50 protein-coding genes, 1 tRNA gene and 1 pseudogene (2 of these 52 running past the window's edge) are annotated in these 55,181 nt (G+C 63.9%); 25 read left to right on the plus strand and 27 right to left on the minus strand.

Features of this window, described 5'->3' with window-relative positions:
• Window positions 1-1,541 carry the 5' portion of a valine--tRNA ligase gene (valS, locus tag ABCR88_RS19280; RefSeq protein ID WP_350403119.1) on the minus strand. Its footprint begins 1,033 nt before the window's first position, so the window shows 1,541 of its 2,574 coding nt (coding positions 1-1,541); it begins with the start codon at window positions 1,539-1,541; its stop codon lies off the left edge, out of view.
• 94 nt (window positions 1,542-1,635) lie between these two features.
• Entirely contained in the window at window positions 1,636-1,923 is a 288-nt protein-coding gene (locus ABCR88_RS19285; protein WP_041117416.1) for a barstar family protein, read from the minus strand.
• A gap of 139 nt (window positions 1,924-2,062) precedes the next feature.
• On the opposite strand from ABCR88_RS19285, the gene ABCR88_RS19290 reads away from it, so the two are divergent.
• A complete protein-coding gene (locus tag ABCR88_RS19290) occupies window positions 2,063-2,587 on the plus strand; it encodes a ClbS/DfsB family four-helix bundle protein (protein ID WP_232642513.1) in 525 nt (174 codons plus the stop codon).
• Window positions 2,588-2,666: 79 nt separating this feature from the next.
• On the opposite strand, the gene ABCR88_RS19295 is transcribed toward ABCR88_RS19290, so the two are convergent.
• Window positions 2,667-3,092 carry a GNAT family N-acetyltransferase gene (locus ABCR88_RS19295; RefSeq protein ID WP_232642514.1) on the minus strand — a complete coding sequence of 142 codons (426 nt, stop codon included), beginning with the start codon at window positions 3,090-3,092 and terminating at the stop codon, window positions 2,667-2,669.
• A gap of 113 nt (window positions 3,093-3,205) precedes the next feature.
• A complete protein-coding gene (locus ABCR88_RS19300) occupies window positions 3,206-4,057 on the minus strand; it encodes a hypothetical protein (RefSeq protein WP_041117412.1) in 852 nt (283 codons plus the stop codon).
• Window positions 4,058-4,270: 213 nt separating this feature from the next.
• Here ABCR88_RS19300 and ABCR88_RS19305 point away from each other — a divergent pair, with 213 nt between their 5' ends.
• A complete protein-coding gene (locus tag ABCR88_RS19305) occupies window positions 4,271-4,753 on the plus strand; it encodes a GNAT family N-acetyltransferase (protein WP_015635142.1) in 483 nt (160 codons plus the stop codon).
• 92 nt (window positions 4,754-4,845) lie between these two features.
• Window positions 4,846-5,001, plus strand: a pseudogene (locus ABCR88_RS19310) (LysR family transcriptional regulator); the annotation flags it as partial.
• A gap of 186 nt (window positions 5,002-5,187) precedes the next feature.
• Here the strand turns inward: ABCR88_RS19310 and ABCR88_RS19315 are convergent.
• A complete protein-coding gene (locus ABCR88_RS19315) occupies window positions 5,188-5,880 on the minus strand; it encodes a tRNA (adenine(22)-N(1))-methyltransferase TrmK (RefSeq protein WP_309295742.1) in 693 nt (230 codons plus the stop codon).
• Here ABCR88_RS19315 and ABCR88_RS19320 point away from each other — a divergent pair.
• The 3 genes from ABCR88_RS19320 to ABCR88_RS19330 are packed head-to-tail and all read left to right on the plus strand — an operon-like array spanning window position 5,833 to window position 7,155.
• Window positions 5,833-6,390 (plus strand): hypothetical protein, encoded by a 558-nt coding sequence (locus ABCR88_RS19320; RefSeq protein ID WP_236186924.1) that lies wholly within the window; start codon window positions 5,833-5,835, stop codon window positions 6,388-6,390. The two genes, ABCR88_RS19315 and ABCR88_RS19320, sit on opposite strands and share 48 nt — an antisense overlap.
• Window positions 6,391-6,442: 52 nt before the next feature.
• Complete coding sequence (locus tag ABCR88_RS19325) at window positions 6,443-6,658, plus strand: hypothetical protein (protein ID WP_236186925.1); 216 nt, start codon at window positions 6,443-6,445, stop codon at window positions 6,656-6,658.
• 14 nt (window positions 6,659-6,672) lie between these two features.
• Window positions 6,673-7,155: a hydrolase gene (locus ABCR88_RS19330; protein ID WP_053151489.1), complete on the plus strand. Its 483-nt coding sequence runs from the start codon at window positions 6,673-6,675 to the stop codon at window positions 7,153-7,155.
• Window positions 7,156-7,206: 51 nt separating this feature from the next.
• Here ABCR88_RS19330 and ABCR88_RS19335 read toward each other — a convergent pair whose 3' ends face one another.
• The 5 genes from ABCR88_RS19335 to ABCR88_RS19355 form a co-directional block, all read right to left on the minus strand.
• Window positions 7,207-8,250, minus strand: coding sequence for a hypothetical protein (locus tag ABCR88_RS19335; RefSeq protein ID WP_072452398.1), 1,044 nt, complete (start codon window positions 8,248-8,250; stop codon window positions 7,207-7,209).
• Between the two features lie 183 nt (window positions 8,251-8,433).
• On the minus strand, window positions 8,434-11,268 hold the full coding sequence (locus ABCR88_RS19340; RefSeq protein WP_350403123.1) for a TonB-dependent receptor: 2,835 nt from the start codon (window positions 11,266-11,268) through the stop codon (window positions 8,434-8,436).
• A gap of 97 nt (window positions 11,269-11,365) precedes the next feature.
• Window positions 11,366-12,331: a FecR domain-containing protein gene (locus ABCR88_RS19345; protein WP_053150696.1), complete on the minus strand. Its 966-nt coding sequence runs from the start codon at window positions 12,329-12,331 to the stop codon at window positions 11,366-11,368.
• Complete coding sequence (locus ABCR88_RS19350) at window positions 12,328-12,834, minus strand: sigma-70 family RNA polymerase sigma factor (RefSeq protein ID WP_011060663.1); 507 nt, start codon at window positions 12,832-12,834, stop codon at window positions 12,328-12,330. Before ABCR88_RS19350 ends, ABCR88_RS19345 begins: the two co-directional genes overlap by 4 nt.
• A gap of 211 nt (window positions 12,835-13,045) precedes the next feature.
• Complete coding sequence (locus ABCR88_RS19355) at window positions 13,046-13,486, minus strand: Lrp/AsnC family transcriptional regulator (RefSeq protein WP_011060662.1); 441 nt, start codon at window positions 13,484-13,486, stop codon at window positions 13,046-13,048.
• A 139-nt stretch (window positions 13,487-13,625) separates the two neighbouring features.
• Here ABCR88_RS19355 and ABCR88_RS19360 point away from each other — a divergent pair, with 139 nt between their 5' ends.
• From ABCR88_RS19360 to ABCR88_RS19380, 5 genes are all read left to right on the plus strand, one after another.
• A complete protein-coding gene (locus tag ABCR88_RS19360) occupies window positions 13,626-16,673 on the plus strand; it encodes an aminotransferase class III-fold pyridoxal phosphate-dependent enzyme (RefSeq protein WP_041117395.1) in 3,048 nt (1,015 codons plus the stop codon).
• Window positions 16,674-16,861: 188 nt separating this feature from the next.
• A complete protein-coding gene (locus ABCR88_RS19365) occupies window positions 16,862-17,650 on the plus strand; it encodes an ABC transporter substrate-binding protein (RefSeq protein WP_041117391.1) in 789 nt (262 codons plus the stop codon).
• Between the two features lie 63 nt (window positions 17,651-17,713).
• On the plus strand, window positions 17,714-18,361 hold the full coding sequence (locus ABCR88_RS19370; RefSeq protein ID WP_011060659.1) for an amino acid ABC transporter permease: 648 nt from the start codon (window positions 17,714-17,716) through the stop codon (window positions 18,359-18,361).
• A 9-nt stretch (window positions 18,362-18,370) separates the two neighbouring features.
• Entirely contained in the window at window positions 18,371-19,030 is a 660-nt protein-coding gene (locus tag ABCR88_RS19375) for an amino acid ABC transporter permease (RefSeq protein ID WP_015635133.1), read from the plus strand.
• Window positions 19,027-19,791, plus strand: a complete 765-nt coding sequence (locus ABCR88_RS19380) for an amino acid ABC transporter ATP-binding protein (RefSeq protein WP_047285775.1) — start codon at window positions 19,027-19,029, stop codon at window positions 19,789-19,791. The genes ABCR88_RS19375 and ABCR88_RS19380 overlap by 4 nt, the downstream gene beginning before the upstream one ends.
• A gap of 168 nt (window positions 19,792-19,959) precedes the next feature.
• Here the strand turns inward: ABCR88_RS19380 and ABCR88_RS19385 are convergent, their stop codons facing one another.
• Complete coding sequence (locus tag ABCR88_RS19385; protein ID WP_015635131.1) at window positions 19,960-20,349, minus strand: MerR family transcriptional regulator; 390 nt, start codon at window positions 20,347-20,349, stop codon at window positions 19,960-19,962.
• Window positions 20,350-20,423: 74 nt separating this feature from the next.
• Between ABCR88_RS19385 and ABCR88_RS19390 the strand changes: the two genes are divergently transcribed.
• The 3 genes from ABCR88_RS19390 (at window position 20,424) to ABCR88_RS19400 (ending at window position 23,241) form a co-directional block, all read left to right on the plus strand.
• A complete protein-coding gene (locus ABCR88_RS19390) occupies window positions 20,424-21,503 on the plus strand; it encodes an SDR family oxidoreductase (protein WP_015635130.1) in 1,080 nt (359 codons plus the stop codon).
• Between the two features lie 156 nt (window positions 21,504-21,659).
• Window positions 21,660-22,559, plus strand: a complete 900-nt coding sequence (locus ABCR88_RS19395; RefSeq protein WP_015635129.1) for an EamA family transporter — start codon at window positions 21,660-21,662, stop codon at window positions 22,557-22,559.
• A gap of 253 nt (window positions 22,560-22,812) precedes the next feature.
• Window positions 22,813-23,241, plus strand: coding sequence for a hypothetical protein (locus ABCR88_RS19400; RefSeq protein ID WP_080644476.1), 429 nt, complete (start codon window positions 22,813-22,815; stop codon window positions 23,239-23,241).
• A 22-nt stretch (window positions 23,242-23,263) separates the two neighbouring features.
• Here ABCR88_RS19400 and ABCR88_RS19405 read toward each other — a convergent pair whose 3' ends face one another.
• The 4 genes from ABCR88_RS19405 to ABCR88_RS19420 form a co-directional block, all read right to left on the minus strand.
• Window positions 23,264-23,518, minus strand: a complete 255-nt coding sequence (locus ABCR88_RS19405; RefSeq protein ID WP_041117385.1) for a bacteriocin immunity protein — start codon at window positions 23,516-23,518, stop codon at window positions 23,264-23,266.
• A gap of 302 nt (window positions 23,519-23,820) precedes the next feature.
• On the minus strand, window positions 23,821-25,194 hold the full coding sequence (locus tag ABCR88_RS19410) for an IS1182 family transposase (protein WP_350402792.1): 1,374 nt from the start codon (window positions 25,192-25,194) through the stop codon (window positions 23,821-23,823).
• 87 nt (window positions 25,195-25,281) lie between these two features.
• The gene (locus ABCR88_RS19415; RefSeq protein WP_350402793.1) at window positions 25,282-25,692 is read right to left on the minus strand and encodes a VOC family protein; all 411 of its coding nucleotides are present in this window, start codon (window positions 25,690-25,692) and stop codon (window positions 25,282-25,284) included.
• A gap of 302 nt (window positions 25,693-25,994) precedes the next feature.
• A tRNA-Cys gene (locus ABCR88_RS19420) sits at window positions 25,995-26,068 on the minus strand.
• 405 nt (window positions 26,069-26,473) lie between these two features.
• Here ABCR88_RS19420 and ABCR88_RS19425 point away from each other — a divergent pair.
• The 3 genes from ABCR88_RS19425 to ABCR88_RS19435 all read left to right on the plus strand — a co-directional run bounded on the left by ABCR88_RS19425 (window position 26,474) and on the right by ABCR88_RS19435 (window position 30,003).
• Complete coding sequence (locus ABCR88_RS19425; RefSeq protein WP_350403131.1) at window positions 26,474-27,574, plus strand: polyamine ABC transporter substrate-binding protein; 1,101 nt, start codon at window positions 26,474-26,476, stop codon at window positions 27,572-27,574.
• A gap of 54 nt (window positions 27,575-27,628) precedes the next feature.
• The gene (locus tag ABCR88_RS19430) at window positions 27,629-29,047 is read left to right on the plus strand and encodes an aminotransferase (protein ID WP_041118679.1); all 1,419 of its coding nucleotides are present in this window, start codon (window positions 27,629-27,631) and stop codon (window positions 29,045-29,047) included.
• 74 nt (window positions 29,048-29,121) lie between these two features.
• Window positions 29,122-30,003, plus strand: coding sequence for a LuxR C-terminal-related transcriptional regulator (locus tag ABCR88_RS19435; protein ID WP_041118681.1), 882 nt, complete (start codon window positions 29,122-29,124; stop codon window positions 30,001-30,003).
• A gap of 105 nt (window positions 30,004-30,108) precedes the next feature.
• Here ABCR88_RS19435 and ABCR88_RS19440 read toward each other — a convergent pair whose 3' ends face one another.
• Complete coding sequence (locus ABCR88_RS19440; protein WP_350403133.1) at window positions 30,109-31,149, minus strand: ABC transporter substrate-binding protein; 1,041 nt, start codon at window positions 31,147-31,149, stop codon at window positions 30,109-30,111.
• Window positions 31,150-31,663: 514 nt separating this feature from the next.
• Between ABCR88_RS19440 and ABCR88_RS19445 the strand changes: the two genes are divergently transcribed.
• From ABCR88_RS19445 to ABCR88_RS19455, 3 genes are all read left to right on the plus strand, one after another.
• The gene (locus ABCR88_RS19445; RefSeq protein ID WP_041118683.1) at window positions 31,664-32,812 is read left to right on the plus strand and encodes a PatB family C-S lyase; all 1,149 of its coding nucleotides are present in this window, start codon (window positions 31,664-31,666) and stop codon (window positions 32,810-32,812) included.
• Between the two features lie 281 nt (window positions 32,813-33,093).
• Window positions 33,094-34,152 carry an aromatic ring-hydroxylating dioxygenase subunit alpha gene (locus ABCR88_RS19450; protein ID WP_041118685.1) on the plus strand — a complete coding sequence of 353 codons (1,059 nt, stop codon included), beginning with the start codon at window positions 33,094-33,096 and terminating at the stop codon, window positions 34,150-34,152.
• A 55-nt stretch (window positions 34,153-34,207) separates the two neighbouring features.
• Complete coding sequence (locus tag ABCR88_RS19455; RefSeq protein ID WP_041118687.1) at window positions 34,208-35,158, plus strand: PDR/VanB family oxidoreductase; 951 nt, start codon at window positions 34,208-34,210, stop codon at window positions 35,156-35,158.
• Window positions 35,159-35,162: 4 nt separating this feature from the next.
• On the opposite strand, the gene ABCR88_RS19460 is transcribed toward ABCR88_RS19455, so the two are convergent.
• The 6 genes from ABCR88_RS19460 to mdlC form a co-directional block, all read right to left on the minus strand.
• The gene (locus ABCR88_RS19460) at window positions 35,163-35,876 is read right to left on the minus strand and encodes a GntR family transcriptional regulator (protein WP_041118688.1); all 714 of its coding nucleotides are present in this window, start codon (window positions 35,874-35,876) and stop codon (window positions 35,163-35,165) included.
• Between the two features lie 268 nt (window positions 35,877-36,144).
• A complete protein-coding gene (locus ABCR88_RS19465; RefSeq protein ID WP_011061754.1) occupies window positions 36,145-37,401 on the minus strand; it encodes an OprD family porin in 1,257 nt (418 codons plus the stop codon).
• Window positions 37,402-37,521: 120 nt separating this feature from the next.
• Window positions 37,522-38,997: an aldehyde dehydrogenase family protein gene (locus ABCR88_RS19470; protein WP_325984826.1), complete on the minus strand. Its 1,476-nt coding sequence runs from the start codon at window positions 38,995-38,997 to the stop codon at window positions 37,522-37,524.
• Between the two features lie 107 nt (window positions 38,998-39,104).
• Window positions 39,105-40,028: a 2-dehydropantoate 2-reductase gene (locus tag ABCR88_RS19475; protein ID WP_325984827.1), complete on the minus strand. Its 924-nt coding sequence runs from the start codon at window positions 40,026-40,028 to the stop codon at window positions 39,105-39,107.
• 43 nt (window positions 40,029-40,071) lie between these two features.
• Window positions 40,072-41,463, minus strand: a complete 1,392-nt coding sequence (locus ABCR88_RS19480; RefSeq protein ID WP_015635941.1) for an MFS transporter — start codon at window positions 41,461-41,463, stop codon at window positions 40,072-40,074.
• Window positions 41,464-41,544: 81 nt separating this feature from the next.
• Window positions 41,545-43,131: a benzoylformate decarboxylase gene (gene mdlC / locus ABCR88_RS19485; protein WP_015635942.1), complete on the minus strand. Its 1,587-nt coding sequence runs from the start codon at window positions 43,129-43,131 to the stop codon at window positions 41,545-41,547.
• 115 nt (window positions 43,132-43,246) lie between these two features.
• On the opposite strand from mdlC, the gene ABCR88_RS19490 reads away from it, so the two are divergent.
• Window positions 43,247-44,143: a LysR family transcriptional regulator gene (locus tag ABCR88_RS19490; RefSeq protein WP_350403139.1), complete on the plus strand. Its 897-nt coding sequence runs from the start codon at window positions 43,247-43,249 to the stop codon at window positions 44,141-44,143.
• 33 nt (window positions 44,144-44,176) lie between these two features.
• Here ABCR88_RS19490 and ABCR88_RS19495 read toward each other — a convergent pair whose 3' ends face one another.
• The 3 genes from ABCR88_RS19495 to ABCR88_RS19505 form a co-directional block, all read right to left on the minus strand.
• On the minus strand, window positions 44,177-45,502 hold the full coding sequence (locus tag ABCR88_RS19495) for an MFS transporter (protein ID WP_350403141.1): 1,326 nt from the start codon (window positions 45,500-45,502) through the stop codon (window positions 44,177-44,179).
• A gap of 456 nt (window positions 45,503-45,958) precedes the next feature.
• A complete protein-coding gene (locus ABCR88_RS19500) occupies window positions 45,959-46,966 on the minus strand; it encodes an NAD(P)-dependent alcohol dehydrogenase (RefSeq protein ID WP_011061761.1) in 1,008 nt (335 codons plus the stop codon).
• A 216-nt stretch (window positions 46,967-47,182) separates the two neighbouring features.
• Window positions 47,183-48,154, minus strand: a complete 972-nt coding sequence (locus ABCR88_RS19505; protein WP_236186294.1) for a bifunctional helix-turn-helix transcriptional regulator/GNAT family N-acetyltransferase — start codon at window positions 48,152-48,154, stop codon at window positions 47,183-47,185.
• Window positions 48,155-48,335: 181 nt separating this feature from the next.
• On the opposite strand from ABCR88_RS19505, the gene ABCR88_RS19510 reads away from it, so the two are divergent.
• The 4 genes from ABCR88_RS19510 (at window position 48,336) to ABCR88_RS19525 (ending at window position 53,457) form a co-directional block, all read left to right on the plus strand.
• On the plus strand, window positions 48,336-48,845 hold the full coding sequence (locus tag ABCR88_RS19510; RefSeq protein ID WP_011061763.1) for a sigma-70 family RNA polymerase sigma factor: 510 nt from the start codon (window positions 48,336-48,338) through the stop codon (window positions 48,843-48,845).
• A complete protein-coding gene (locus ABCR88_RS19515) occupies window positions 48,842-49,825 on the plus strand; it encodes a DUF4880 domain-containing protein (protein ID WP_236186292.1) in 984 nt (327 codons plus the stop codon). Before ABCR88_RS19510 ends, ABCR88_RS19515 begins: the two co-directional genes overlap by 4 nt.
• A 116-nt stretch (window positions 49,826-49,941) precedes the next feature.
• A complete protein-coding gene (locus ABCR88_RS19520; RefSeq protein WP_236186291.1) occupies window positions 49,942-52,347 on the plus strand; it encodes a TonB-dependent siderophore receptor in 2,406 nt (801 codons plus the stop codon).
• A 168-nt stretch (window positions 52,348-52,515) separates the two neighbouring features.
• Window positions 52,516-53,457 carry an alpha/beta hydrolase gene (locus ABCR88_RS19525; protein WP_325984836.1) on the plus strand — a complete coding sequence of 314 codons (942 nt, stop codon included), beginning with the start codon at window positions 52,516-52,518 and terminating at the stop codon, window positions 53,455-53,457.
• 50 nt (window positions 53,458-53,507) lie between these two features.
• Here ABCR88_RS19525 and ABCR88_RS19530 read toward each other — a convergent pair whose 3' ends face one another.
• Window positions 53,508-54,941 (minus strand): isochorismate synthase, encoded by a 1,434-nt coding sequence (locus ABCR88_RS19530; RefSeq protein WP_210672366.1) that lies wholly within the window; start codon window positions 54,939-54,941, stop codon window positions 53,508-53,510.
• Window positions 54,934-55,181, minus strand: the 3' portion of a protein-coding gene (locus ABCR88_RS19535; protein WP_325984838.1) for an isochorismate lyase. The gene runs 76 nt beyond the window's last position; only the last 248 of its 324 coding nucleotides appear in the window; its start codon lies beyond the right edge, outside the window — the gene reads right to left on this strand; it ends in the stop codon at window positions 54,934-54,936. Before ABCR88_RS19535 ends, ABCR88_RS19530 begins: the two co-directional genes overlap by 8 nt.

Raw genomic sequence — 55,181 nt, forward strand, 5'->3', positions numbered from 1 at the left:
ATAAAGCCATGGGGCTGGCCGCGTTGCTCGGGTCGGTAACCCGCCGGCGTGTCCTGGGTCGGATCCACCGGCAGCGAGGTTTCGTCCGCCAGGATCGGCCTGTCGTAGTCCGGCTCGCCCTGGGCATCCAGGGGATACCAGAACGGAATCGGCACGCCGAACACCCGCTGCCGGCTGATCAGCCAGTCGCCATTGAGACCGCCGACCCAGTGTTCGTAGCGGCTGCGCATGAACGGCGGATGCCACGCCAGGGCCTGACCGCGATCGAGCAGTTGCTCGCGCAGCGCCTCGCTGCGCCCGCCGTTGCGCAGGTACCACTGGCGCGTGGCGACAATTTCCAAGGGCTGGTCACCCTTCTCAAAGAACTTCACCGCGTGCCGTATCGGCCGCGGCTCGCCGAGCAAGGCGCCGCACTCGCGCAACAGCGCCAGCAACAACTTGCGCGCCTGGGGCAGGCTGCGCCCCGCCAGCGCCTCATAGGCCTGGCGCGCGGCCGGTGTGGCCAGCCAGTCAGGCACCTGGGCCAGCAGATGGCCGTCCGCCCCGATGATCGAGCGTGTGGGCAACTGCAGCTCGCGCCACCAGAGCACATCCGTCAGGTCCCCAAAAGTACAGACCATCGCCAGCCCGCTGCCCTTCTGCGGGTCGGCCAGGACGTGGGCCAGCAACGGCACCTCGACCTCGAACAACGGTGAACGCAGGTGCTGGCCAAAGCGGCCCTGGTAACGCGGGTCGTCCGGGTGCGCCACCAGCGCCACGCAGGCCGCCAACAACTCGGGACGGGTGGTGGCAACGCTCAGGTCCGGGCCATCGATACCCAGGAACGGCAGGTCGTGATAAGCCCCGGGCAGCTCGCGCTCCTCCAGCTCGGCCTGGGCCACAGCCGTCTGGAAGGTCACATCCCACAGGCAAGGCGCCTGTTGGCTGTAGAGCTCGCCGCGCCGGTAGTTGCGCAACAAGGCCCGCTGGCTGATCCGTTGTGCGCGCTCGCCGATGGTGGCGTAGCTCAGGTTCCAATCCACCGACAGCCCCAGCTGCATGAACAGATTGCGAAAGGCCTGCTCGTCGACAGCGGTCAACTGATGGCACAGCTCGATAAAGTTGCGCCGGCTGATCGCGGCATAATCGGCGCGCCGCGTGGCGACCTCGGCCGGTGGCTGGAATTGTGGCTGGTAGGCCGCCTGGGGGTCGCAGCGCACGCCGTAGTAGTTCTCGACCCGGCGTTCGGTGGGCAAGCCGTTGTCGTCCCAGCCCATGGGGTAGAACACGACCTTGCCGCGCATGCGCTGAAAGCGCGCGATGATATCGGTGTGGGTGTAGCTGAACACATGGCCGACGTGCAACGAGCCCGAGGCCGTAGGGGGCGGTGTGTCGATGGAGTAGATCGCGTCCCGGGGGGCACTGCGATCGAAGGCATAGATGCCTTGTTCCTGCCAGCGCTGGGACCAGCGTGTTTCGAGGTGTTCAAACGAGGGTGTGGCGATGGGGCAAAACGTTGCGGTTACACGTTTAACGGTGACATAGCATCCTCCTGTTATCACCCGCTGGCGCCAAACAGATTGGCGCCTAAGGGAAAATTTATAGAGGATTACGCGGCATTAGTAAATTGCCCGAACGCTTTCTTCCCCACCCCGCTCAATCGAACTGCAACTGAGCGGCCCAGGCCGGGTACTGGGTTTGCAACCGCCGCAGGCATCGCTCCATGAGCCGCGCGTCGTCAGGCAAACGCTGGGAGAAGCTCTCCCACCCCCGGATCCGCAACTGCAGTGGCATATCCACCATGCCGGAAATGGCGTCCCAGAAGGCGTCCCAGTTGCAGCCATAGGCCTGGGGAAAACCGAAGGCATCGCGTAAGGCCACGTGTAGCTCGCGGGCCGTACCAAGGTCGTGCAAATCAAGCTCCAGCAACGGCCGGCGAGTCATGTTCTGTGCCTCTGGTTCGGTTGATCGGCCGCCAGCATAACCCAAGCACTGGCGTATCCAGGCAGTGATTGATGCAGCGCAGTGATCACCGGCCAATCGATGGCACACTCCACGCTTTGCCAGCAACGGGACAATGAGCATGGCGATTCCCCAGGACCGAGAGCAACTGCTCCAGGCCATCGACAGCAACTTCAACGCCTTGAACGCGGCGCTGGACCAGGTGCCCCTGGCCCGGGTCGACGAACGCAGCCTGGAAGGCCACGTCAAGGGCACGCAAATCAGCGTCAGCGAGCTCGTAGCCTACCTGCTGGGCTGGAGCGATCAGGTCCTGGAGTGGCTGGACAAGGACCTGGCCGGGCGGCCGATCGCCTTTCCAGCCGAGGGCTTCAAGTGGAACGAACTGGGCCGGCTGGCGCAGAAGTTCTACCGGGACTACGAGGCCATTCCCTACCCGCAACGACGGCAACGCCTCGACGCGGCCCGGCAGCGGATCGTCAGCCTGATCCAGTCACGTGACAACGCCGCGCTCTACCAATGCCCCTGGTACGGCAAGTGGACCCTGGGCCGGATGATCCAGCTCAACACCGCCGCGCCCTACGCCAACGCCCGGGGCCGCGTGCGCAAGTGGCTCAGGAACACAAGCAGCACACCGCCCCATGCCTGAAGCGGCGCCGCTCGGGATGCGTCAAGTGCCGATGGGGAGCGGCAATAGCTGGGCAAGGACGACAGGGCCCGGGACGATTTCAGGCCAGGCGTTTGTGCAGGAAGAAACGCTGGTGCTGCGGCGGGAAATCCTCCAGCCGGCCGAATTCGCTGAAGCCGTGCCGCTGATAGAACTGCGGCGCCTGAAAGTCGAAGGTATCGAGCCAGATGCCGATACAGCCCTTTTCCCGGGCCAGCTCCTCGGCCATGTTCAGCAATTGCGAGCCCGTGCCCTGGCCCCGTGTCTGCTCGGGGACCGCCAGCAGCTCGATGAACATCCAGCGATAGAAAATCTCCGCCTGCAGGCCACCGAGAATCTCACCGCTGTGCTCGTCGCGAACCACCAGGGCGATGGCCTCGGGCTTGGGATCGCCCGCCTGGGCCCGGTTGTGGGCCCGCAAGGGCTCGAGGATCGCAGCGCGCACCTCCGGACCCGGGTTCATCAGCATGTCGATACGCGTATTCATTCGCCGTTTCCTTGGATGATGGCTGTGCCGGACCGGGGTGAAAGCGCTCCACGATCCTCCCTGGAGGATCGTGGGTTTGGCAAGGCTGCGCTACCTGGCCGTCGCTGCCGCAACTAGCGGCTGACGTACTGCTGGGTCTTGCTGTCGTAGACATAGGTGAGGTTGTCTGCGGCCGCCAGCGAACGGACCTTTCCCGGGCCCTCGAAGGTAGTGCCGCTGACCTTGACCTGCACCTGCGGCAGCGACTCCTGGCCGGCGACGAAGCTCAGCTCACCGTCGCTGCCGATGCAGGGCATGACCGCGCCGTCGTCGCAGGCCGCGGAGTTGTCCTCGCCGGTGCGCACCTGGCCAACATAGGACCAGACCCAACCATCGTCTTCGGGTTTCTTGTTCGGATTGAACACCAGCATGGTGTAGCCCCTGGTGATCACCCCATCGTCGAAAGTGGCCGTGGGCACCGCCAGCAGCAGGCGGCCGTCAGCGGTACGGTGCTCAACGGCCTTGCGCTTGGTGTCCACCTCCTCGGGCTTCTCGCGGCCGCCGAAGAAGCCGATCTTGCGTTCGATGCTGCGGATGGAATAGGCCTGCTTCTGGCCTGGGTTGGTGAGTTCGAAGGTGGCATCGGCCAGCCGTACCTGAACCTCCGGCGCGGCAAAATCCTCGCCCTCGCGGGCGGCGCGGTCCCGGGTGTGCCAGACAAAGGTGGCGTAGTAGTGCTTGCCGTCGAAGTCCAGCTCCTGGCCGTACCAGAAGGTGGCGGTAACGCCGTCTTCCAGCTCCACCTCTTCATCCTGGTCTGGCACCTCGACGTTCTGCATCACCGCCAGCACTGCGCCGGGAGGGATCGGCGCACCGGCCTGGGCCAGCATCGAAGCCGCCAGCATGCACGGCGCCAGCAGCCAACCGGCCAGTCGCGCAGCCAGCCGGCCTTCCTTGTGCAGACCTGTATTGCTCTTGATTTTCATCCCTGGAACATCCCTGTAGAACCGATGAGGAAACGCCGGCCACGCAAGTGGCCAATGGCATGACGCGCGATCATATAGCCAGCGTTTCATCAGCGACAAGATGCTGGCAAATGGCAAGCGCAGGCCGCCGGCAAGCGCAGCACCGGGCAAGGCGCGCTTGTTCCTGCGCCAGCCTTGTGAGAGGTTGCTGCCTCACTCGACCTGAAGACCGCCATGGATATTCGACCGACGCAAACCAAGGACTGGAGGCTGTTGAAGCAAGTTCGTCTCGCCGCGCTGCAGGACGCCCCGACCGCGTTCGGGGTCAGCTACCAGAGTGCCGCCCGATACAGTGACCAGCAGTGGCAGGAACGTGCCTCGGGCGCGACCAGCGCATTCTGGCTGGCCATCGAGGATGGCCAGCCCCTGGGAATGATCGGCGCCGCGGTCAGTGAGGCAAACCGCTACAACCTGATCGGTATGTGGGTCGCACCCGCGGCCCGTGGCTCCGGCGTGGCGGCCCGGCTGGTGGAAGCGGTGAAGTCGCGCGCACGGGAACAAGGCCATGAGCGGGTGTTCCTCGACGTCTCCCCCGCCAATGCCAGGGCCGCGAGTTTCTATCTGCGCCAGGGGTTCGCGTTCATTGATGAGTGGGAGCCTTTGCAAAGCCACCCCCACATCCAGGTGCAGACCATGCTCTGGACAGTGCAGGGCTGACTGCAACGGCCCCTTCGGCATCAGGCACGCCGGTAAGCCCTCGCCAACTGGCCACCCGCGGCTGCCGCGAGGGAACCGGCCCCCGCTGGCAGGTCATCAAGCGCGGCGCAGTCGTCGGCATCAGTGGGCCGATGAACGAAAGCATCGACGGGATCGAAAGAATCGGTGTAGGCAGTGTCAAGCTGATTCCGGTGGCCGCGCCGGATCATCCCCTGGCTGCCAGCGATGCCAACCTGACCGGCGCCGGGCCCGGCGGCGCGATGGCTGATCGAACGGTTCCTGCAACAGGTCTCGACGCCGCCGGCCATCCAGCCCCAGGCATAAGGCCTGGAGCCGGCAACGCGCTGAGCGTGGGACATTGCGCGGCTCGGTAGCTTGTCGTACGGGCCGGCGGTGATTGGCACCGGGCCCTGGCAAGCGGCCGCCTGGCGCACTCAGCCCAGCAACTCGTTGATCCAGCGCACCTGCCGGGCCATGTCCTGCACCTTCTCTTCGGGCACCGCCTGTGCCCGGCTGAAGTTTTCCAGGGTGCGCTGTTTCAGGCGCAGCAGGCGCTGCCATTTGGCCAGGAACGCCGGGCTGCGGGCCTGCAGCTGCAGAGGGCCGAAGTACAGCTCCCGGGGGCTGTAGCTCACCGGCCCTGTGCGCTCGGCGACGATGATTTCGTAGTCGAAACGGTTTTCCCGCAGCACCTCTTCGCACAGGATGCGGTAGCCGTTGTCCATCAGCCACTGGCGCAGGGGCTGCTCGCCCCCGTTGGGCTGCAGGATCAACCGCTCCTGGCCATTGAGGCGCGCCTTGCCGGCTTGCAGCAGGTCACGGATGGTCTCGCCGCCCATGCCGCACAGGCTGATGGCGCTGATGGCGTCGCCCGGTTCGATCGCCGCCAGGCCATCGGCCAAGCGCACGCTGACCTGCTGCTCCAGGCCGTTGTCGCGCACCGTGCGCCGGGCCGCGTGGAACGGCGTCAACGCCACCTCTCCGGCCACCGCCGCGCTGATGCTGCCGCGCAGCAGCAAGGCCACCGGCAGATAGCCGTGATCCGAGCCGATATCGGCCAGGCGTGCGCCGGTTGGTACATGCGCCGCCACGCGCGCCAGGCGCATGGACAATGTCTGCTGATTCAACTGCTGCCCCTTTTCACCACCAAGGTCCGGCACCTTGTGCCGGATCGGGGGGCGATTCTGGCGAGCAATGCCGGGCATTTCAAATTTATGCGACCGGGGCCGGGGATGCGGGTGCCGCAAAGGCCCGCTCCGGACAGGGTCGAAAGCAGCGTCCTCCATGGCGGGTTTCTGAGCGCAGGCAGACCTTCGTTGCTGGCCGCGTGCAACCTGGTCAGTGATAGACTGCGCGCCCATTGGGGAGGTGAAAAAATGCTGTGTCCGGAATGTGAACAAGGCGAAGTAACCCAGGTTCAAGTGCGGGCAACGCAGGAAATCCTGCACCTTTGCCAGGAGTGCGAGTTGCTCTGGCTCAGCGCCGAGGTCATTGGCACCGAGCCTTTCAACAGCTTCACGTCCTACATGGAGGAACTGGGTTTACCGCCGCTCTGGAGCTCGCTGTATGTGCTTGAACCCGAAAAGATCTCCAGCCCTCAGGCACGGAAATACCTGCGTTCGGTCGGCTCGATCTAGGTTGCTCGAGCCACAACGACGATAGCCTCCCCCACACTCAGAAGCGCAAGAGATGAACTACCAACTCTGGATGGAACCGGATGACTGCCAGACCTTCTGTCTGAGCGGCCCACAGGGAAACACCGCACGCAAACTGCTTCACCCCGACGCCCGGCTTGTGTGGGAAGTGCAAGCCCCCAGCCACTTCGAAGCAATGACCCGGTACTACGCGTACATGCAGTGGGGCGAATACAAGAGCGACCTTCCCGAACAGGAGTCCATGCCTTGAACACCGCCCAGCAGGTGGGCATAGCCCCCGAGTTCATCATTCTGCAAACCGACCATTGGGTGCTCAATCATCACCTGTCGTCCGCCCTGCCCGGCTACCTGATGCTGGGCTCGCGATCCCGGGTCAATTCACTGGCCGAGCTGCCCGAGAGCGCCCTGACGGAGTTGGGCGGCCTGCTCGCCAGGGTGCAGAAAAACCTGGAGCTGCAGCTCAAACCCAAGTGGCTGTACATCAGCCGGTACGGCCATGCCCCCGGCTACCCCATCCATTTCCACTTTATTCCGGTGTACCCCTGGGTCGAGGAGCTGTTCTGGAGTGATCAGCGCTACCGGCTGCTTGAAACTTTCGCCCATGAGGAAAACGCCCTGTCACTGACTGACGGGGCGGAACTGACCCTGTTCATCTGGCGCGAATTCGGCGAAAACCCGCAACCGCCGGCCATTCAAGGGCCCTCCATCGAACAGGTCATCAAAGCCTTGCGCAGCGCCTTCAACTAGCAATGGCCCGTGGCGCTGCGCGCTGTTCTCCGCGCCCCAAGGCAAGCCCCCTTACCTGGCGGTCTTCTTCAGGGAAACCGGGATGCCCCACACCAGGTCTTCCATGCCGGTGTCCCCTTGCAGGCGGGTTTTCATCGGTTCGATACGCGCCAGCACCCGGCGTCCTGTGTCGTTGACATTCGCCAGCTCCTTGTCGCTGAACTTCTTGACCAGTTCCACGGGGGCCGGCCTCACGTAGACCTGGATATCCCGCAGTGCGCATTTGATGTTCTGCGGGTCGATAGCCTTGCAAGTCTTCTTGTCGTAGCTCACGGCCGGGGTTTTCAGGTGGAAGCGGTCGCTGAGCAGTATCTGGCCGGGCTGGATACTGAAGGCCAGGGGCGCGTAGGCGTCGGGGATCTGAGCCTTCAACTTGACGGACTGGACATCACGGATCTTGGTGCCTTCGGTCCAACCGCCTTCCGACACCTGCCGGCGCGTGTTGTATTGCTGCTCTTGCCAGGCCACGCACTGGCCGGAGGCGACATGCACGGTACTGCAGACATTCTGGGTGTGGGTGGTATCCGCGTAGGAAGCGTCGCGCCAGTATTGTTCCTTGACGAACTGGCGATACAGCACCGCAGACATGTCCACCGAACCACGGGCACTGCTGGCCGGCTGGCCCTTTGCGGCGCCTACCTGGGCCAGGCTGCTGTCGATCCTGTAATCAATGCCGCCGGACATCAGGTAGGTTCCCGGCGGGACGATGTGCACTTCAAGGAAGTCCCAGAGAAATACGGTTTCCTTGATTTTCTCCAGGTCGTTATTGGCGAAGGACTGCATGTAGCCCTGGCCCGGCTGGTCCTTGTTGCTGAAGATCACGCGATGGGAATAGCTGGAGAGGTCGGTCACGCTCTTGTTGGGCATGAGCGCCGGCACCAGCACCACGGACATACCGTCCCGGGTCGCGCCATCGATGATCTCCAGGAGCTGGTTGGTCGGGTTCTGCGTGGCGCTGCCATTGAGGTCGGAACTGCCCAGCGGGGCACAGGCGCTCAAGAGCGTGACTGAAACCAGAACAGCCAGGGGGCGGAGGCGCTTTACCAGGGTCTTCATTGGATATCCTTATCTGTAACGCAGCGAGGGCCAGATCCCTTTGGCAATACCGCTCAGGTCAGGGGCGAGTGCCGGCCAATGGGGGCGAAAGCGGCCTACTTTACTGGGTCGACCCGCCGCAGTAAAAGGCCGGCGCAGCAAGGCCGCACCTTGCTGCCTGGTCCGGAGAGGGCCGCCCGCATCCTAGAACTTCGCCTGCATCCCCACCCGCAGCGTGCGCCCCGGTGCCGGCATGAAGCTCTGCGCCAGCGGGTCCAGGTAGTAGCGGTCGGTGAGGTTCTGCAGCGACACGTTGAGGCTGGCGTCTTCCTTCAGTTTGTAGTTGAGGAACAGATCGACCAGCGCCACTTCGCGGTAGTTCAGTTGCGGCGTGGTGGCGCCGGTCTGCCAGGGCTTGTCGGCGGTAACCGTGGGGCCGGAGGTGTAGGTGATGCGCGTGCCGAGGGTCAGGCTCTGATCGAAGAAGCGCAGGCCAGTGGTCAGATTGCCGGCAAAGCGTGGCGGGTTCTGGGTGTTGGTGTAGGAGCCCATGAAGCTGCCCGGGGTGCAGTCCGGGGTGTCGGCGGTTTTCTGGTAGGGGTTGCTGGTGGCGCGCAGGGTGGCCGCGAAAGCCGCGTCGCAGGTTTCGGTCTTCAGGTAGTAGGTGGACGACAGGTCGGCAAACACCCGCCCGGCATCGTAGCGGGTCTGCAGCTCCAGACCGCTGGTTTTGTAGCTGTCGGTGTTGCTGAAGCGCATCAGGCCCCACAGGCCCGGGCTCGGGTCGTAGTAGCGGGTGATGTAGTTCTTGATGGTGTTGTTGAAGTAGGCCAGCTTGAACGCCGCCGAGTCGTCATCCACCAACAGGCCCTTTTGCAGGGTGCTGGCGCCGATCTCCCAGTTGCTCGAACGCTCGGGCTTGAGGCCCTTGCCGGGCATCGTCTGCTGCACGCCCTGGCTGGTTTCGAACAGCGACGGCATGCGAAAGCCCTGGGTATACGAGGCATATACGAAGGTGTCCGGCAGCACTTCGATATTGATACCGAAGGCCGGGGCAAAGGCGCCACCGCTGTTGCTGTTCTTGCCGGAGTAGTTGTAGCCGGTGACCACTTCGCCGACCTCGGACGGATAGACCGTGGAGTCGGTGGCGCCAAAGTCGTTGTAGCGCACGCCCTCGAAGGGGAAGTTGGTGTTCTGGAAGACGATGCCGTTGTTCAGGCGCGGGTCGGTGGCGTCGGTGTACTGGCCGTTCTGGTCGGGGAACCACATCATGTTGCCGGAATTGTCGCCGTTGGAAACCCGTAGGTAGCGCAGGTCACGTTCCTCGCGACGCGCCGTGGCCGTGGGCACGTGATCCTTGCTGCGATAGTGGGTGTAGCGCCCTCCGCCCCACAGGGTGAGGCTGTCCACCGGCTTGTACTCCAGCTTGCCGTTGAAACTGAACTCCTGCCGCGAACCTTCGCGCAGCATGCGGTTGGCGTTGATATCGTCCTGGGTGGTGGCCACGCTTTTCTGCGGGCGCAGTTCCTCCAGCTGGAACGAGCTGCCCAGGTCCAGCTTCAAGTCGCCGTAGCCGGTCTCGAAACGCGAGGTATTGGCCAGGCCACCGCCCACCCGGCGATCGGCCTGGCGGCTCCAGTTGCGGTCCGAACGGTAGGCCTGGGATGCCGGCGCCGAGACGGCGGTCAACTGGCTGGTCTGCGCATCGGTCATCCACAGGTCGGCGCTCAGGTCCACCAGCGGGTTGCCTGCAGGCAGGTAGTTGTAGCGCGCGGTGTAGGTGTCGATCTGGGTATGGCCCAGGGGGTACTGGTAGATGCCGCCAGTGCCGAAACGGAAGATGTCCGAGGGCATGATCTCGCCGATGCGTCCGTCGTAGCGCCGGTAGCCCAGGTCGAAGGTGTGGCCGTCCGCCGGGCGCAGGGTGGTCTTGAGCAGCCAGGATTCGGTCTTCGACGAGGAGTTCAGCACTTCTTCCCCGGCGTTGTAGGTGGTGGCGACGCTGGTCTCTTCATCGCCGTAACGGTCATAGGTGCGGTAGCGATCCTGGCCCTTCTTGCCGGCGAAATAGTTGCCCTGGTTGCGATGGGCGTAGGCCGCCACCACATCGAAGAATTCATGGGAATAGGCGAACGCGGCACTGCCGGCCTCGGCCTCCGAGCCGAACAGCCCGCCGCGGCTCTGATGCGGCTCGGAGTACAGGTCCTGGGTCTTGGAGTGCGGATCGCGGGAGGCCGGGGCCACACCGTTGTTCCAGACATCACCCTTGAGCCGCAGGCCGATATTCTGACCGTCCTTGAGGATGTCGCCGACCCCGAGGGTGCGCATCTTCACCGTGCCGCCTATGGCACTGGAGGTCAGGCTCGGGCCCTTGTCGATGGCGATGTCGCTGATCATGTCCGGGTCGATGTAGCTGCGTTGCTGAGTCCCGGCATAACCGCGATAGACATCCAGCGCCTGCTGCGAACCGTCCACCGTCACCGCCACCCGGCTCTGGCCCTGGATGCCGCGGATGTTCACATCCAGGCCGCCGCCATTGCGGCTGTCACCGACCTGGACCCCGGGCTGGCCCTTGAGCATGTCGCCCACCGACACCACGCCAAAGCGCTGCAGGTCGTCGGCGGAGATGTACACCGACGAACGCGGCGCCCGGTACACCTCCTCCTCGTCAGGGTTCTCGCCCTTGATCTTCTGCGTCGGCAGCGACACCGCATCAGAGCGCAGGCGCAAGGCATAGCCGCCGTCGGCCTGGCGCACGTAGCCCAGGCCGGTGCCCGACAGCAGCTGGTTCAAGCCCGCCTCGGTATTGAAATCCCCTTGCAGGCCCTGGCTGGTCTTGCCTGCGGTGAGCAGCGCACTGCCGGCCATGCTGATGCCCGCCTCGGCGCCAAAGCGCGACAGCACCTGGTCCAGGGGACCGGCGCCGATGCTGTAGTGGCGCTCGCCGGCAGCCAACACCACTTCACTACAGAGCGGCTGCAAACCGAGCAACAGCAGGCCGAAGGTATGGGTACGCAAGACACGAGCAGGGAAAATCATGCAGGGCTCCTAGGGATCGAAACCCACCTGTGCCGGTGGGTAATACCTGAAGGCCAAGCCAGATCGAAAAAACTATCGCGCCGGTGAAAAAAAAGTGTCAGGCCGGCACCACGGTCACCCAGTAACGGGTTCTTCGCTCAATGCGCACCGGCAAGGTATTGGCTACCAGGGCCAGGGCGGCATCGGTGTCGTCCAACTGAAAACTGCCGGTTACGCGCAGGCCCGCCACGGCTTCGCTGCAACGCAAGAAGCCCGGGCGATAGCGCGACAGCTCTGCCAGCAACTGATCCAGGCGCATGCGCTCGGCGGGCAGGATGCCGCGCATCCAGGCCTGGGCCAGAAACGTATCGATGGGGCTTGGCCGCCCTGCTCCCCGGCCATCGACTCGGGTTTGCCAGCCGGCCTGCAACGCCAGCGGTGCTGGGTGCTGCCGTGCGCTCACCTGCACCAGCCCGCGCAACACCGTCACCTGGGTGCCCAGGCGATCGTGACGCACCAGCAGGTTGGCACCACGGCTATAGAGCACCGCATCCGAGGTCGACAGTTGCAGGGATGCAGAGGCCGCCGGGGTGTCCAGGGCCAGTTCGCCCTCGATCAATTGCAGGCTGCGCTGCCGGGCGCTCAGGTCCAGGTTCACCGCACTGGCGGTGTTCAGCCATAGCGAGCCACCGTCGGCCAGGGCCCAATGGCGTCGCTCGCCGACGCCGGTGCGATAACTGGCCAGAGCTGAGCGCACCAGGGTGGAATCCGCCCCCTGCCAGGAAATGCCCCCCAACAGCCCCAGGGCCAGCAGGCACTTGAGCACCTGTCGCCGTCGCTGCGGATCGGCGCCCGCCGCTTGCAATGCCCGGCGCGCCGTGGCATCGGCCAACAGATTGGCCCCTGGCTGCAACATCAGCGGCAGGCTGCTGACCCGCTGCCACGCGTATTCATGCTCGAGGCTGGCTTGCCGCCACTGCTGCAGGGCCTGATGGTCCGCGGCGCTCATCAGCCCGGACTGCATCCGCACCAGCCAATCGATGGCGTTGTCCCGCACTCGGGGATCGACCGCAGCGCCACTCATTCAAAACGGCTCGCGTAACAGACACTGAACGCCTTGCCCATGGCCCGCTGCACCTGGGCCACGGTCAAGCCCAACTGCGCAGCGATCTGCGGATAGGTCAGGCCATCGAGCTGGGACAGAAAGAAAATCTGCCGCACCCGTGACGACAAGCCCACCAGCAGCGAATCCAGCTGCAACAGGGTCTCGATCATCAGATGCCGCTCCTCCGGCGAAGGCTCCTCCCCCACCGGCCGCGCCGCCAGGGCTTCCAGATAAGCCCGTTCGATCGCCTGGCGGCGCCAGCGATTGATCAGCAGGCCGTTGGCAATGGTGGCCAGAAAGGCCATGGGCTGGCGCAACTCACGCACATCCTCCTGGGAGCGCAGCACCCGGATAAAGGTGTCATGGGCCAGGTCCTCGGCATCGGCACTGTGCCCCAGGCGCCGGTGTAGCCAGCCCCGCAGCCAGCCGTGATGGTTCGCATACAACTGGGCGACGGGCGAAGAGAGGCTGTGGTTGTGCATGGCAGATTCGCATTAATGATAATGCTTCTCATTTTATGATTTTGCGATGCACGTTGTACAGGGTGGGAAGCGGCCGATTGCCGCAAGGGAATGGGCCCGCCCTCCCACATCCGGCTACCGGGGACGGGCGCCAAGCGAGCATTTCAGAGCTTTTGCGGCTGCGCCCGGCACTTCCCGCAGGCACATCCCGCCCGCTCTTCGCGTCGCAGAATCAGGAAGTCTGCCGGTCGATGTCGCGCCGAAGCACCACCGCCGTGGTGATGTCCTCGACCGACTCATGACTGGCTACGGCATCCCGGACTCGGTTCAGGTCATCAATGGTGCGGGATTCGATCTCGATCACCAGATCGAGCTGGCCACTGACCGAAGAGATGCGTCGCACCTGGGAGTGCTGGGCCAGCATGTCCAGCAGGCTGATGGCCGGCGTGCGTTTCAGGCACACCAGAAACATGGCGCGAATCACGTTGGCGTCGATTTCGCCAATATCCGCCCGGTAGCCCCTGATCACGCCATTGCGCTCAAGGTTGAGGACACGCTCGCTGGTAGCGCTTCTGGACAGTCCGATTCTCGCGGCCAGGGCCTTCAGGGCAATCCGCGCTTCTTTAGACAGAATGTCCAGTATTTCGCGATCTTTCACGTCCAGGTCGCGCATCAAGACTCCTCACTTTGACTACCGAATTTGTGCCGGTCGATTCCGACAATATGCAGGCCAACACCGACCGCATACCTACTGCCGTCAAGGATTTCGCATGCCAAGCTAACTGAAAACAATAACTTGGAAAACCATTACCATGACCAACCTTTCCCATCCCGCCCCGCAGTTCTCGCCCCGCGATGCCGAACAACTGGCCGAGCAGCTTTTCAATGTCGTCGCCACGGCCTCGCCCCTGGATGGCGAGCGCGACTGCAACTACCGGTTGAACACTGCAAGCGATGCGGGGTGGATTCTGAAGGTGGTCAATTCGAGTGAACCGCGTACTGAAAGCGAGCTGCAGACGGCCATCCTCAGCCACCTCGCCAACTACAACCCCGAGCTTGCCGTGCCGCAGCTGAAGAAGAGCCTTGCCGGTGGCTTCCTCGCCTCGGCCATGGCGCCCTCCGGTGAAACCCATGCGGTGCGCCTGGTGAGTTGGCTGCACGGTACTCCCCTGGCCGAGGTCAAGCGCACGTTCGAACTCATGCGCAGCCTGGGCCAATCGTTCGCCGACATGGATCGTGCGTTGCAGGGCTTCATGCATCCCGGTGCGGTGCGCGACCTGGACTGGGACCTGCGGCACGCCGCGCGCTCCAGATCGCGCCTGCATTTCGTCAAGGATCCTGGCCGACGAGCCATTCTGGAGCGCTTCATTTCCGCGTTCGAAAACACGGTACAACCCAGGCTTGCGCGGTTGCGCACGCAGGTCATTCACAATGACGGCAATGACTGGAACATCCTCGTCGACCCGCAGACTCATCAGCAGGTCTCGGGCATCATCGACTTTGGCGATGCCGTGCATACGGTGCTGATTGCCGAAGTCGCCATCACCTGCGCCTACTCCATTCTCGACATGGAGGACCCCATCGGCGCGGCCGCCGCGCTCACCGCCGGCTTCCACGAGCGCTACCCGCTGCAGCCGCAAGAACTGGACGTGCTGTTCAACCTGATCGCCATGCGCCTGGTCATCAGCGTCACCTTGTCGGCCTCGCGCCACGAGCAGACCCAGGACAACCCTTACCTGGCCATCAGCGAAGCCCCGGCCTGGCGCCTGCTGGAAAAAATGGACCGCATGAACCCGCGCCTGGCGACGGCGATCCTGCGCAAGGCCTGCGGTTATGACGCGATAGAAGGTGCCGGGGCGGTTCGCCGCTGGGTGGATGAAAACCACCACTCCTTCGCGGACATCGTGCATCCGGCGGCGGCGACCCTGAACAAGGCCATTGTGCCGTTCGCCGATGCCGCCCATGTGCTGACGGTCGCCTCCGCCGAGCAACGTCCGGCAGAGGCGGCGAAATGGTGGAACGATTTCGCGGCTGAACATCAAGTGCCACTGGGCATCGGCCCCTGGGGCGAAGAACGGACCATCTACACCGATGCGGCATTTGAATCGCGCTTCATTGCAGGGCAACGTCGGATCATTCACCTGGGCGTCGACTTGATCATGCCGGCCGGAACGCCGCTGTACACACCGCTTGCCGGCGTAGTGCGCAGCGTCGAGGTCGAGCGTGAACCGCTGGGCTATGGCGGCGTGATCATGCTTGAGCATTCGCCTGAGGGCTGCCCGCCGTTCCTGACCCTGTGGGGGCACATGGCCCACGAAGCGCTGACCCGCCTCAACCCCGGGGACCGTCTTGAGGCGGGCGCCCTGGTGGGCCACATGGGCGCGGACACGGAAAACGGCGGCTGGCTACCCCATGTGCACTTCCAGATGTCCACCGATACCCAGCTGCAAGCGAGCGAGTTCATCGGCGTCGGTGAGCGCGCCTACCTTGAGGTGTGGGCCGACCTGTTCCCGGATGCATCGACCCTGGCCGGAATTCCTGCGGAAACCTACAGCCAGGAAGGCAGAAGCAAAGCAGAGATCGTGGCCAAGCGTAAACAACTGCTGCTGCCCAACTTATCGATTTCCTACTCGGACCCGATCAAGTTCGTACGCGGTGATGGAGTCTGGTTGATAGACAACTTTGGCCGGGCCTACCTGGACTGCTTCAACAACGTCTGCCACCTGGGCCACTCCCATCCCGACGTGGTACAGGCCCTGGCGCGCCAGGCTTCACGCCTGAACACCAACACCCGCTACCTTCACGACAGCATCGTGGAGTACGCCGAGCGGCTCACCGCGACCTTGCCCGAAGGCCTGGCGGTGGCCTCCTTCGGCTGTTCAGGCAGCGAAGCCAATAGCCTGATGCTGCGCATGGCGCGCAATCACACCGGGCGCAACGATGCCATTGTGCTGGACTGGGCCTACCACGGCACCACCCAGGAGCTGATCGACCTCAGCCCCTACAAGTACAAGCGCAAGGCCGGCAAAGGCCGTGCAGAACACGTATTCGAGGCGGCCGTGCCGGATGCCTACCGCGCCGCGGATCACTGGCCGTTCGAGGAGCTGGGCAAGCGTTTCGCGCAAAGTGTCGCCGAGCAGATCGATAGCATGCGCAAGCAGGGCCGGGCCCCGGCGTTCTTTCTCGCGGAGTCCATTCCCAGCGTCGCCGGGCAACTGTTTTTCCCGGAAAACTACTTGCAGGAAGTCTATGCAATGGTGCGTGCCGAGGGCGGCCTGTGCCTGGCCGATGAAGTCCAGGTCGGCTTTGGTCGAGTGGGCAGCCACTGGTGGGCCTTTGAAACCCAGGGCGTGGTGCCCGATGCGGTGTCCATGGGCAAACCCATTGGCAACGGCCACCCGATGTCGGCAGTGGTGACCACCCGCGAGATCGCCGATAGCTTCAACAATGGCATGGAGTACTTCAACACCTTCGCCGGCAACCCGGTTTCCTGTGCCGTGGGGCTCAGCGTTCTCGATGTGATTGAACGCGACAACCTGAAACTCAACGCACTGACGGTGGGCAACTACTTGCTCGATGGCTTTCGCACGCTGCAGCAGCGCTACGATGCCATTGGCGACGTACGCGGCCTGGGGCTGTTCCTCGGGATTGAACTGGTCACCGATCGCAAGAGCAAGGCTCCCGCTACGCAACTGGCCAGGAGGGTCGCCGATGGTGCCCGGGAGCGCGGCATTCTGATCGGCACCGAAGGCCCCTACGACAACGTACTGAAAATGCGCCCCTCGATGATTTTCAGCCAGAAGAACGCCGACTTCCTGCTTGAGGTCCTGGACGAAAGCTTCAAGGCAGCACTGCGCTAGAGCATCAGGATCGAGGCCGCAGCGCTCCAAACCGGGCTGGCCGACATAGTGTCGGCCAACTCCGGCAATGTGTCCGGCACGCGGACACCTTGCCGGGTGCTTTGCGCAATGACCTGTGCAAAGCTTTTCCCGAGGCCAGGGTGAAGAGCCCACAACAAAAAATAATAATTCTTCAAAGGTGCCATCCCATGCTAACCAGAACGCTCAAGGGTCTGCTTGCCGCATCCACCGTCGCCGCCGCGGCGCTCCTCTGCCCCGCAGCCGCTCAGGCTGATGACTTGCAATCGATCCGGGAATCCAGAGAAATCCGCATCGCCATGAGCGGGCAATACTCGCCCTTCAGCTTTGCCAACGAGCAGAACCAGATCGTCGGCTTCGACGCCTCCATCAGCGAAGCCCTGGCCCAACGGCTCGGGGTGAAAGTCAGCATCGTCACCACGCCCTTCGACGGAATAATCGCCGGACTCCTGGCAAAAAAATACGACGCCATCATCGCCTCCATGACCATTACCCCGGAGCGCCTGAGGGCCGTGGACTTCGTCGGCCCCTACTACCACGCCGGCCGCACCATCGTGGTGAAAGAGGATTCGCCGATCAACAGCCTGGATGACCTGAAGGATGTGAAGGTGGGCGTCACCCTGGGCGATGCCCACGACAAATGGGCCAGGGCGCGGGGCAACTTGAAGGTGAAAACCTATAAAGGGCTTCCCGAGATGCTGGTCGACCTGGAAGCCGGACGCCTCGACGCGCTGGTGATGGACAGCGTTCCGGTACTGGTGGCCGTCAAGGAAACCGGGCAGAAAGTGCGCATCATCACGCCACCCGACAGTGAAGGTGGGGTTGAAGGCATGGGCATTGCGCTGCGCAAGAACAACCCCGAGCTCAAGGCGGCGATGCAGCAGGCACTGAACGACATGCTCGCCGATGGCAGCTACGAAAAGATCTCGATGAAGTGGATCGGCAAGGACATTCGCTGACTCATCTTCAGCCTGGCTCGACCTGGGGTCGGGCCGGTCAACCTGACCTTTTCGAGCCTGCCCATGGATCTGACACTCATACAGCGCACCCTGCCGTTTTTTCTGGAGGCGGCCTGGGTCACGGTGCACGTTTCGCTACTGGCACTGCTGCTGGGCCTGCTGGTCGCCATCGTGCTGGTGGCGGCCCGGCTGTCCGGCTTTTTCCTGCTTCGCTGCCTGGCCAGGGTCTACATCAGCGTTTTTCGCGGCACGCCCTGCCTGGTCCAACTCTTCCTCCTCTACTTTGGCGGCCCGCAGATCGGCCTTGAGCTGGAGCCGTTTTCCGCTGGCGTCATCGGCCTGGGCCTGAACATCGCGGCCTACATGGCTGAATCCATTCGCGGCGCCATCAGCAACGTCGATCCCGGCCAGGTCGAAGCGGCCCGTTCAATCGGTTTCGGCAAGGGCCAGACCCTGTGGCTGATCACCCTGCCGCAAACCGCCAAGCTGATGATCAGGCCACTGGGGGTCAATGCGGTCGCGCTGATCAAGGGCTCGGCCCTGGTGTCGACCATCTCGGTGGTGGAACTCTCCTATACAGCACAGCGCTTTATCAGCTCCACCTACAAGCCATTCGAGATCTTCATGGTGTCGGCCATTTTGTATATCGCCATGGTCTACACGGTCAGATTGCTGGTTGACCACCTCGACAAACGCTTCGCGGCAAAGTGAGACGCGTCAATGCAAAGCCTCGATCTCAGTATTCTCACCCCCTATTCCGAGCTGCTGGCAACCGGACTCTGGTGGACCATCGTCCTGTTCCTCTGCTCCAGCGTATTGAGCCTGATAGCGGGCATAGCCTTCGCCCTTATCGTGCTCTACACCCCCAAACTGGTATCCCTTCCCATACGCTTCATGACCTGGCTGCTGATGGGCACCCCCCTGCTGCTTCAGCTGTACCTGATCTATTACGGCCTGGTGCAAGTGGGGATCGATATCCCGGCCCTCGCGGCCGGCATCATCGGCCTGAGCCTGCATTTTGCGGTCTACAACGCCGACGTGATTCGGGCCGGAGTCCTGTCGGTCGACCCCGGGCAGATTGAAGGTGCGCGCTCCATTGGCCTGAGCCGCAGCCAGGCGCAACGCTACGTGGTGGTGCCACAGGCACTACGCAATACCCTGGCCCCGCTGGGCAACAACCTGATCGTCCTGCTCAAGGACACCTCCCTGGTGTCGATCATCGGCATCGCCGAACTGGTCTACAGCGCCCAGCGCGCCGTGAGCGAAACCTACAGCCCGTTCGAGTTCTATCTGGCCGTCGCGGTGATTTATTACGCGGTCAATCTTGTCCTGGAAGCTGGCCTGCACCTTCTTGAAAATAAGGTAGAGATGTCACGATGACCACCGAAAAGCTCATGGTTGAAGTCAAGGGCGCGCGCAAGGCGTATGGCGCACTTGAAGTGCTCAAAGGCATCGATCTGTCTGTCTCGCGCGGACAGATCATCGCCATCATCGGCCCCAGTGGTTCGGGCAAAAGCACCCTGCTGCGCTCGATCAACCACCTGGAAGTGCTGAACGAGGGGGAGATCTGGCTGGAAGGCGAACACGTCAACCGCCCCTTGAAAGGTCGAGCCTTTGAACAGCACATCAATAGCGTGCGCCAGCAGATGGGCATGGTGTTCCAGCACTTCAACCTGTTCCCGCACCTGACCGTGCATGAAAACATCGCCCTCGGCCCGATCAAGCTCAAAGGGCTGACCAGGCCAGCCGCTCGCGAGCTGGCCATGGAGTACCTGTCGAAGGTCGGCCTGGCCAACAAGTTCGACGAGTACCCTTCTCGCCTGTCCGGCGGGCAGAAACAGCGCGTGGCCATTGCCAGGGCCCTGGCGATGCGCCCCAAGGTCATGCTGTTCGATGAAGCCACCTCGGCGCTGGACCCCGAGCTGGTGGAAGAGGTCAACCAGGTCATGAAGCAACTCGCCGCCGAACACATGACCATGTTGATCGTCACCCATGAAATGCGCTTTGCCGGCGAAGTGGCGGACCGGATCATCTTCATGGACGGTGGCGTGGTGGTCGAAGAAGGCGCGCCACAAGAAATCCTGCAAAACCCGACTCACGAACGAACTCGGTCGTTCTTGAAAAAGCATTTGCATGCCTGAGGCACAGAGTCAAAGGGGGATGTCGGGGGCCGTTGTAGATGACATGCTCTCGCGCCATCTCGAATTTGCGCATGACCCGGCGCAAGCGAGACGCCTTGCCGCCAATGGAGACACCGCAAACAAAAGCCCTGATATGGCGACAACTGGCCGCCAAAAATAGCTGAGCGCTCAGCTGGAAGCGTCGTTCAACCGCTGCAGCGCTAGTTGCTCGGCAGCACTGGCTTCGAGCTTTGCACGCTCTTCATCCAGATACCGATAAATGCTTTGGAAGTTGGCGATTTTCTGTTTGATTTCTGCCATCTTTTTTTCAATGAGCTTGGCGCCCTCGGCGCAGTCGATCAGCTTGTTGCGCTGCGCATCGAGAATCTCGCCTATTTCCCCCAGGGAAAACCCCATGCTTTGCGCGCGCTGGATGAAGTCAAGATCCTGCAGAGTTTGTGCGTTGTAAACACGATAGTTGTTCGTTCGCCGCTGCGATGAGATCAGGCCGATTTGCTCGTAGTAACGCAGCGTATGACGGCTGGCGCCGCTGCGGGCCTCGATTTCACCAATTTTCATGAAAACACCACTTGACCATAGAGTTGGGTCGATAGTTTACGCTTGGTTTCTCACCTTCAACAAGGAACAGGGAAATGAGCGTGGAGTGCTTTGTCACCGGGGGTACCGGCTTCATCGGTCAACATTTGCTGGCACACCTGAGTGCAAAAGGTCACACCGTTCGGGTGCTGATGCGTCGCCCGGAGCGACTCGCGGCACTGCGGGAGCAAGTCGACCATTTGGGCGGCTGCGCCTCCCGGGTATTGGCCGTGGCCGGCGATCTGGAACGGGATCAGCTCGGGCTGAGTCCTGCCGACCGAGAAGCGTTGAGGCACGCCAGAGTCGTCTTCCACCTGGGTGCCCACTTCGCCTGGGGGCTTACCTTGGAACAGTCTCGTGCGGTGAACGTGGAAGGAGCCAAGCGCGTGGCGCTGCTGGCGGCTGAGCAAAACAGCCGGTTGGTGATGATCGGCGGCTACATGCTGCAAAATCATGAACACCTGCGACGCATCGGCATCGATCCTCACCATCCGCAGCGGACCGATTGGCCTGCGCTTTACCGGCATGTCGGTGGTTACGAGGCGAGCAAGCTGGAAGCGCATTTTGTGACCCTGGAGACCATGTCCGCCAAGGGCGGAGAGCTGACCGTTGTCCACCCCGCGACAGTGTGTGGCCACAGCCGCACGGGGCATATCCTCGACGGCCAGCCGCTGGTGGCGCTGATACGCAACCTGGTGCAGGGAAAGCTCACGGCCGTGCCCGGTACCGCCAGGCACTGGCTGCCACTGGTCACCGTGGACTACCTGGTGGAGCTGATGACGGCGAGTGCTTTTGATCCGGCCATGGCGGGCCAGGAACTGCTGGCGCTGGATGCGCAAACGCCCAACTTGCGAGAAATGTTGGTGCAGGTGGCACAACCTTTGGGCTTGAAGTCTCCCAAGCATCACGTTTCGCTCCGACTGCTGAAGTGGCTACTGAGCATTCCTCCCGTCGCGCGATTCATGAATACCCAACCCGAAGCCTTGGACTTCATCCAGACCACTCGTTTTGATACCGCGGCCGTCGAGCAATTTGCTAGCAGGCATGGCATAGCCAAACCGGATATACGTCAGTCGTTGCAGCACACTGCAACCTTCGTCAACGCTCATTGCATGGCCAAGGGTCAGGCCGGCTGACCTCTCCCTTCAAGGTCGGCAGTGTCCTGCCGGACGAACTCACTTACCCCCCCATCACCACCGGGAGTGCCGGGAGTTTCGTCCACTCAAACTGTGCGCCGCCGATGCAGGGCGGCATTCTATCGAACAACCATTCAGCGACAGGGATCGTCATCGATGCCATCCACTTTCAGCAAAGGCGTCATATTTGCACTGTGCGCTGCGGCACTGAACGCAACGATCGGTGTACTCAGCAAAGTCCTCATGAATAATGATTTCACCGCGAGCAGTGTCGCTGTCATCAAGACCCTACTGGGTTGCGTGCTGCTATCAATCTTGCTGTTTTTCCTCAAGCGCCCGGAGAAATCGAGCCAATGGATCCAGGCAGCTATCTGCGCATTTCTTGGCATCTTTGTGCTGTTCCACTTCGAAACCTCCGCCTATCGACACTACGCGGCAGCAGGTGTGGTGGTGGTCCTGATGGCCAGCGCTTCCATTTCCTCGATCATTCTGGGGCGCATTTTCCTCAAGGATCCCATCACCGCGAACGCCACCGTTGGCGCCGCACTGGCCATCGCCGGGATCTCAGTGATCTTCGGCGGCGACCTGCAGCAGGGTTTTACCCTGCAAGGTGCGGCGCTTGCCGCCATGGCCGGCTGCGGCTATGGGGCCTTTTCGGTTGCCATGAAGCGCATGGGGGTGTCGGGAGGACTGCATTTCACTCGCCAATTGTTGTTCTTCGGCGGCCTGTACCTGCTGCTGCCAGCGGCAGCCGATGGATTCACAATGGGCGAGCTGTCGCCGCTGGCGATCGCCGCCCTGCTGGCGCTGGCCACGCTGCCGACAATCCTGGGCTTCTTCTGCACTACCAAGGCCATCGAATATCTCAAGCCATCCCAAGTGCAAGCCCTGGAGCTGACCGAGCCGCTGTTCGCCGCGCTGCTGGCGTTTGTGGCGCTCAATGAAGTTCCCCGTGAAAGCCTGTATGCAGGAGCGGCACTGATCATCCTCGGCCTGTGTTTCTCCAATGAACTGATTCGCTTGGGCAGCAAAGCATCAGTCGCGTCGGCCGAATGAGCTGCTCTGGGTCTCTGATTACTCTGGCGATCGGTGTTTTGTTAAGTGTTTCAAGGCACTGGCCGCGTCACAAGGCCTTTGAAAAAGTGCAGGTCAGCGCGGTCACCATCGGCACCGGGCTCAAAGCGTCTTGTGCTGACAGTCAGCACAAGACGCCACACAGCAGCCGGAAGTGGACAATGACCGGCTGCAACACTACCGTCTCCATTCTCAACCCGCCCCCCCTCCCCCAAAAAACGCCCAAGGGATGGAGATGAAATTCTTGCCCCGCCACGCAGGCACGCGCCGGCCCTGGTACGTAACGTTGCTCTGGATAGCGCTGCTGTTGTGGCTGGCCACTCATTGGGACTTCGCGTTGCCAAGGGTGAATGTCCACTACTCGCCCTCAGGCCAGGACGCGCTCAGGTACATCTGGAATGTCCAGGATCGGATTGATAAAGGAGGAATGCTTCCCGGAGGCGGCGCAACCGATCATGGCGCACTGTTCCCGGACGAGGAGTTCTTTATGGAGTTTTCGTGGTGGAGCAAAATCACCAGGCGTAATCATTGCATCAGCATCAGCCCGCAATGGCCCACTACCGATATCTACCTGAACGCCGACGGCGACATCGACCAAGGTCAGACAAGTGCAACGAATATCAGCCGGTTGGCAGCCTGTCGGTGGGATCGAGCCAAGCCTTAGATTGATATCACTGGCGCCTCAATCAGTCGTTCTTGAATCCCGGCAGTCCCTGGGCTTTGCGCCACTGCTTCACTGTCTCAGTAACACCCTCGGCGGAATGATCCGCACCGGGCTCAGGGTGGAAAATCAGGTCGTAGCCATCTGGATGGCCTGCGAGATTACTGAACCTTTCAAGCAACTCACCTAGCTCATCTGCCGTCCCGCCCTTGTTGACGACCCGGATGTCTTTGACGAAGGAAATGAATTCGGCCTCGGTAAAATCAGAGATATCTTCCATGCTGTGCTTATTTATCCTTGTGAAGGTCATTGTGATTTCGCGGGGTGTTAACCCTGAATGTTTATGCGTCGGACGCCGCCGCCTCGACAGTGCGTCCGGATAGCCCCCAATTTCGTAGACTCTTGGATTGACCGCTGGTGGCCGATTCTGTTGAAAAAGTCGGATTTTCAGATCGCCTGAATTCAGGCTCGACCACCACTGGAGAACCTACTCACCACATTGAGTGGTTTTTCGGACCTTCGGTGACCTTTGCTGCTCTGTTATTGGGTTATTTTGAGGTTTTTTGCTTGGTGCAGGCGCACCTATCCCGTGACTGGTGGCCCTTGAGATGAAAATTTGGCCAGCCGTCGCAGGTTCTGCACCGCAGCGGCCAGCGTGAATTCATCCGTCGCGCCACTCATGCCACGTAGTCGCAAGCGATCCAATTTCAGGATGCGCTTGAGGTGGGCAAACAACATTTCGACCTTTTTACGTTCGTGGCGAGAGCGCTGATACGCCGGTGTTGCTGCAATGCGCCGAGCCACATCGCGAGCAGCTTCATGGACGCTGCGGGCGATCTTGCGAAACGCAGTGTTCGGGCAGCACTTGGCTTTCATCGGACACGTAGCGCAGTCGGTCTGTCTGGATCGGAAGATGATGGTGTTGGCTTTGGTGACGTGTGAACGCTCATTTTTGAAGGCTCGCCATTCGCTGCGCAATGGGTTGCCGGCCGGGCAGCGGTATTCCTCAGCCTCTTCATTCCAGTGGAAATCGGTGCTCGAAAAACTGTCGTTCTTGCGCTCGGTTTTGTCCCACACCGGCACATGCGGCTCGATGTCTTTTTCCTCCACCATCCAGGCCAGCATCGGCGCCGTACCGTAAGCAGTGTCGCCGATGAGGCGATCTGGCTTAATGTCGAATTGTTCTTCGACCCGATCAATCATCGTCTTGGTACTTTCGACCTCGGCCGTTCGATTGGCAGGTGTTGGTTCCACATCCATGATCACGCCATGCTCAGTGTCGATCATGTAGTTCGTGGAGTATGCAAAGAAGGCGGGGCCACCCGGAGCAGCCGTCCATCGGGCTAGAGGATCAGTCAGCGATAAGCGCTTGGGAGGTGCTTCAGCCAGCGCCTCTTCATCAAGTGCTTCGAGGTATTCACGTACGGCACGCGTACTGAGCGTTGGATCGCTCCAGTTGACCTCTCCATCGCCTGGTACACCACGCTGCCGACTCGCGTCCGCCTTGATGATGCTGGCGTCCACTGCAAAGCCTTCGCCCTTGACCAGACCTGCGTCCATGCAGCGACGCAGCACCTCATTAAACAGCCACCGAAACAAACCGCTGTCCCGGAAACGGCCGTGTCGATTCTTGGAAAACGTCGAGTGATTGGGGACTTCATCCTCAAGGCTCAACCGGCAGAACCAGCGATACGCCAGGTTCAAATGGGCCTCTTCGCACAACCGCCGCTCGGAGCGAATGCCATAGCAGTAACCCACGACCAGCATGCGAATCATCAGTTCAGGATCAATTGAAGGGCGCCCAATCGGGCTATAGAAATCGGTGAGATAATGGCGCAGGTCGCCCAGATAGAGACACCGATCAATGCTGCGCAGAAGATGATTTGCTGGGATGTGATCTTCAAGGTTGAACGAGTAAAACAGTCGATCCTGCCCACTCGATAACTGTCCCATCATGCTGCGTACGCTCCCGCTGGCCGATGTGTATATTTTGCCGCAAGCCCGGTAGGAGAGCTACTTGCTCAATAAATCGATCGAAAACTGTCAGTCAAAGAACTCCATACCTGCGTATGGATGGCGCCGACATTGCTCAAGCCGCGAAGCCAGACTGCCGACATGCACTTCCAGTCGGTGCCCGTCGGGGTCTGAGAAATAAAACGAGTCACCCTCGCTCGAATTGGTTTTCCACTCGATAACGTTCCGTAACCGCAAGCAAACAGTTACTCCTTCAAAATCGTCCTGCCCCACCGAAAACGCATAGTGAGTGTAATCAGGGTGTTTTTCCGATGCATAGTTCTCATCGAAAGACAAACAAAGCCAGAGATAGCCAAGGGTAAGATAGGCCCCCGTTTCCCAGCGAGCAGCCAGCCTAAAACCGAGTAGCCCCACATAAAATTCGATACTGCGAGGAAGGTTCGCAGTCGCCAACGTAAGGTGATTCAAGCCAGTCAACATGAGCACCTATCCAAAACAAGTCGATGAGAGGGGGTGAGCATACCAACGTCGATTTTTTCAACACAATCAGCCGAAAGCGGTCGTTCCTAAGAACTTAGCTTGAATTCCGCTTTGACTAGGGCTCAAAGCAGCTCATCGCAAAACGGCAAGTGTATTAGCCAATCTCCACCACCAACTCGTACCCAATGGAGCGAAAGGACTCTGTCAGTTCGATGCTAAAAACAAACGAATTGCGGAAGTGACAGCCCAAATCCCAGGCAATAAAAAACCCCGTAGACGTTAATCTACGGGGTTTTCAAGGGTGGAGGCCGAGGTCGGAATCGAACCGGCGTAGGCGGATTTGCAATCCGCTGCATAACCATTTTGCTACTCGGCCCCAAATGTCCAATGCCTGAAACACAACACTGGACACGTACAAACTGGAACGGCTAACGAGATCAACTTCATCTCGTAACTCTTTGATTTCTAAAGAGTTTTTCCGTTTCCTCGCTGAGGAATGGTCGCAATTATGGACGTGTTTTCCATTCCTGGCAACTCCTATTCGAGATTTTTTCTGCCGGGCTGTTTCTACAGGTTTCCGGGCTGAGCCAATCCGTCGGGCGAACAGCCTAGTGTTCGCCAACGAGGCGGGATGATTGCACAAACCCATCCAGATAGCTGCCCCCTTCTGTGTTTGCCCACCTACCCGATCGGGTTATGGCGTGGGCCGGGGCGTTCGCGGACAGTTACGCCAACGGCTCGACCCGGGCTCCTTCCATCACGTTCAAGGCGGAATTGAAGTATGCGTACAGCTTTCCCTGCGATGTTTGGCGTGGTTCTGGCACTGACGGCGGCTTGGGCCCAGGCCGGTGAGCCTGGAGACAAGACCCTGCGTTTGTACAACTGGTCGGACTATATCGGCGAGAACACCCTCGCCGGGTTCGAGAAGGCCACCGGGATCAAGGTGATCTACGACACCTTCGATTCCTATGAAACCGTCCAGGGCAAGCTGCTGCCGGGGCGCTCCGGCTACGACCTGGTGGTGCTCAACGCGGCCCTGGTGCCGCCCTTGATCAAGGCGCGGGTGTTCCAGCCGCTGAACAAGGCCTTGCTGCCCAGTTGGCAGAATCTCGACCCGCAGGTGCTCAAGAGCCTGGAAAGCTACGACCCGGGCGTGCAGTACTCGGCGCCCTATACCTGGGGCAGCAATGGCGTGACCTATAACGTCGACAAGGTCCGCGAGCGCATGCCGGACGCGCCCATCGGTTCTCTGGCCATGCTCTTCGATCCCAAGGTGGTGTCGCGCTTCGCCGATTGTGGGGTGACGCTGCAGGATTCGCCCACCGACATTCTGCCGCTGGTGCTGGCTTATCTGGGGCGCAATCCCAACAGCGCCGCCCCCGAGGAGTTGAAAGCGGCGCAGGATGCCTTGATGGCGGTGCGCCCCTATATCCGCAAGTTCGACTCCACCAGCTACCTCAATGGCCTGGCCAATGGCGACCTGTGCGTCAGCGCCACCTGGTCCGGCGACTACGCCACGGCCCAGGCCAGGGCCAACGAGGCCGGGGCACCGGTCAAGCTCGACTATTTCATTCCCAGGGAAGGCTCGCTGATCTGGTTCGACGATTTCTATATCCCCGCCGACGCGCCGAACGTGGCCAGCGCCCATGCCTTTATCCAGTACCTGCTGCAACCTAAGGTCATGGCCGAAGTCAGCGACTACATCCGCTACGCCAACGCCAATCTCAAGTCCACACCACTGTTGAGCGCCGAGGTGCGGGACAACCCGGCGATCTACCCCGATGCCCAGACCCGCGAGCGGCTGTTCACCCAGAAGATCCAGACGCCCGCCAGCACCCGGCTGATCACCCGTACCTGGAACATGGTGAAGATCGGCAAGTGAGCCCCCCGCCCCCACAGAACTTTCCACCCCATATTGCTACCCGAGGTGAAGCCCATGGCTATCCAACCCGACGCCTTCTTCCAGCAGTTCGACGATTCGAAACTGGTGGCCGCCGACAAGGCGCACTACATGCACGGCTTCCATATGTTCGACGAACACCGCGAGCAGGGGTCGTTGAATATCGCTGCCGGCGACGGCGCCTACATCTATGACACCGCCGGCACCCGCTACCTGGATGCCGTAGGCGGCATGTGGTGCACCAACATCGGCCTGGGCCGCGAGGAAATGGCCGAGGCCATCGCCGACCAGGTGCGGCAACTGGCCTACTCCAACCCGTTCTGCGACATGGCCAATGTCAGCGCCATCGAGCTTTGCCAAAAGTTGGCAAGCCTGGCGCCAGGGGACCTGAACCACGTGTTCCTGACCACCGGCGGCTCCACCGCGGTGGACACCGCCTACCGCCTGGTGCAGTTCTATCAGAACAGTCGCGGCAAGCATGAGAAGAAGCACGTGATCTCGCGGCACAACGCGTACCACGGCTCCACCTTCCTGACCATGTCCATCGGTAACAAAGCCGCTGACCGAGCGCCTGAATTCGACTTCATGAGCGACCTGTTTCACCACATCTCCTGCCCCAACTACTACCGGGCGCCGGCCGGCATGAGCGAAGCGGACTTCCTCGAGTTCCTAGTAGCGGAATTCGAAGACAAGATCCTCACCCTGGGCCCGGACAAGGTGGCGGCGTTCTTCGCCGAACCCATCATGGGCTCCGGTGGGGTAATCATTCCTCCCGAGGGTTATCACCGGCGCATGTGGGAAATCTGCCAGCGCTACGACCTGCTGTATGTCGCTGACGAAGTGGTGACCTCCTTCGGCCGCCTGGGTGCTTTCTTCGCCTCCGAGGAAGTGTTCGGCATGCAGCCGGACATCATCACCACTGCCAAGGGCCTGACCTCGGGCTACCTGCCCCTGGGCGCGTGCATTTTCTCCGAGCGCATCTGGCAGGTCATCGGCGAGCCGGGCAAGGGTCGCTGCTTCACCCACGGTTTCACCTACAGCGGGCACCCGGTGAGTTGCGTCGCGGCGTTGAAGAACATCGAGATCATCGAGCGGGAAAACCTGCTGGCCCATGTCGAAGAGGTCGGCATCTATATGGAGCAGCGCCTGCAGACCCTGGCCGAACTGCCCCTGGTAGGCAGCGTGCGCTGCAAGCGGCTGATGGCCTGCGTCGAATTCGTCGCCGACAAGCGCACCAAGGCGCTGCTGCCCGACGGGCTGAACATCGCCGAGCGCATCCATCTGCGGGCCCAGGCCAAAGGCTTGTTGGTGCGCCCCATCGGCCATCTCAATGTGATGTCGCCCCCCTTGATCATCACTCGCCAGCAGATCGACGAAATAGTCGCCACCTTGCGCGACTGCATCCTCGAAGCTGCCGCCGAACTGCGCCAGAACGGCCAGTACCTGGGCCAATGACCCCTAGCCGCTGGCTGCGCGAATATCGGCCCGGGGTCTTACCGGGCCTGCGCCCGACCGTTAGACTGCCGGGCATGAGCGCACCTGCAAACACTTCTACCGCCCCCCTCAGCCTCCCTGCCCTGCAGGCCTGGCACGCCTGCCTGGCCCAGGCCTTCGGCAGCGTGGACGATGGCACCTTCCTGCAGCACCTGGCGACGGCGCTGAACGCGCTGACGCCCATCGAATCGATGATGATCAGCCTGGAACGCAAGGGCATGCCACCGCAATTGCTGCATGAACGGGGCATAGTCGGCGCCTACCGCGACGAAATCATCAACCGCTACTTTTCCCGCGGTTATCTGCTGGATCCGTTCTGCCTGGCGGTGGAAAACGGCCTGGCCGAAGGTTTCTATCACCTGTCGGAAATCGCCCCGGACGACTTCTTCAGCAGCGAGTACTACAAGACCTACTACCTCAAGACCGGGGGCGCGGAAGACAGTTACTACATCGTCGACCTCGATCCCCAGAGCAAGATTTCCCTGTGCATGTTCCAGGGCCTGAGCGGCGAGCGCTTCGCCAGCGAACCCCTGGCGCTGTTGCGGGCGGTGGAACCGCTGGTGCGCGAGCTGATCCGTCGTTTCGGCGGTAGCGGCCTGCAACCGCTGTTGCGCCAGGCCAGTCAGGACGCGCTGCCCGCCCCGGCACCGGCCAACTTCAACCAGCAGATCGAAGCGGCGTTCATGAGCTTTGGCCAGCCACTGCTGACGGTTCGCGAGCGCGAAATTGCCCACCTGATCCTGCGGGGGCACTCGGTAAAATCCACGGCCAAGGTGCTGGAGATTTCCCCGGAAACCGTGCGCATGCACCGCAAGAACCTCTACACCAAACTGACCATCAACTCCCAGGCCGAGCTGTTCGCGGTATTCATCGACTGGCTGACCCAGCCCGCACCCACCAGCCAAAGCCCCCTGTAGGAGCGAGCGTGCTCGCGCTGCACTCAAAAACGCCGCGGTCACTGAGTGAACGCGGCGTTTTCGTTGACGATCTTCGCGAGCAAGCTCGCTCCTACGGCCTTTCCATCAGCGAGCGGCCCAGGCGTTGAAACGCTGCTCCAGCTCCTCGCCATGATCGACCCAGAACCCCGCATCCACTGCCCTGGCGCCCTTCAAATTGGCCTCGAAGGTCGGCAGTTGCCGCTGCACCGCCTCAGGCAGCAATGGCAGCGCCTGACGATGCACCGGCCCGTAGGGGATGTTTTCAGAGAACACTTTCTGCGCCTGGGGCTGGCTGGCGAACAGAATGAAGGCTTCGGCCAGGGCCTTGTTCGGCGAGCCCTTGACCACCGCCCAGTACTCCGGGTCGTACAGGCTCTGGGGCCAGAGGATACTCAGTTGCATGCCCTCCTTCTGGGCCATGGCAATGCGCCCGTTGTAGGCTGCGCTCATCACCACGTCACCGGCCACCAGCCACTGCGGCGGCTGAGCCCCGGCTTCCCACCACTGGATATAGGGCTTGATCTGGTCGAGCTTGGCAAAGGCCCGGGTCACGCCCTCGGGGGTGTTGAGCACCTGATACAACTGGGCAGGCGCCACACCGTCGGCCAGCAAGGCAATTTCCAGGGTGTACTTGGCGCTCTTGCGCAAGCCGCGCTTGCCGGGGAAGTCCTTGAGGTTCCAGAAATCCGCCCAGAACTGCGGCGCCTTCGCCAGCTTCTGCGGAGCAAAGGCCATGACCATAGACCACACATAAGTGGCGACCCCGCATTCGGTCAACGTGCCGGGCACGTACTGCGCAGGGTCCCCGAAACGGGCCAGGTCCAGGGGTTCGAACAGGCCCTCGTCACAGCCACGCAGCAGCTCCGGGCTCTCCACTTCGACCACATCCCAGCTGGTCTTGCCGACATCGACCATGGCCTTGATCTTCGACAGCTCGCCATTGTATTCGCCGGCCACTACCCGGGCCGCCCCGCTCTGGTTGAATGGCTGGAAGTAGGCCTGCTCCTGAGCCTGTTTGGTGGCTCCGCCAAAGGAAATGACCGTGAGGTTCTGCGGCTGGGCGTAAGCCCCGGTGCACAGCAAGACCCACGACAACGCAACGCCGCAACGCAAGGTGTTGGACATGAAACCCATCCTCAAGAAAGCCGGCTCGCCCGCACGAACCCGCACAACAAGAGCCTGGAAGCGACCGTATGCAACGGGCGGTACAGCACCAGGCACTACGAGTCTTGGTCAGCGGCGCAAGGGCTCGCGCGGCGCAGGCCGCGTAGCCGGATCATCACCGTTGCGGGCTCTGCGGCCCTGATCGTTTGGTGTAGTGGCGACCCGTCCGGAGCAACCGGCCGTGGTCATGCGCGAATGGCAGTTCATCGCTTGCTCCCTGTTGTTTTTGTAGGAAGAACAAATCGATCGGCAGTGCACCGCAGGAGCGCCCGTGGCAGTCGGGCAGGCGGATGCAGGGGTTCATTGTTTCCCTAACCCGGGGCGTTGCGAAACGAGGTTTTTGTGAGGCACAGGCAAGGGAAAAGCTGCCTAGAGGACAGCCGGGGTAAAAAAGCCGCAACCGGGCCGGCCGGTTCAGCGCCAGGTGAGGCTAGAATCAGTTCCTTTCTCCCCCGCGACCCGACGAGATCCGTTCATGAGCTTCGATTTCGATACCCTGCACCCCCGTCATGGCACCGGCAGCACCAAATGGAGCCGCTACCCCGAGGATGTCCTGCCGATGTGGGTGGCGGACATGGATTTCGCCGTGGCCGATGGCATCCTCCAGGCCCTGCGCCAGCGCCTGGAGCACCCGCTGCTGGGCTATAGCGTGGCCCGGGACGAATTGCGCGAGGCGGTGGTCGCCGACCTGTGGGACAAATACGCCTGGCGCGTCAGGCCCGACGAGCTGATTTTCCTCCCAGGGGTCGAGCCCGGGTTCAACATGGCCCTGCACGCCTTCGTCCAGCCGCAGCAGAAGGTGGTGCTGCAAACCCCCAACTATCGCCCCCTGCGCCTGGCCCCGGGCAACTGGGGCCTGGACAAGGTCGAAGTGCCGTTCCAGCTCACCGTCGACGGCACCTACGACACCCCCATGGACGCCCTGCGCCAGGCCTTGCAAGGCGCCGGCGCGATGCTCCTGAGCAACCCGCACAACCCCCTGGGCAAAGTCTTCCCCCGGGACGAACTGCTGGCGGTGGCCACTGCCTGCCTGGACCAGGGTGCGTTGATCATTTCCGACGAGATCCATGCCGAGTTGTGCTTCGACGGCCGCCGGCACATCCCCACCGCCTCCCTGAGCCCGGAAATCGCCCGGCGCACCATCACCCTGATGTCGGCCAGCAAGGCCTACAACATCGCCGGGATGAAGACCTGCTTCGCCATCATCCAGGACCCTGCCACCCGCCTGGCCTTCAACAATGCCCGCGCCGGCATGGTAGACAGCGTCAGCCCCCTGGGCCTGGAAGCCACCCTGGCCGCCCTGACCCACGGCGACCCCTGGCTCCAGGCCCTGCTGGGCTACCTGCAGGCCAACCGCGACTACCTGCTGCACGCGGTACAGACCCGCCTGCCCGGCATCCGCATGCACGCGCCCCAGGGCACCTACCTGGCCTGGCTCGACTGCAGCGCCCTGGGCCTCGACGACCCCCACGCCTTCTTCCTCGAACAAGCCAAGGTCGGCCTCAGCGCCGGCCTGGAATTCGGAGACGACTGCGGGCAGTTCGTGCGCCTGAATTTCGGCTGCCCGCGGGCCTTGCTGGAAGACGGCATCCAGCGCCTGCAGGACAGCCTGCAACGGCGCTGATTCTGCCCCCCCCCCCACTTCGTCCCCGACACCGCAGCCGCCAGATCCCCCCTGGCGCTGCGGCCTGCCCACCAGCCTCGCCCCGCAACTGCCCACCGGCCCTTCGGCGCGCCGCGCCTTGACGCGCGAACAATGGATCCATAAATCCCCTTCACTGGATCCAAAACCCCTACAGCGACCGATTATCGAACACTAAATCAGCATGTTTGTTTGACACTCCCAGAGCGCCAACCATTTAATGGATCCATTAAATAAAAACAACAAACGCCTGGAGAAACGTCATGTACCCCAAGAATGCCTGGTACGTTGCCTGCACCCCCGATGAATTGCAGGGCAAGCCCCTGGGCCGGCAGATCTGCGGCGAACACATGGTGTTCTACCGCGCCCATGAAGGTCGGGTAGCTGCCGTCGAGGATTTCTGCCCCCATCGCGGCGCACCGCTGTCCCTGGGCTATGTCGAGAACGGCAACCTGGTATGCGGTTATCACGGCCTGGTGATGGGCTGCGACGGCAAGACCGTGGAAATGCCCGGCCAGCGGGTGCGCGGCTTCCCCTGCAACAAGACCTTCGCCGCGGTGGAGCGCTACGGTTTCATCTGGGTCTGGCCCGGCGACCAGGCCCTGGCCGACCCGGCGCTGATCCATCACCTGGAATGGGCCGACAACGATCAATGGGCCTATGGCGGCGGGTTGTTCCACATCCAGTGCGACTACCGGCTGATGATCGACAACCTGATGGACCTGACCCACGAAACCTACGTGCATGCCTCCAGCATCGGCCAGAAGGAAATCGACGAGGCGCCACCGCAGACCACGGTAGAAGGCGATCAGGTGGTCACCGCCCGGCACATGCACAACGTCATGCCGCCGCCCTTCTGGCGCATGGCCCTGCGTGGCAATCAGCTGGCCGACGACGTGCCGGTGGACCGCTGGCAGATCTGCCGCTTCAGCCCGCCCAGCCATGTGCTGATCGAAGTCGGCGTGGCCCATGCCGGCCACGGTGGCTACGACGCCCCTGCGCAGTACAAGGCGTCGAGCATCGTGGTGGATTTCATCACCCCCGAAAGCGACACCTCGATCTGGTACTTCTGGGGCATGGCGCGCAACTTCAACCCCCAGGACCGGGCGCTCACCGAGAGCATCCGCGAAGGCCAGGGCAAGATCTTCAGCGAGGACCTGGAGATGCTTGAGCGCCAGCAGCAGAACCTTCTCGCCCAGCCCCAGCGCAACCTGCTCAAGCTCAATATCGACGCCGGCGGCGTGCAGTCGCGCCGGGTCCTGGAGCGGCTGATCGCCCGGGAGCGCGAGCCCCAGGAACCCTTGATCGCCACAAGCCGTTAACCCCCCGAACCCGACAGGCTGGCGGCCCGGATGCGGCCACCGGCGAGGACCGATGATGATCGACGTACTGGTGGCAGCGCGCCACGACGAAGCCCTGGACATCTGCAGCTTCGAACTGGCCGCGGCCGACGCAAGCCCCCTGCCCGCCTTCAGCGCCGGCGCCCATATCGACGTGCATCTGGCCAACGGCCTGGTGCGCCAATACTCCCTGTGCAACCACCCTGAAGAGCGCCACCGCTACCTGATCGGCGTGCTCAAAGACCCTGCCTCCCGCGGTGGCTCCAGCAGCCTGCACCAGCAACTGGAGGTGGGCACGCGCCTGCGCATCAGCGAGCCACGCAACCTCTTTGCCCTGGAGCACGCAGCACGGCGCAGCCTGCTGTTCGCCGGCGGCATCGGCATTACCCCGCTCCTCAGCATGGCCGAACAGCTGGCCCACAGCGGCGCGGATTTCCAGCTGCACTACTGCGCTCGTTCGGCCCAGCGCGCGGCCTTCGTCCAGCGCTTGCAGGCCTCGCCCTTTGCCGAGCGGGTGAGCCTGCATTTCGACGAACAACCGGACACCGCCCTGGATATCGCCCAGGCCCTGGCCGGCCCCCGGGACGACGTGCACCTGTATGTCTGCGGCCCCGGTGGCTTCATGCAACACGTGCTGGACAACGCCCGGGCCCAGGGCTGGAAGGAGCAATGCCTGCACCGCGAATATTTCAGCGCTGCGCCCATCGACCACAGCACCGACGGCAGCTTCGCGGTGAAGCTGGCCAGCAGCGGCCAGGTGTTCCAGGTACCGGCCGATCGCAGCGTGGTCCAGGTGCTGCAGGACCAGGGCATCGAAGTGCCGATTTCCTGCGAGCAAGGGATCTGCGGCACCTGCCTGACCCGGGTGCTGGAAGGGGTACCGGAACACCGCGACCTGTTCCTCACCGAGGACGAGCAGGCGCGCAACGATCAGTTCACGCCCTGCTGTTCCCGGGCCAGGAGCCCATTGCTGGTGCTGGATCTGTAGAGCCTCACTGCGGGCGCAGGATCAGCCTCATGCGCTCGTCGGCCACGGCCGAGCCGAAGATCTCGGCATAGCGCAAGGTGGCATTGGCATGCTCGCGCATCAGTGCCTCGGCCCGCGCGCCCTGGCCATTGACCAGGGCATCGAATATCGAGTGATGCTGCATGTGGGCATAGTTGAAGCGCCGGTATTCCCGGGCCATGTCCTGGCGGTCTACTGCCAGGGCGGTGACCGAGGCGAACGGCAGGTGGTCGTTGCGCGCCAGGGCATCGGCGATCGCCGGGTTGCCGCTGCCCGCCACGATCACCTGGTGAAAACGCATGTTGAGGTCGTGATAGAGCTCCAGGTCCTCTTCGTTGACATAGCCCTTGTCGAACAGCGCATCGCCCTCGACCAGGCAGCGTTCGAGAGTCGCCCGGCCCTCGGCCGACAGCCCGCGCTCGGCGGTCTGGCGCGCCGCCAGGCCTTCCAGCACCCCGCGCACCTCCACCGCCCCGGCGATGTCTTCGGCGCTCACCGAACGCACCTGAAACCCGCGACCGCCGAACCGCACCAGCAGGCCTTCCTGCTCCAGGGTGCGAAAGGCCATGCGCACCGGCATGCGTGACACCCCGAACAGCTCGGCGGTGGGCACTTCCATCAAGCGCTCGCCTGCCGCCAACTCGCCCGAGGCAATCATCTTGCGCAGCGCAACCAGCACCGTTTGACCGGGTTTGCTCATCCGGGCAGCTTCCTGAAAACGTGGGCGGCCATAGTAACGCAAGCCCCCCCGCAACACGCACCCCGAGATTGCCGTAGCCATACGAAGCAGCACGAAGCGGCGCTTACCTCTGTAGCCGCTGCCGAGCCTCGGCGAGGCTGCGCAAAGGTCCGCAGGACCTTGCCTGGCGATCTGCCGCCGGACCTCCAGCGCTCGTGGAATCGCTGCGCCTGCTGCGTCGGAATGCCGCCCAAGCCGTTCGCAGCCTTCGGCAGCGGCTACAGGGTTTTCAGAGCGACAGCGGGTAGCTGACAATCAGCCGGGTCTGGTCGAAGTCGCTGTTGAAGCTGCGTCGGTTGGTGGCGTTGTTCAGCCGCAGGCTCAGGTTCTTCAAGGTGCCGCTCTGCAGGGTGTAGCCGATCTCGGTATCGCGCTCCCACTCATGGCCGTCATTGCCAACCTTGGTGGTGGCGCTGTCGCCACGACCGTAGCGCACCATGGCCAGCAGCCCGGGAATCCCCGAGGCGGCGAAGTCATAGTCATAACGCACCTGCCACGAACGCTCGCCGGCGTTGCTGAAGTTGCCGTTGAACATGTCGTTGCCCAGGGTCCGGCCGCTGCTGCCGTAGACCGACATCCAGGGGCTGTCGCCGCTGACTTTCTGCAACCCCAGGTACAGCGTGTGCCCGGCCCGAGAGGCGGAGAACAGACCATAGGCGGTGTGGCTGTCGACCCGGCCGATACGCGCGCTGCCATCGTCGCGGTCGATGAAGTAGCCCAGGTTCGCCCCCAGGGTCCAGTCCCCCAGCGGTTGCTTGTGCAGCAGGTTGAAGTAGCTCTGGCGGTAGATGTCTTCCAGCTGCGAATGCCAGACCCCGAGCAAGGTGCGCTGCTGGTTGAAGCGGTACTCGGCACCGGCGTAGTTGAAGCCGTCGGACTTGACCCCGGGCGCGGCCCAGGCCGAAAGGTCCTGCATGTCCGAGGAGTTGCGCAGGCTGACGGCACGGTACTGCCCGGCCTGCAGCCCCAGGCCGCTGATCTCTCGGGAGACCAGCATGGCCCCGCGGAAGGTTTGCGGCAGCAGGCGGCCGTCGTCATAACGCAGCAGTGGAATGTCCGGCAGCAGCTCGCCGACCTTGAACTCGGTGGCGGAAATCCGCGCCTTGAGGGCCGCGCCGGCGCGACCGAAATTGTCCGCGGCGCGCCCGTCGTCGTGCACCGGCAGCAACTCCGAACCGCTAGTCTCGCGGCTGCTGTCGAGCTTGAGGCCGAACAGGCCGATGGCGTCCAGGCCAAAGCCCACGGTGCCCGGGGTGTAGCCGGAGCTGAACTTGAGGATAAAGCCCTGGGCCCACTCCTCGACCTGGCCCTTGGGCGCGTCATGATCGCGAAAATCCCGGTTGAAGTAGTAGTTGCGCAGCAGCAGGTCGGTCTTGCTCCCCTCGAAAAAACCGCTGTCGTCGGCGGCCCAGGCGGGCACGCACAGGCCCACGGACAAGCAAGCCCCCACCAGGGAACGGCACTGCATCGGATGACGGGTGTTCATTATTATTGTTCTCCGCTTTTCATAGGCGCAGCCGTGCCCGACAGGCCGGCAAGGGCCCGCGCGCTCACGGATGCTCAAAAGCCCGGCCAGGGCGGCCGGGCGTTATTTAAAGGTGCCGGGTCAGAAGGGATACTGACGCGGCCGGTGCTGCAGGCTGATCCAGTGGTCCCGGGTGAATTCATCGATCGCCCAGTCGCCGTTGAAGCGCCCAAGGCCTGAGTTCTTCTCGCCACCGAAGGGCGCGTTGGCCTCGTCGTTCACCGGCACATCGTTGATGTGGGTCATGCCGGCGCGCACCTGCCGGGCGAAGTTCACCCCGCGCTCCAGGTTGCCGGTGAACACCGCGCTGGCCAGGCCGAATTCGCTGTCGTTGGCCAGCTCCAGGGCATGGGCTTCGTCCCGGGCGCGCAGCAGCCCCACCAGCGGGCCGAAGATTTCATTGCGCGCCAGGTCCATGTCGGCACGCACTTCGCCGTAAACATGGGGCGCCAGCAGGTTGCCGTTCTGCCCGCCCTCGTACAGTGGCTCGGCGCCCTGCTCGCGGGCCAGGGCGATCTTGTCCTGCAGGCCCTGCAACTGGCGGGCGTTGATCACCGGGCCGATCACTGTGTCCAGCGATTGCGGATCACCCACCTTGAGCTGCTTGACCCGGGCCACGAAGCGCTGGGCGAAGGCGTCATAGAGGCGCTCGTCGACGATGATGCGGTTGATCGCCATGCAGATCTGCCCCTGGTGCAGGAACTTGCCGAACACCGCGGCGTTCACTGCCTGTTCCAGGTCGGCATCGTCCAGTACCACGAACGGGCTGTTGCCCCCCAATTCAAGCGCCACGTGTTTGAGGTGCTCGCCGCCACTGGCGATGCGGCCGATGCCGCGCCCCACCGGGGTCGAGCCGGTGAAGGTGATCAGCGCCGGCACCGGGTGCTCGACAAAGGCATCGCCGATCTCGCTACCGGCCCCCACCACCACGCTGAACACCCCGGCGGGCAGGCCCGCTTCCTCGAAGATCCTGGCCAGCAGCAGGCCGCCGCACACCGGCGTATCACTGGCCGGCTTGACCACCACCGCGTTGCCCAGGGCCAGGGCCGGGGCGATGGAGCGCTGGGTCAGGTGCAGCGGGAAGTTCCACGGGCTGATCACTCCGACCACCCCCAGGGCGCTGCGGTAGACCCGGCTTTCCTTGCCCGGCACATCGGATTCGACAATCCGCCCGTGGACCCGCGCCGGGAAGGACGCCGCCTCCAGGGTGATGGCCCGCGCCGCGCCCCACTCGGCCAGGGCCTTGATCCGCGTGCTGCCGGATTCGCGAATGATCCAGTCGACAATTTCCTCCTGGCGCCGGTCGAAGATCGCCACCGCCTGGTGCAGCACCGCCGCGCGCTGGGACGGGCCCAGGGCCGCCCATTGCGGCTGCACCTGGGCGGCCCTGGCGTAGGCCGCGTCCAGGTCGCTGCGGTTGGCCTGGGCCAGTTCCAGCAGCTGTGCACCGTCGAATGGATTGCTCACCACCAGGGTCTTGCCGGAGGCGCCGGCGCGCCACTGTCCGGCGATGGGTTGCAGGTGCAGGTCGCGATAGACCGCATTGGAATCACTCATGGAAAATCTCCTCATGGAACAGCATTCATAAACCGATGTGTCACACAAAAGCCGGTGGGTGCAGGAGCTGGCAAGCCCCAAGGCCCTCTTCGCCGGCAAGCCGGCTCCTACGAGGCGGCGCGTTTTTCGATCAGGCGCAGCAGGCCCAGCAGGGTTTCGGTGTGGGGCACGGGCACCCCCGCCTGCCGTGCCCGTTCCAGCACCTGGCCATTGATGGAGCCGATCTCCGTGGGCCGCCCTGCCAGCACGTCCTGCAACATCGAAGGCTTGTGGGTGCGGTGATGGGCAATGGCGAACGCCACACTGTCCAGGCAGCCCTGGGCATCCAGCTCTATTCCCTGGGACCTGGCCACCGCCACCACCTCCAGCACAATGGACCGGGCCAGGGCCACGCCTTCCGGCGCTGCGTCCAGCTGGCCCACGGTGCAGCCGGTGGCGGCGCACAGGCTGTTCAAGGCGGCGTTGAAGGCCACCTTCTCCCAGATAGAGGTCCAGACCTGCGGGTCCACCGCACAGTTCAGCCCGGCAGCGTCCAGCACCGCCGCCACCTCCTGGCTGGTATTGCGCTCGCGGCTGTCGAGGGCGAGCACCCGCACCATGCCCTGGCCGTGGGAATGCACCTGCCCCGGCCCGACCATGTCGGCGGGCCAGTTGGTCATGCCGATCAGCACCTGCTGCGGGGCCACATGCCGGGACAGCGCCTCGGCATTGCCCAGGCCGTTCTGCAGGGTCAGTACGAGGGTGTGGCCGGCGATATGCCCGGCCACACTGCGCAAGGCACTGTCGGTGTGCAGGGTCTTGGTGAAGACCAGCAACAGGTCGGGGTGCCCCGTGGCCTGCTCCGGACGGCAGGCGTGCAGGCCGGTAATGCGCCGCTCGCCGCTGTCGGTGGCCAGCAGCAGGCCGTCGCTGCGGATCGCCGCAAGGTGCTCGTCGTTGATGTCCAGCAGGGTTACCTGCTGGCCGCTTTGCGCCAGCAGGCCGCCAAACAGCGAACCCATGGCGCCCGCGCCAAGAATGGTGATGTTCATCGAACCTCCTGTTTGAGTGGCCGGTTCACGCACCGGGCCGCGTTCATGACTGGCCCGGCAGGCGCCGGGGAATGTGCCGGCCCACGATCAGCAGCGCCAGCAGCGCCATGACCATCACCGAACCCAGCAGCGTGAGGTAGCCGTTGGCGCCGCCCTGGGTAATCACCAGGGCTCCGGCGAAGGCACTGAGGATCGCCCCCAGGCGCCCGAAGGCCAGGGCCGATGCGGTGCCGGTGGCGCGCACACTGGTGGGGTAGATAAAGGCGCACAGGGCAAACATGGTGGACTGCACGGCGTTGACGAACAGGCCGTGCACGCCGAAGCCGAAGATCAGCAGCCCGGTGTCCTGGTGGATGTCCACCACCTGCAACAGGAAGGCGCTGGCCGCGCCGCCGGCGCAGCAGATCAGCAGCGGCCAGAACGAACCCCAGCGAGTGATGGCCACCGCGCACACCAGCGCCCCGATCACCCCGCCCAGGTTGTAGGCGGTCAGCCCGGAACCGGCCACCGACAGCTCCAGGCCTTCGGACAGCAGCATGGTGGGCAGCCAGCTGAAGGCGCTGTAGACCGCGGTCAGGCACATGAAGAACGCCACCCAGAGGGCCAGGGTGTCACGCCCGTAGCCCAGGGCGAACAAGGCGCGGAAACCACCCTGCTTCTCGCTCTTCTGCTCCAGGGCATCGGTGTAGACCACCCCCGCCGCCATCGGCCGGCCCATGCGCCCGAGCAAGGTGCCTAGCTCGTTCCAGCGCTGGGGCCGGCGCGCCAGAAAGCGCGGCGACTCCGGCAGCGTCGCCAGCAAGGCAAAGCCCAGGACGATGGGCAGGCTGCCGCCGATGAAAAACAGGGTGCGCCAGCCGTACAGCGGCAACACATGGGAGGCGAACAACCCCGCCAGCATCCCGCCCAGGGGCACGCAGACAATGGTGGCCGTCACCGCCAGGGTACGCCGCCGCGCCGGGGTGAACTCGGCCGTCACCGTAGTGGCGCTGGGCAGCGCGCCACCGATGCCAAGCCCGGCGATAAAACGCAGGGCCGCCACCGCCAGCGCATTGGGCGCCAGGCCAATGGCGCAAGTGGCCGCACCGAACACGAAGACACTGGCAATGATCGCCATGCGCCGGCCGAACCGGTCGGCAAACAGACCGGCGCAGGCACTGCCGATGCCCATGCCGATCAGCCCGGCCGCCACCGCCGGAGCGAACGCCTCGCGGGTGATGCCCCACTCCTTGATCATCAGCGGAATGGCAAAGCCGATCAGTTGGCCGTCGAAGCCGTCCATGACGATGGACAGCGCCGCCAGCAACACCACCAGCTTCTGCATGCCGGTGAAGGGGCCATGGTCGAGCAAGGTGCCGATGTCGGCGTGGGTGGAACCGGAACGCGCCGGCTGGGGCGCGTCATCTATCACAGCAGTGACCGAAGTCGTGTTCATAACCACCTCTTTTTATTCTTCTGGTGAGTCCGCAGGTTGCGGTTGGCAAGGCCGGGCTCGCGCCCGGCGACAAGGCAGCCCTCAAGGTTCGATGGTCAGGGTCGGCACCTCGATCAGTACCGGGCGGTCGCCTGCCAGGGCTTCACTCAGGGCCTGGGCGAACGCCTCGCGGGTGTTGGCCTGCACCGAGTGCACGCCATAGCCGCGGCCGATGGCGCAGAAGTCCAGGCCGGGCACGTCCAGGCCCGGGGCGTCGCTGACCTGCAGCACACCGGCGAACCAGCGCAGGGCGCCATAGGTGCCGTTCTTGAGGATGATGAACACCACCGGGATCTGGTACTGGGCGGCCGTCCACAGCGCGGTGATACCGTAGTTGGCCGAGCCGTCGCCAATGACCCCGATCACCCGCCGCTCCGGCCGGGCCAGTTGCACCCCCACCGCCGCTGGCAGGCCGAAGCCCAGGCCACCGGCGGCCGGGAAGTAGTAGCTGCCGGGTTCGCGCATTTCCACCCGCTGCCAGAAGGCGCCTACGGTGGAGGTGGACTCCTTGACGTAGATCGCGTCCTTGGGCGCCAGCTCATCGATCACGTCGAACACGGTTTCCGGGCGCAGCAGGCCGCCCAGCTCCTCGACCGGAGCAGCCGGCGGCAAGGCCTGGGGCTGCGGTCGGTCGCAATCCGGCAGCGCCCAGACCAGGGCCTGCAGGGTCTCGGCGATGTCCCCCACCAGCGCATCGCCCATGGGCGCACGCGCCGCTTCGCCGGGGTCGCAGGTGATGTGCAGCAGCTCGGTGCCCGCGGGCAGGTAGTCCCCCGGGGCGAACTGGTGGTAGCGGAATACCGGGGCCCCCACCACCAGGATCAGGTCATGGTCCGCCAGGCAGCGGCTGATGCCGGCAATGGCTGCCGGCAGCACCCCGCGAAAGCTCGGGTGACGGGTGGGAAACGGGCAGCGCGAAGCGGACGGCGCGACCCAGGCCGGCATGCGCAGTTTCTCCGCCAGTTGCACGGCCAGGTGGTTGCTCTGGCTGCCATCCACATCCGGCCCCAGCACCAGCACCGGGTTGCGCGCTGCCGCCAGGCGCTGCACCAGCGAACGCAATTGCGCCGCCGAGGGCAGCCCGGCAGTGGCCACCTGGCGCCGGGCCAGGTGCTCGACCCCGGCCGGCGCCGGGCGGGCCCAGTCGTCGTAGGGAATGGACAGGTACACCGGGCCCTTGGGCGCCTGGTTGGCCATGTGGATCGCCTGGCTCAGGGCCCGCGGCACGTCCTCGGCGCAGGCCGGCTCGGCGCTCCACTTGACCAGGGGCTTGGGCAGCTGCGGTGCATCGACGTTGGCCAGCATCGCCTCGACGCCGATCATCGAGCGCACCTGCTGGCCGGCGGTGATCACCAACGGGCTGTGGGAGTACCAGGCATTGGTCAGGGCGCCCATGCCATTGCCGGTGCCGGCCGCGGCGTGCAGGTTGACGAAGGCCGGCTGGCCGCTGGCCAGGGCGAAGCCGTCGGCCATGCCCACCACCGCGCCTTCATGCAGGCCGAGGATGTAGCGGAAGTCTTCGGGGAAGCCCTTGAGAAAGGGCAGCTCGTTGGAACCCGGGTTGCCGAACACGGTGGTCAGGCCTTGTTGCCGCAGGATGTCGTAGGAGGCGCTATGGACGGTTTTCATATGGACCTTTGCCGCTGTTTTTTAGAATTTGAGTTACTCTTGCAGCCGCCACGTAATTGATCAAATCGATACTATCTCTATTAAAAATAAGACCCGTCTATATCCATGAGGCAGCATGAGCCACATCGATCTGAACCTGATCCGCACCTTCGTCACCCTCTACGAAGCCCGCAGCGTGACTCTGGCCGCCGAGCGCCTGTTCGTCACCCAGCCCTCGGTCAGCTACGGCCTGGCGCGGCTGCGCGAGCTGTTCGACGACGGCCTGTTCAGCCGCACCCGGGACGGCATCCAGCCCAGCCAGTTGGCCGATGAGCTGTACCCGGCCTTTCGCGAATCCCTGACGCGGATCGAGAACACCGTGCACAGCACCCGGCGCTTCGACCCGGCGGCCACCGAACGGCGCTTTCGCATCGCCCTCTCCGACCTTGGCGAAATGGGCTTCCTGCCGCTGATCCTGGCGCGCCTGAACCAGCAGGCCCCCGAGGCCGAAGTCGAAGTCCTGCCGCTGCAGGTGGACCAGGCCGGCGAGTGGCTCAGCAGTGCTAAAGTCGACGCGCTGATCTGCCGCAAACCCTTGACCGGCACCCGCAGCCAGGTGCTGATCCGCGAGCGCTACGTGTGCCTGCTCAGCGACCGTCATCCGCGCATCGGCACCCAGCTGAGCCTGGAGCAGTTCCTCGCCGAGCGGCACATCGCCGTGACCCGCACCACCGGCCACGGCAGCGTCGAGGACGTGCTCAAGCAGATGGGTGCCCGGCGCCGCATCAGCCTGCACGTGCCGCACTTCTCGGTGCTGCCCAAAGTGCTGCCCGGCACCGACCTGCTGACCGTGCTGCCAGCGCAGATCGCCCGCCTGTTCACCCTCGAAGGCGGCCTGCGGCAACTGGAACTGCCGTTCTCCGTGGGGGAGTTCGAAGTCTCGCTGCACTGGCACCCCAACAGCGACAGCTCCGCCGCCCTGAGCTGGTTCCGCCAGGCCGTGGCCGCGGCGATCATCGACGGCCAGTCTTGAAAAAGCGCCCGCCGCCTTATCCGGTTCCGCGGGCTAAGCCAGGGCCGCTTGCGCCTGCGGCGGCGCCGGGCGCAGCAACAACAGGCAACCCGCCGCCAGCACGAAGACCACGGCAAACACCCCGTACAGGTGCAGCGGCTGCCAGCCGGCATCCAGCAACACCCCGGCCACCGTGGGCGAGACAATCGCGCCAATGCGCCCGATACCGATCCCCCAGCCGACCCCGGTGGCCCGTACCGAAGCGTCGTAGACCACCGGTGACAGGGCGTAGAGCCCGGCCACGCAGCCGTTGGCGAACAGCCCGATCAGCAGCCCCAGGCCCAGGGCCGCGGCAATCGAGGAGGCCGAGCCGACGAACAGCACCAGCAGCCCGGCGGTCACCAGCATGAACAGCGACAGCACCCGGGTCAGCGGCCAGCGCGAGGACAAGCCGCCAATCAGCGCCGCGCCGAAGATCCCGCCGACACTCAGCAGCACCCCGCCGGTGATCCCCTGCTGCGCCGAGAGCCCGGCGGCCACCAGCAGTTTCGGGGTCCAGCTCATGACGAAGTAGAAACCGAACATCACCAGGAAAAACAGCAACCAGATCAGCAGCGTGGTGCGCCGCATCGGCCCGGCGAACAGCTGGCCAAAACCTCTGCCGGCGCCCTGCTCGCGTACCGCTGCCGCGGGCATTTGCAGCAGTTGCGGATGGCCCAGGCGCCCGGCCAGGCGATTGATTCGCACCAGGGCATCGGCCGGCCGCCGGGCCAGGAGAAAGTCCAGGGATTCGGGGAGCCAGAGCAGCACCAGGGGGATCACCAGCAAGGTGACGATGCCGCCGAACAGGAACACCGAGCGCCAGCCCCAATGAGTCAGCAGCCACACCGCCAGCAGCCCGCCCAGGGTCGCGCCCAGCGCATAGCCGGTGGATTGCAGGCTTACCGCCAGGCCGCGCCAGCGGCGGCTGGAATACTCGGCGGCGATCACGTTGCTGCTGGCCAGGATGCCGCCGATGCCCAGGCCGGTCAGGCCGCGCAACAGCGCCAGTTGCAAAGGGCTCTGGCTGCCGGCCGAAAGCAGCATGCCGACCCCCGACAGCAGCAGGCAGAACAGGATCAGCGGCCGACGTCCGAGGCGGTCGGCCCAGGGCGCGATAAACAGCGAACCGGCGGCCATGCCGAACAGCCCGGCGCTGAGCAGCAGGCCGATCTGCGCCCCGTTGAGCTGCCACTCGGCGGACACCGAAGCGGCGGTGAAGGCCATCACCAGCACATCGAAGCCGTCGATCATGTTGAGGACAATGCAGATACCGATCGCCAGGCACTGGAAGGAGCCCATCGGGCCCTGGTCGACTCGTTGCTTGAGATCGTGGTTCATGGCCGTCCTCCCATGCTCGGGCTGGACGCGCAAAGCGCGGGGACGGACAGGCACACAGGCAGGTGGCACGCAGGACCGAGAACGGCCCGTGCCCTTGGGAGAACGCGCATGACGAAACCCTTTTCTTGTAATTGTTATGCGGGGACGGCCAGGAAGGTTCCTGCCATCGCCAGGGGCCTAATCAATCAATTAATGGATCCACAAACAATAGAGAGACACGCGAATAGTGCTTTTTATGGGCGATTATCGCGCACTATCGACTTTTCACGCTGTAAAAGGTGAAGCCTTTAGATAATGGCTTTATTTTTGGATCCATTAGCATGGATCAACTGTTTGTGAGTGGCTGGCTGGGGCAGGCAGGCGCTGCGCCTTCTGTCGCCACCTGCAGCAGCGGCGACGGAGATCGGATCCCCAGGGGATCCGATCAGTAGGCTGGGCCCGGGTTGCGGCATCGCTTCAGAGGCTCAGGCAGATTTTCCCCAGGTGCGCGCCCGAGGCTTCATGGGCGAAGGCCTTGGCGATATCCGCCAGGGGGAAGGTGCTGTCGATGATCGGCTTGATGCCGGTGGCTTCCAGGCCCCGGACCATTTCGATCTGCTGCTGGCGGCTGCCGACGATCAGCCCCTGCAGGCGCTGTTGCCTGGCCATCAGCGCCGCGGTCGGCACCGGTCCGGCCCAGCCGGTGAGCACGCCGATCAGGGCGATGTGCCCGCCAATGCGGCACGCGTTGATCGACTGCGGCAAGGTGCCCGGGCCACCGACTTCCACCACGTGATCGACGCCGCGGCCGCCGGTGAGCTTGAGCACTTCAGCGCCCCACTCGGGGTGGGTGCGGTAGTTGAGGGTATGGTCGGCCCCCAGCTCGCGCACCTTGGCCAGCTTGGCGTCCGAGGAGGAGGTGGCGATCACCGTGGCGCCCATGGCCTTGGCCAGTTGCAGGGCGAAGATCGACACCCCGCCGGTGCCCAGCACCAGCACGGTTTCCCCGGCCTTGAGCGCGCCGTCCACCACCAGTGCGCGCCAGGCAGTCAGGCCGGCGGTGGTCAGGGTTGCCGCCTCGGCATGGCTGTAGCCCTTGGGCGCATGGGTGAACCAGTGGCTGGGCTGGATCACCACTTCACGGGCGTAACCGTCGACGCCATCGCCCGGAGTGGTGCTGAAATCGGCGATCGCCGGGCCGCCATCGTGCCAATGGGGAAAGAAGCAGGACACCACCGCATCGCCCACCTCGAACTCGCTGACGCCCTCGCCCACCGCTTCCACGACCCCGGCGCCATCGGCCATGGGAATCCGCCCGTCGGCGGTAGGCAGCGCGCCGGTCACCACGGCGTAATCGTGGAAGTTCAAGGAACAGGCATGGATACGCACGCGGATCTGCCCGGCGCCGGGCTGGCCGGGGTCTGCCAGCTCCACGCGCTTCAGGTTGTCCAGGGATGCCGGCAGGCTGAGCTTGATGGCTTGCATGGGATGCTTCTCCACAGATCGATAATCATCAGGGGGCTAACCCTACCACCAGTACCGGCTATCTGTAGCCGCTGCACAAGGCTGCGAACGGCTTGGGCGGCATTCCGACGCAGCAGACGCAGGTTTTCAGGGCCGCCACAGGCTCGGCTCGGGACCGCCAGGCAAGGCCCTGCGGGCCTTTGCGCAGCTTCGCAGGCTCAGCAGCGGCTACAGCGCTCAGCGGATGGTGTCGCGCTGCGCCACCCTTGCTCGCACAAAACACTGCTCGGTCACTGGCGCGCCCCATTGCTCGCCCTCTTGCTCCTGCACCAGCACAAAGCCCTGTTCCTCATACAACGCGCGCGCCGCATCCAGGCCCTTGAAGGTCCACAGCCGAGTGGCGGCAAAACCCCACTGGTCACAAAAGCCCAGGGCCTCGACCAGCAGCCGCCGGCCCAGCCCCTGGCCGCGGGCGGCCTCATCGAGAATGAAGCAACGCAGGAGCGCCTCACCGCCCTCGCCCTCCCCATCAATGGCGATGGAACCGACAATCCGTTCCCCCAGCAGCGCCACCCAGACTTCATTGCGCGGGTTGTGCAAACGCCCCATCAATTCGGCCATGTCCCGCGCCACCAGGCTTTCGAAGGGCTGGCCGAAACCCGCCAGATCCGCGTAGTAACGGGCGTGCATTTCGGCGATGCGGCCAATCACTCCGGGCCGGTAGCCACGGGCGATAGAGCAGCGCTCGGGCGGCTCGGGCACGTCTCCCAGCCGCACCGCACGCAATGCCCGGGCGTAGTCGGCGATGCCCGCACAGGCGCTGCGCTGCTGGGCCGGGCTCAGGTGGGCCAGGGCCGCGGCCACCTGGGCCTGGGCGAAACGGTCGATGCCGGCCAGGGTCTGGCGCCCCCGGGCGCTGAGCTGCAGCTTCTTGGAGCGGGCGTCCTGGTCATGGGCCTGCTCGCTGATCTCGCCGGCGTCCACCAGCTTGCGCACCAGGCGGCTGACGCTGGATTTCTCCAGGCCCAACAGGGTCACCAGGTCACCGGCGGTCAGGGCATTGCCCTGGCCGATCTCCAGCAGTGCGTGCACCGCCGAGGGCGGGTAGTCGGTGGCGGCCAGGGTGGCCTGCATGAAGCCCAGCTCGCGGACCATCTGCCGGGAGGCCTGGCGCAGTGATGGGATAAGGGAAGCGGATGAACTCGGCATGGGCGTGACCTCGCAAGTGAGGCATTTAGTTGTACCTTGCAACCAATTAAACCTCAACCCTGCTCACTTTTCCGAGTGTCAGTCAGCCCTGGTGAACGGCAATAAAAACTCAAGCACTCACTAATGAGAAGCATTACCATAAACGCCCATTTCACCCACCTCGACCTCGGAACCCTTATCGATGGTGCCCAACCCTTCGCTACAGCACGCCGTGGGCGAGCTCTACCTCCAGCATCACAACTGGGTGGTACAACTGCTGCGACGCAAGCTCGGCAACCAGGACCAGGCCATGGACCTGGCGCAGGACACCTTTGTGCGCATCTTGCGCAGCGAGCGACTGCCGGTACTGCGCGAACCCCGGGCCTACCTCAACACCGTGGCCAGCCGCCTGTGCGGGCAGTATTTCCGGCGCCAGGCCCTGGAGCGCGCATACCTGGAAACCCTGGCGCAGTTGGAGCCGCAGTACCAGCCCTCGCCGGAAACCCGGCTGCTGGTGCTTGAGGCCCTGGACGCCGTGGGCCAGGTGCTGGACGGCCTGGGCAGCCGGGTGCGCGAGGTGTTTCTGCTGTCCCAGCTCGAAGGCCTGACCTACCCGCAAATTGCCCAACGCCTGCAGCTCTCGGTCAACGTGGTGCAGAAAGCCATGCTCAAGGCCTACCGCCACTGCTACGCGGCGGTGTACCCGGGATGAACGCCTTCCAGCCAGTGGACGATCAGGGCGCCGTGGAGCAGCAGGTACTGGACCAGGCCCTGGAGTGGCTGGTGCTGCTGCAATCAGGCATCAGCCCCCCCGAGCAGCAGGCCGCCTGCCTGGCCTGGCGCCGGGCCGACCCGCAGCATGAGCTGGCCTGGCAGCGCCTGGCCGGCATCGGCCAGGACCTGCGCGACAGCACCCGCAGCCTGCCCGCGCCCCACGCCCGGCAACTGCTGCAGGCTCGCAGCCACCCCGGGCGGCGCACCCTGCTCAAGGGCATCATCGGCCTGGGCGTGGTCGCCGCCAGCAGCTGGAGCGTGCGCGAACGGTTGCTGTTGCCGCAACTGTTCAGCGACTACCACACCGCCACCGGCGAGCGCCGCCAGCTGCAACTGGCCGCTGGCGCCAGCCTGCAACTGGACACCCGCACCAGCCTCGACCAGAAGGCCAGCCCCCAGGGCCTACAACTGCGGCTCAACAGCGGCCGCCTGTTGCTGACCCTGGGCAACGCCGCGCCCGTGCAGGTCGCCACCACCGATGGGCACATCCAGCTCGCCCCGCGCTCGCAGTTGATCCTCAGCGTCGGCTTGCCGGGCATCAACGGCACCCGGGTACAACTGCTCGCCGGCAGTGGCTCGGTGAGCACCGCCCAGGCCCCTGCGCTAAGCCTGGACCCGGGCCAGCAAGTGGATATCGCCCAACAGCGGATCAGCGCCCTGGCCGCCGTGCCCACCACGGCCAATGCCTGGACCCAGGGCCTGCTGATCGCCGAGCGTCGCCCCCTGGGCGAGGTGATCGCCGAACTCGACCGCTACCACCCCGGCCTGCTGCGCTGCTCCGCCGAAGTCGCCGAGTTGCGGGTTTCCGGGTCGTTCTCCCTGGACCAGCCGGACGCCAGCCTCGATTTGCTGGCCAGGACCCTGCCGATTCGCATCCGGCGGGTGATGGGTTACTGGGCCACCGTGGAGGCCAGCTGATTTTTTCCGTTTTTTTTCCGAAGCGGCGGCAGTTTTTTCAATCTCGTGCATCAAGACCAGGGAAGAAGCTGGAAAACAGCTCAGCGCCAACCCTTCTCAACCCACGGATTTCCCTTATGCACATTCGCCTTACGCCCCTTGCCGCGGCCTTGCGCCCGGTGTTAATCGGCCTGTCCATCGCCAGCACCAGCCTGCCGCTGATGGCCGCCGAAGCCGGCGCCGCCGTGACCGACCACCAGCAGCGCGACTACGCCATCGCCCCAGGCAACCTGGACCAGGTGCTGGGCATCTTCGGCCAGCAATCGGCAAGCATGATCGCCATCGACGCCAACCTCAGCGCCGGTAAGCGCAGCACCGGCCTCAATGGCCGCTTCAGCGTGGACGAAGGCCTGCAGCGCCTGCTCAAACCCCTGGGCCTGCAAGCCGTGGCCGAGGGTGCGGGCTATCGGGTGGTCCAGGCCAGCGGCGGTGAACGGGTCGAGCTGGGGGCGACCACGGTCAGCGCCAACCAGTTGGGCAGCGTTACCGAAGGCACCGGTTCCTATACCCCAGGCACCATCGCCACCGCCACCCGGCTGGTGCTGACCCCGCGGGAAACCCCGCAGTCGATCTCGGTGGTGACCCGCCAGGTGATGGATGACTTTGGCCTCACGGCAATAGACGACGTGATGCGCCACACGCCGGGTATCACCGTATCCACCTACGACAGCGAACGCACCAACTACTATTCCCGCGGTTTCTCCATCGTCAATTTCCAGTACGACGGCATCCCGACCCTGCGTGACGCCCAGTACTCGGCCGGCCAGACCATGACCGACATGGCGCTGTACGACCGCGTCGAAGTGCTCAAGGGCGCGACCGGCCTGCTGACCGGTGCCGGCGGTCCTGGCGGCACCATCAACCTGATCCGCAAGAAGCCCACGTCCGAGTTCAAGAGCAGCATCGAGCTCGGCGCCGGCTCCTGGGACAACTATCGCACCCAGATTGATGTCAGCGGGCCGCTGACCGACTCCGGCAACGTCCGCGGCCGGGCGGTGGCCGCCTACCAAGACAAGAAATCGTTTCTTGATCACTACCAGCGCAAGACCAATGTCTACTACGGCATCCTTGAATTCGACCTGTCACCGGACACCCTGCTGACCCTGGGTGCCGACTATCAGGACAGCGACCCGAAGGGCTCGAGCTGGACCGGCACACGTACCGTCTATGACCCGGACGGCAATTATCTGAACCTGCCTCGCTCGTTCAACAATGGTCCGAAGTGGAGCAGTTGGGAACAATACACCCGTACCGTGTTCGCCACCCTGGAGCACAACTTCGACAATGGCTGGGTCGCCAAGGCCCAGTACAACCACCAGATCAACGGCTATAACGCGCCCCTGGGCTACGTCTCCCAGGACACCGCTACCACCAGTTCGATCTACGCTCGCAAATACACTGGCGAAACCACCAGTGACAGCCTCGACGTCTATGCATCCGGACCTTTCGAACTCTTCGGTCGAGAACACCAGCTGGTAGTGGGCCAGTCCCTGTCGATCTCGGAATGGAAGGGCAAGGACTATTCCGACGCCACCTATTTCGACAACGCCTATGACTTCTACAACTGGCACGGCGAAGCCATCGAGCCCCTGTGGAACCAGCCGACCAAGATCAACGATGAAACCACGCGCCAGACCGGCACCTACATCACCGGCCGCTTCAGCCTGATGGACGACCTGTCGCTGCTGCTCGGCACCCGCGTCGCCAATTTCCAGGTCACCGGTACCAGCGACACCAAGGAGAGCGGCAAGGTAGTGCCCTATGCCGGCCTGGTCTACGACCTCCACGACAATGTCTCCGCCTACGCCAGCTACACCGAGATTTTCCAACCGCAAACCCAGTACCGTGACCGCACGCGCAAGATGCTCGAACCCAACGAAGGGAAAAACTACGAGATCGGGCTCAAGGGCGAGTTCTTCGACGGTCGCCTGAACTCCAGCCTCGCCTACTTCGAGGTACACGAGGAAAACCGTCCAATCGCCGACACCATCTACAACTCCAATCCTGGGGTCGACTTCTCCTATATCGCCACCAAGACCAAGACCAAGGGCTACGAAGCGGAGATCTCCGGTGAGCTGCGTCCTGGCTGGCAATTGCAGGCCGGCTATACCCACAAGGTCAGCCGTGATGCCGACGGGGTGAAGGTGGCCACCTGGGAACCGCAAGATCAGCTCAGTTTCTATAGCAGCTACAAGCTCGGCGGCAGCCTCGACAAACTGACCCTGGGCGGTGGCGCCCGCTGGCAGGGTGAGGGCTGGCAAACGCTGTACAACCGTGGCAAGGACCGTTACGAAAAGTTCTCCCAGGACCCGTTCTGGCTAGTGGATCTGATGGCGCGCTACCAAGTCACCGACAACCTTTCGGCGACCCTGAACGTCAACAACCTGTTCGACAAGTCGTACTACACCAACATCGGTTTCTATGACTCGGCCTACTACGGTGACCCACGCAATGTGATGGTGACCACTCGCTGGGACTTCTAAGACCTAGTCCCCCAATCGGTGCACCCTGCCCAATCGGGCAGGGTCGGGCCGCTGACAATCACCTGGTATCGGGTAGCCCGATGCGGCGACCACGGCAGCAAAATCACTACAGCCATCCGCACACTTCTGTTAAAACTCCTGGCTGATCATTCCGTGGTGAAGCCTTCCATGTCCCCAACCCTGTCCCAGCGCCTGCGCCGTCGCTGGTTTTCCCTGCTGTGCCTGGCCGCGCTGGTCGGTGGCCTGCCGGTGAGCTGCGCGGTGCTCGAACACCAGGAGCGCAAGTTGGTGTTTCGCATCGAGCCGGGCACCGCCGGCTGGTATCGCGGCCTGCCGAGCACGGTGCAGGAGCTGGAACTCAAGCCGAAAAGCTTCAAGGCCGGGCAGAACCTCCACGCCTGGTGGTGGCCGGCCACGCGCGCCGACGCCCCGGCGATCCTCTACCTGCACGGGGTGCGCTGGAACCTTACCGGCCAGTTGTTTCGCATCGAGCAACTGCACGCCCTGGGCTACTCGGTGCTGGCCATCGACTACCGCGGCTTCGGCCAGAGCCACGGCGACCTGCCCTCGGAAAGCAGCGTGTATGAAGACGCGCGCATCGCCTGGGAGCGGCTCAAGGTCTTGCAGCCCGACGCCAGCAAGCGCCTGATCTACGGCCACTCCCTGGGCGGCGCCGTGGCCATCGACCTGGCCGCCGAACTGGGGCGCACGGCCGCCGCCGAGAAAACGCCGATTGCCGCCCGCGGGCTGATCGTCGAATCCACCTTCACCACCCTGGCCGATGCCGCCGCGGCGGTGACCAAGACCTCGCTGCCGGTGCGCTGGGTGCTGTCGCAGAAGTTCGACTCCGTCGACAAGATCCGCGACATCGGCATGCCACTGCTGGTGGTGCACGGCCTGAAAGACGACTACGTACCGCCGCGCCTGAGCAAGGAATTGTTCCAGGCCGCCCTGGAGCCGAAGAAACTGCTGCTGGTGCCCGGCGGCACCCACAACAACAGCATGAGCCTGGCGGGCAAGGGCTACGGCCAGGCCATCAACGCCCTGCTGCGAGCCAAGCCCGGCCACAACCTCGCCGGCCCGACAGCCAACGCCATCCCCACCAGCTGACGGGAGCTTGCGTAGGTGCTGGCTGGCCAGCGAAGAGGTCCGCACGAGGGCTACAAGGCGCTCTGTCCGCCGCTCGCTGCCACGCTCGGCGCGGCCGGTGGCGGGCGCAGGGCTTCGCCGATGGTGCGCAACTTCAGGCAGGTTTCCTGGTACTCACTCGCCGGGTCCGACTCGCCGACGATGCCGCAACCGGCAAACAGGTGCGCCTGGTTGCCGCGGATCAGGGCGGAACGCAAGGCCACGGCAAACTCGCCATCGCCCTCGGCGTTCAGCCAGCCCACCGGGGCGGCGTACCAGCCGCGGTCCAGTTGCTCATGCTCGCGGATATAGCCCAGGGCCTTGCCCCGAGGCAGGCCGCCCACCGCCGGGGTCGGGTGCAGGGCATCCACCACTTGCAGCAGATCGACCTGGGGCCGCAACCGTCCCAGCACCGGGGTCAGCAGGTGCTGGACGTGGGCCAGGCGGTGCAGTTGCGGCTGCGGGGGAATCTCCAGCATCGCGCAGTAGGGCTGCAGGGCTTCGCGCAGGGTCTGCACCACCAGGGCGTGTTCATGGCGGTCCTTGGCGCTGTCCATCAGGGCCTGGCCCAGTTCCGCGTCCTGCTGCTCATGCTGGCCGCGCGCGCAGGTGCCGGCCAGGGCCACGGTGTTGAGGGTGCCGCGGGCCAGGCGCACCAGGCGTTCCGGCGTGGCACCGAGAAAGCAGCTGTCGCCACGGCTGAAGGCGAACAGGAAGGCCTGGGGATAGGCCGCCCTGAGGTTTTCCAGCAGCGGCCCGCAAGGAATGCTGCGGCTCGCCCGCAGGCAGACTTCCCGGGCCAGTACTACCTTGCTCAGCTCGCCGCCCTGGATCCGCGCGATGGCGCGGGCCACGCAGTCCTGCCAGCGGCCGGCGGCCTGGGTGTCGTCCTCGGCCTGGGTGCCAACGGGCATCTGTGCCAAGGGGGCGTGGGTATAGCGCGCCTGCAACAGGGCCCATTCCGCCTCCAGGGCACCGGCGCACTGAGCCACGTCGGCGCCGGGCTCGACCCACAGGCTGAACAGCCAGTGCTGCTGCTCGCCTTCGCGCAGCAGCAGGATCCGCGGCAGCACCAGGGACGTGGCGGCGAACGATTGCCACTGGGCACTGCGCGGGCCCTGGGGGTCGAAGGCAAAGCCGCCGCACAGGTAGGCCCGCTTGGGCCCGACCTGATGGGCCTGCAGCAACAACTGGCGCCAGGCCTGGGTACTGGCGGCAAAACGCTCGGCGGCCGGCGGGCTGATTTCTTCGGTGCAGCCGAACCCGGCCAGGGCCAGGGCGCCCTGGTCGCTGGACCAGAACAGGCTCTGGCCGAACACCTGGCGGTTGGCGGCAAACAGCCGCAGCGGCTCCAGGCGCTCGGCGGCCAGGCTGTACACCACCAGCACCGCCCGCCCCCTGCGTCGGGCCAGGGATTCGCCCTTGCGCAGGGCCCGGGTCAAGCCGGACAGGCAGGATTCACTCATCTTGGGCTCCTTGATCCAACCCGTGCTGACGGCGCCAGTGGCGCACTTGCTGGGCAATGTTCCAGTGGATGATCTGGGCGAACAGCGGCACCACGAACATCGGGTCCAGGCTCGCCTGCTCGGCCCATTGCCGACGTTGCGGGAGCATCGCCGCAACCCGCTCCGGGGCGGCGATGGTGTCCTCGGTCGGCTTGAACTGCGCCGCCGCCTTGACGTAGGCCAGGCGCCGGCCCAGGGCCT

The organism is Pseudomonas sp. W17, assembly GCF_040268305.1.
GTDB lineage: Bacteria > Pseudomonadota > Gammaproteobacteria > Pseudomonadales > Pseudomonadaceae > Aquipseudomonas > Aquipseudomonas protegens.

What these genes read in the sequence shown, in the direction of transcription:
- ABCR88_RS19285 (WP_041117416.1), bottom strand. Translation starts at nt 1,923, where the DNA reads ATGACTCGCCGGCCGTTGCTGGAGCTTGATTTGCACGACCTTGGTACG.
- ABCR88_RS19290 (WP_232642513.1), top strand. Translation starts at nt 2,063, where the DNA reads ATGGCGATTCCCCAGGACCGAGAGCAACTGCTCCAGGCCATCGACAGC.
- ABCR88_RS19295 (WP_232642514.1), bottom strand. Translation starts at nt 3,092, where the DNA reads ATGAATACGCGTATCGACATGCTGATGAACCCGGGTCCGGAGGTGCGC.
- ABCR88_RS19300 (WP_041117412.1), bottom strand. Translation starts at nt 4,057, where the DNA reads ATGAAAATCAAGAGCAATACAGGTCTGCACAAGGAAGGCCGGCTGGCT.
- ABCR88_RS19305 (WP_015635142.1), top strand. Translation starts at nt 4,271, where the DNA reads ATGGATATTCGACCGACGCAAACCAAGGACTGGAGGCTGTTGAAGCAA.
- ABCR88_RS19320 (WP_236186924.1), top strand. Translation starts at nt 5,833, where the DNA reads ATGCGCCGCCACGCGCGCCAGGCGCATGGACAATGTCTGCTGATTCAA.
- ABCR88_RS19325 (WP_236186925.1), top strand. Translation starts at nt 6,443, where the DNA reads ATGAACTACCAACTCTGGATGGAACCGGATGACTGCCAGACCTTCTGT.
- ABCR88_RS19335 (WP_072452398.1), bottom strand. Translation starts at nt 8,250, where the DNA reads ATGAAGACCCTGGTAAAGCGCCTCCGCCCCCTGGCTGTTCTGGTTTCA.
- ABCR88_RS19340 (WP_350403123.1), bottom strand. Translation starts at nt 11,268, where the DNA reads ATGATTTTCCCTGCTCGTGTCTTGCGTACCCATACCTTCGGCCTGCTG.
- ABCR88_RS19345 (WP_053150696.1), bottom strand. Translation starts at nt 12,331, where the DNA reads ATGAGTGGCGCTGCGGTCGATCCCCGAGTGCGGGACAACGCCATCGAT.
- ABCR88_RS19350 (WP_011060663.1), bottom strand. Translation starts at nt 12,834, where the DNA reads ATGCACAACCACAGCCTCTCTTCGCCCGTCGCCCAGTTGTATGCGAAC.
- ABCR88_RS19355 (WP_011060662.1), bottom strand. Translation starts at nt 13,486, where the DNA reads ATGCGCGACCTGGACGTGAAAGATCGCGAAATACTGGACATTCTGTCT.
- ABCR88_RS19360 (WP_041117395.1), top strand. Translation starts at nt 13,626, where the DNA reads ATGACCAACCTTTCCCATCCCGCCCCGCAGTTCTCGCCCCGCGATGCC.
- ABCR88_RS19365 (WP_041117391.1), top strand. Translation starts at nt 16,862, where the DNA reads ATGCTAACCAGAACGCTCAAGGGTCTGCTTGCCGCATCCACCGTCGCC.
- ABCR88_RS19370 (WP_011060659.1), top strand. Translation starts at nt 17,714, where the DNA reads ATGGATCTGACACTCATACAGCGCACCCTGCCGTTTTTTCTGGAGGCG.
- ABCR88_RS19375 (WP_015635133.1), top strand. Translation starts at nt 18,371, where the DNA reads ATGCAAAGCCTCGATCTCAGTATTCTCACCCCCTATTCCGAGCTGCTG.
- ABCR88_RS19380 (WP_047285775.1), top strand. Translation starts at nt 19,027, where the DNA reads ATGACCACCGAAAAGCTCATGGTTGAAGTCAAGGGCGCGCGCAAGGCG.
- ABCR88_RS19385 (WP_015635131.1), bottom strand. Translation starts at nt 20,349, where the DNA reads ATGAAAATTGGTGAAATCGAGGCCCGCAGCGGCGCCAGCCGTCATACG.
- ABCR88_RS19390 (WP_015635130.1), top strand. Translation starts at nt 20,424, where the DNA reads ATGAGCGTGGAGTGCTTTGTCACCGGGGGTACCGGCTTCATCGGTCAA.
- ABCR88_RS19395 (WP_015635129.1), top strand. Translation starts at nt 21,660, where the DNA reads ATGCCATCCACTTTCAGCAAAGGCGTCATATTTGCACTGTGCGCTGCG.
- ABCR88_RS19400 (WP_080644476.1), top strand. Translation starts at nt 22,813, where the DNA reads ATGAAATTCTTGCCCCGCCACGCAGGCACGCGCCGGCCCTGGTACGTA.
- ABCR88_RS19405 (WP_041117385.1), bottom strand. Translation starts at nt 23,518, where the DNA reads ATGGAAGATATCTCTGATTTTACCGAGGCCGAATTCATTTCCTTCGTC.
- ABCR88_RS19410 (WP_350402792.1), bottom strand. Translation starts at nt 25,194, where the DNA reads ATGATGGGACAGTTATCGAGTGGGCAGGATCGACTGTTTTACTCGTTC.
- ABCR88_RS19415 (WP_350402793.1), bottom strand. Translation starts at nt 25,692, where the DNA reads ATGTTGACTGGCTTGAATCACCTTACGTTGGCGACTGCGAACCTTCCT.
- ABCR88_RS19425 (WP_350403131.1), top strand. Translation starts at nt 26,474, where the DNA reads ATGCGTACAGCTTTCCCTGCGATGTTTGGCGTGGTTCTGGCACTGACG.
- ABCR88_RS19430 (WP_041118679.1), top strand. Translation starts at nt 27,629, where the DNA reads ATGGCTATCCAACCCGACGCCTTCTTCCAGCAGTTCGACGATTCGAAA.
- ABCR88_RS19435 (WP_041118681.1), top strand. Translation starts at nt 29,122, where the DNA reads ATGAGCGCACCTGCAAACACTTCTACCGCCCCCCTCAGCCTCCCTGCC.
- ABCR88_RS19440 (WP_350403133.1), bottom strand. Translation starts at nt 31,149, where the DNA reads ATGTCCAACACCTTGCGTTGCGGCGTTGCGTTGTCGTGGGTCTTGCTG.
- ABCR88_RS19445 (WP_041118683.1), top strand. Translation starts at nt 31,664, where the DNA reads ATGAGCTTCGATTTCGATACCCTGCACCCCCGTCATGGCACCGGCAGC.
- ABCR88_RS19450 (WP_041118685.1), top strand. Translation starts at nt 33,094, where the DNA reads ATGTACCCCAAGAATGCCTGGTACGTTGCCTGCACCCCCGATGAATTG.
- ABCR88_RS19455 (WP_041118687.1), top strand. Translation starts at nt 34,208, where the DNA reads ATGATCGACGTACTGGTGGCAGCGCGCCACGACGAAGCCCTGGACATC.
- ABCR88_RS19460 (WP_041118688.1), bottom strand. Translation starts at nt 35,876, where the DNA reads ATGAGCAAACCCGGTCAAACGGTGCTGGTTGCGCTGCGCAAGATGATT.
- ABCR88_RS19465 (WP_011061754.1), bottom strand. Translation starts at nt 37,401, where the DNA reads ATGAACACCCGTCATCCGATGCAGTGCCGTTCCCTGGTGGGGGCTTGC.
- ABCR88_RS19470 (WP_325984826.1), bottom strand. Translation starts at nt 38,997, where the DNA reads ATGAGTGATTCCAATGCGGTCTATCGCGACCTGCACCTGCAACCCATC.
- ABCR88_RS19475 (WP_325984827.1), bottom strand. Translation starts at nt 40,028, where the DNA reads ATGAACATCACCATTCTTGGCGCGGGCGCCATGGGTTCGCTGTTTGGC.
- ABCR88_RS19480 (WP_015635941.1), bottom strand. Translation starts at nt 41,463, where the DNA reads ATGAACACGACTTCGGTCACTGCTGTGATAGATGACGCGCCCCAGCCG.
- mdlC (WP_015635942.1), bottom strand. Translation starts at nt 43,131, where the DNA reads ATGAAAACCGTCCATAGCGCCTCCTACGACATCCTGCGGCAACAAGGC.
- ABCR88_RS19490 (WP_350403139.1), top strand. Translation starts at nt 43,247, where the DNA reads ATGAGCCACATCGATCTGAACCTGATCCGCACCTTCGTCACCCTCTAC.
- ABCR88_RS19495 (WP_350403141.1), bottom strand. Translation starts at nt 45,502, where the DNA reads ATGAACCACGATCTCAAGCAACGAGTCGACCAGGGCCCGATGGGCTCC.
- ABCR88_RS19500 (WP_011061761.1), bottom strand. Translation starts at nt 46,966, where the DNA reads ATGCAAGCCATCAAGCTCAGCCTGCCGGCATCCCTGGACAACCTGAAG.
- ABCR88_RS19505 (WP_236186294.1), bottom strand. Translation starts at nt 48,154, where the DNA reads ATGCCGAGTTCATCCGCTTCCCTTATCCCATCACTGCGCCAGGCCTCC.
- ABCR88_RS19510 (WP_011061763.1), top strand. Translation starts at nt 48,336, where the DNA reads ATGGTGCCCAACCCTTCGCTACAGCACGCCGTGGGCGAGCTCTACCTC.
- ABCR88_RS19515 (WP_236186292.1), top strand. Translation starts at nt 48,842, where the DNA reads ATGAACGCCTTCCAGCCAGTGGACGATCAGGGCGCCGTGGAGCAGCAG.
- ABCR88_RS19520 (WP_236186291.1), top strand. Translation starts at nt 49,942, where the DNA reads ATGCACATTCGCCTTACGCCCCTTGCCGCGGCCTTGCGCCCGGTGTTA.
- ABCR88_RS19525 (WP_325984836.1), top strand. Translation starts at nt 52,516, where the DNA reads ATGTCCCCAACCCTGTCCCAGCGCCTGCGCCGTCGCTGGTTTTCCCTG.
- ABCR88_RS19530 (WP_210672366.1), bottom strand. Translation starts at nt 54,941, where the DNA reads ATGAGTGAATCCTGCCTGTCCGGCTTGACCCGGGCCCTGCGCAAGGGC.